52 protein-coding genes, 11 tRNA genes, 2 rRNA genes and 1 riboswitch (2 of these 66 cut by a window edge) are annotated in these 57,671 nt (G+C 46.6%); of the genes, 58 read left to right on the forward strand and 7 right to left on the reverse strand.

Translation table 11 applies throughout. The features are described from left to right. From MNQ98_RS07495 to yajC, 21 genes are all read left to right on the forward strand, one after another. A 23S ribosomal RNA gene (locus MNQ98_RS07495) occupies nucleotides 1-1,676 on the forward strand; it begins 1,251 nt to the left of the window's first position. A gap of 185 nt (nucleotides 1,677-1,861) precedes the next feature. Beyond that, a 5S ribosomal RNA gene (gene rrf, locus MNQ98_RS07500) occupies nucleotides 1,862-1,978 on the forward strand. Nucleotides 1,979-1,988: 10 nt separating this feature from the next. Continuing rightward, nucleotides 1,989-2,064: transfer RNA gene (locus MNQ98_RS07505), tRNA-Asn, on the forward strand. 4 nt (nucleotides 2,065-2,068) lie between these two features. Next, a tRNA-Ser gene (locus MNQ98_RS07510) sits at nucleotides 2,069-2,160 on the forward strand. Between the two features lie 18 nt (nucleotides 2,161-2,178). Beyond that, nucleotides 2,179-2,253: transfer RNA gene (locus MNQ98_RS07515), tRNA-Glu, on the forward strand. Between the two features lie 48 nt (nucleotides 2,254-2,301). After that, nucleotides 2,302-2,377 (forward strand) — tRNA-Val (locus tag MNQ98_RS07520). A gap of 20 nt (nucleotides 2,378-2,397) precedes the next feature. Then, a tRNA-Met gene (locus MNQ98_RS07525) sits at nucleotides 2,398-2,474 on the forward strand. 34 nt (nucleotides 2,475-2,508) lie between these two features. Next, a tRNA-Asp gene (locus MNQ98_RS07530) sits at nucleotides 2,509-2,585 on the forward strand. Between the two features lie 39 nt (nucleotides 2,586-2,624). Further along, nucleotides 2,625-2,700, forward strand: a tRNA-Lys gene (locus MNQ98_RS07535). A gap of 36 nt (nucleotides 2,701-2,736) precedes the next feature. Then, a tRNA-Gly gene (locus MNQ98_RS07540) sits at nucleotides 2,737-2,811 on the forward strand. Between the two features lie 6 nt (nucleotides 2,812-2,817). Continuing rightward, nucleotides 2,818-2,894 (forward strand) — tRNA-Arg (locus tag MNQ98_RS07545). Nucleotides 2,895-2,958: 64 nt separating this feature from the next. Beyond that, nucleotides 2,959-3,038: transfer RNA gene (locus MNQ98_RS07550), tRNA-Leu, on the forward strand. Nucleotides 3,039-3,114: 76 nt separating this feature from the next. Then, nucleotides 3,115-3,188 (forward strand) — tRNA-Pro (locus tag MNQ98_RS07555). A gap of 164 nt (nucleotides 3,189-3,352) precedes the next feature. After that, nucleotides 3,353-4,054, forward strand: a complete 702-nt coding sequence (locus tag MNQ98_RS07560) for a BofC C-terminal domain-containing protein (protein ID WP_241932626.1) — start codon at nucleotides 3,353-3,355, stop codon at nucleotides 4,052-4,054. Nucleotides 4,055-4,245: 191 nt separating this feature from the next. Continuing rightward, nucleotides 4,246-4,749 carry a crossover junction endodeoxyribonuclease RuvC gene (gene ruvC, locus MNQ98_RS07565; protein WP_241932627.1) on the forward strand — a complete coding sequence of 168 codons (504 nt, stop codon included), beginning with the start codon at nucleotides 4,246-4,248 and terminating at the stop codon, nucleotides 4,747-4,749. After that, nucleotides 4,746-5,357: a Holliday junction branch migration protein RuvA gene (gene ruvA / locus MNQ98_RS07570; RefSeq protein ID WP_241932628.1), complete on the forward strand. Its 612-nt coding sequence runs from the start codon at nucleotides 4,746-4,748 to the stop codon at nucleotides 5,355-5,357. The genes ruvC and ruvA overlap by 4 nt, the downstream gene beginning before the upstream one ends. 31 nt (nucleotides 5,358-5,388) lie before the next feature. Further along, the gene (ruvB, locus tag MNQ98_RS07575; protein ID WP_241932629.1) at nucleotides 5,389-6,393 is read left to right on the forward strand and encodes a Holliday junction branch migration DNA helicase RuvB; all 1,005 of its coding nucleotides are present in this window, start codon (nucleotides 5,389-5,391) and stop codon (nucleotides 6,391-6,393) included. A gap of 88 nt (nucleotides 6,394-6,481) precedes the next feature. Next, complete coding sequence (locus MNQ98_RS07580) at nucleotides 6,482-8,590, forward strand: SpoIID/LytB domain-containing protein (RefSeq protein WP_241932630.1); 2,109 nt, start codon at nucleotides 6,482-6,484, stop codon at nucleotides 8,588-8,590. Between the two features lie 5 nt (nucleotides 8,591-8,595). Next, a complete protein-coding gene (gene queA, locus MNQ98_RS07585) occupies nucleotides 8,596-9,627 on the forward strand; it encodes a tRNA preQ1(34) S-adenosylmethionine ribosyltransferase-isomerase QueA (RefSeq protein WP_241932631.1) in 1,032 nt (343 codons plus the stop codon). An 18-nt stretch (nucleotides 9,628-9,645) separates the two neighbouring features. Continuing rightward, complete coding sequence (gene tgt / locus MNQ98_RS07590) at nucleotides 9,646-10,785, forward strand: tRNA guanosine(34) transglycosylase Tgt (protein WP_241932632.1); 1,140 nt, start codon at nucleotides 9,646-9,648, stop codon at nucleotides 10,783-10,785. 42 nt (nucleotides 10,786-10,827) lie between these two features. Continuing rightward, nucleotides 10,828-11,133 carry a preprotein translocase subunit YajC gene (gene yajC / locus MNQ98_RS07595; RefSeq protein ID WP_241932633.1) on the forward strand — a complete coding sequence of 102 codons (306 nt, stop codon included), beginning with the start codon at nucleotides 10,828-10,830 and terminating at the stop codon, nucleotides 11,131-11,133. 90 nt (nucleotides 11,134-11,223) lie between these two features. Here the strand turns inward: yajC and MNQ98_RS07600 are convergent, their stop codons facing one another. Beyond that, a complete protein-coding gene (locus MNQ98_RS07600; protein ID WP_241932634.1) occupies nucleotides 11,224-12,057 on the reverse strand; it encodes a phosphatase PAP2 family protein in 834 nt (277 codons plus the stop codon). An 83-nt stretch (nucleotides 12,058-12,140) separates the two neighbouring features. Further along, nucleotides 12,141-12,530 (reverse strand): TIGR04086 family membrane protein, encoded by a 390-nt coding sequence (locus tag MNQ98_RS07605; protein WP_208915274.1) that lies wholly within the window; start codon nucleotides 12,528-12,530, stop codon nucleotides 12,141-12,143. 226 nt (nucleotides 12,531-12,756) lie between these two features. Between MNQ98_RS07605 and MNQ98_RS07610 the strand changes: the two genes are divergently transcribed. Next, nucleotides 12,757-13,473 carry a YetF domain-containing protein gene (locus tag MNQ98_RS07610; protein ID WP_241933867.1) on the forward strand — a complete coding sequence of 239 codons (717 nt, stop codon included), beginning with the start codon at nucleotides 12,757-12,759 and terminating at the stop codon, nucleotides 13,471-13,473. A 22-nt stretch (nucleotides 13,474-13,495) separates the two neighbouring features. Here the strand turns inward: MNQ98_RS07610 and spoVB are convergent, their stop codons facing one another. After that, complete coding sequence (gene spoVB, locus MNQ98_RS07615; protein ID WP_241932635.1) at nucleotides 13,496-15,079, reverse strand: stage V sporulation protein B; 1,584 nt, start codon at nucleotides 15,077-15,079, stop codon at nucleotides 13,496-13,498. Between the two features lie 176 nt (nucleotides 15,080-15,255). On the opposite strand from spoVB, the gene MNQ98_RS07620 reads away from it, so the two are divergent. From MNQ98_RS07620 to MNQ98_RS07645, 6 genes are all read left to right on the forward strand, one after another. Next, on the forward strand, nucleotides 15,256-15,513 hold the full coding sequence (locus tag MNQ98_RS07620) for a post-transcriptional regulator (protein ID WP_241932636.1): 258 nt from the start codon (nucleotides 15,256-15,258) through the stop codon (nucleotides 15,511-15,513). 135 nt (nucleotides 15,514-15,648) lie between these two features. After that, on the forward strand, nucleotides 15,649-16,899 hold the full coding sequence (secD, locus tag MNQ98_RS07625) for a protein translocase subunit SecD (protein ID WP_241932637.1): 1,251 nt from the start codon (nucleotides 15,649-15,651) through the stop codon (nucleotides 16,897-16,899). After that, nucleotides 16,889-17,797 (forward strand): protein translocase subunit SecF, encoded by a 909-nt coding sequence (secF, locus tag MNQ98_RS07630; protein ID WP_241932638.1) that lies wholly within the window; start codon nucleotides 16,889-16,891, stop codon nucleotides 17,795-17,797. Before secD ends, secF begins: the two co-directional genes overlap by 11 nt. Before the next feature lie 132 nt (nucleotides 17,798-17,929). Further along, nucleotides 17,930-18,892: a cation diffusion facilitator family transporter gene (locus MNQ98_RS07635; protein ID WP_241932639.1), complete on the forward strand. Its 963-nt coding sequence runs from the start codon at nucleotides 17,930-17,932 to the stop codon at nucleotides 18,890-18,892. 58 nt (nucleotides 18,893-18,950) lie between these two features. Continuing rightward, nucleotides 18,951-21,353 carry a single-stranded-DNA-specific exonuclease RecJ gene (recJ, locus tag MNQ98_RS07640; protein ID WP_241932640.1) on the forward strand — a complete coding sequence of 801 codons (2,403 nt, stop codon included), beginning with the start codon at nucleotides 18,951-18,953 and terminating at the stop codon, nucleotides 21,351-21,353. 32 nt (nucleotides 21,354-21,385) lie between these two features. Next, on the forward strand, nucleotides 21,386-21,901 hold the full coding sequence (locus MNQ98_RS07645) for an adenine phosphoribosyltransferase (protein ID WP_241932641.1): 516 nt from the start codon (nucleotides 21,386-21,388) through the stop codon (nucleotides 21,899-21,901). Between the two features lie 142 nt (nucleotides 21,902-22,043). Here MNQ98_RS07645 and uraA read toward each other — a convergent pair whose 3' ends face one another. Further along, the gene (gene uraA / locus MNQ98_RS07650) at nucleotides 22,044-23,363 is read right to left on the reverse strand and encodes a uracil permease (protein ID WP_241932642.1); all 1,320 of its coding nucleotides are present in this window, start codon (nucleotides 23,361-23,363) and stop codon (nucleotides 22,044-22,046) included. A 332-nt stretch (nucleotides 23,364-23,695) separates the two neighbouring features. On the opposite strand from uraA, the gene MNQ98_RS07655 reads away from it, so the two are divergent. The 4 genes from MNQ98_RS07655 to MNQ98_RS07670 all read left to right on the forward strand — a co-directional run bounded on the left by MNQ98_RS07655 (nucleotide 23,696) and on the right by MNQ98_RS07670 (nucleotide 27,377). After that, nucleotides 23,696-25,873 (forward strand): RelA/SpoT family protein, encoded by a 2,178-nt coding sequence (locus tag MNQ98_RS07655; RefSeq protein ID WP_241932643.1) that lies wholly within the window; start codon nucleotides 23,696-23,698, stop codon nucleotides 25,871-25,873. 116 nt (nucleotides 25,874-25,989) lie between these two features. Next, on the forward strand, nucleotides 25,990-26,433 hold the full coding sequence (gene dtd, locus MNQ98_RS07660; protein ID WP_241932644.1) for a D-aminoacyl-tRNA deacylase: 444 nt from the start codon (nucleotides 25,990-25,992) through the stop codon (nucleotides 26,431-26,433). 99 nt (nucleotides 26,434-26,532) lie between these two features. After that, complete coding sequence (locus tag MNQ98_RS07665; RefSeq protein WP_241932645.1) at nucleotides 26,533-26,697, forward strand: hypothetical protein; 165 nt, start codon at nucleotides 26,533-26,535, stop codon at nucleotides 26,695-26,697. Nucleotides 26,698-26,939: 242 nt separating this feature from the next. Beyond that, complete coding sequence (locus MNQ98_RS07670; protein WP_241932646.1) at nucleotides 26,940-27,377, forward strand: hypothetical protein; 438 nt, start codon at nucleotides 26,940-26,942, stop codon at nucleotides 27,375-27,377. A 488-nt stretch (nucleotides 27,378-27,865) separates the two neighbouring features. Here the strand turns inward: MNQ98_RS07670 and MNQ98_RS07675 are convergent, their stop codons facing one another. Continuing rightward, on the reverse strand, nucleotides 27,866-28,135 hold the full coding sequence (locus MNQ98_RS07675) for a hypothetical protein (protein ID WP_241932647.1): 270 nt from the start codon (nucleotides 28,133-28,135) through the stop codon (nucleotides 27,866-27,868). Between the two features lie 184 nt (nucleotides 28,136-28,319). Here MNQ98_RS07675 and hisS point away from each other — a divergent pair, with 184 nt between their 5' ends. From hisS to MNQ98_RS07740, 14 genes are all read left to right on the forward strand, one after another. Further along, nucleotides 28,320-29,573 (forward strand): histidine--tRNA ligase, encoded by a 1,254-nt coding sequence (hisS, locus tag MNQ98_RS07680; protein WP_241932648.1) that lies wholly within the window; start codon nucleotides 28,320-28,322, stop codon nucleotides 29,571-29,573. Nucleotides 29,574-29,619: 46 nt separating this feature from the next. Beyond that, entirely contained in the window at nucleotides 29,620-31,398 is a 1,779-nt protein-coding gene (aspS, locus tag MNQ98_RS07685) for an aspartate--tRNA ligase (RefSeq protein ID WP_241932649.1), read from the forward strand. A 71-nt stretch (nucleotides 31,399-31,469) separates the two neighbouring features. Next, nucleotides 31,470-32,222 carry a tRNA threonylcarbamoyladenosine dehydratase gene (locus MNQ98_RS07690; RefSeq protein ID WP_208915259.1) on the forward strand — a complete coding sequence of 251 codons (753 nt, stop codon included), beginning with the start codon at nucleotides 31,470-31,472 and terminating at the stop codon, nucleotides 32,220-32,222. A gap of 202 nt (nucleotides 32,223-32,424) precedes the next feature. Next, nucleotides 32,425-34,608, forward strand: a complete 2,184-nt coding sequence (locus MNQ98_RS07695; RefSeq protein ID WP_241932650.1) for a HelD family protein — start codon at nucleotides 32,425-32,427, stop codon at nucleotides 34,606-34,608. Between the two features lie 224 nt (nucleotides 34,609-34,832). Beyond that, nucleotides 34,833-36,140, forward strand: a complete 1,308-nt coding sequence (locus MNQ98_RS07700; protein ID WP_241933868.1) for a replication-associated recombination protein A — start codon at nucleotides 34,833-34,835, stop codon at nucleotides 36,138-36,140. Between the two features lie 78 nt (nucleotides 36,141-36,218). Beyond that, a complete protein-coding gene (crcB, locus tag MNQ98_RS07705) occupies nucleotides 36,219-36,620 on the forward strand; it encodes a fluoride efflux transporter CrcB (RefSeq protein ID WP_241932651.1) in 402 nt (133 codons plus the stop codon). After that, entirely contained in the window at nucleotides 36,617-36,970 is a 354-nt protein-coding gene (crcB, locus tag MNQ98_RS07710) for a fluoride efflux transporter CrcB (protein WP_241932652.1), read from the forward strand. The genes crcB (MNQ98_RS07705) and crcB (MNQ98_RS07710) overlap by 4 nt, the downstream gene beginning before the upstream one ends. A gap of 43 nt (nucleotides 36,971-37,013) precedes the next feature. Then, nucleotides 37,014-37,550: a PCYCGC domain-containing protein gene (locus MNQ98_RS07715; RefSeq protein WP_241932653.1), complete on the forward strand. Its 537-nt coding sequence runs from the start codon at nucleotides 37,014-37,016 to the stop codon at nucleotides 37,548-37,550. Nucleotides 37,551-37,660: 110 nt separating this feature from the next. Beyond that, nucleotides 37,661-37,841: riboswitch (cobalamin riboswitch) on the forward strand. Nucleotides 37,842-38,045: 204 nt separating this feature from the next. Then, nucleotides 38,046-40,268: an anaerobic ribonucleoside triphosphate reductase gene (locus MNQ98_RS07720; protein WP_241932654.1), complete on the forward strand. Its 2,223-nt coding sequence runs from the start codon at nucleotides 38,046-38,048 to the stop codon at nucleotides 40,266-40,268. Next, nucleotides 40,265-40,765, forward strand: a complete 501-nt coding sequence (gene nrdG, locus MNQ98_RS07725) for an anaerobic ribonucleoside-triphosphate reductase activating protein (RefSeq protein ID WP_241932655.1) — start codon at nucleotides 40,265-40,267, stop codon at nucleotides 40,763-40,765. Before MNQ98_RS07720 ends, nrdG begins: the two co-directional genes overlap by 4 nt. Before the next feature lie 259 nt (nucleotides 40,766-41,024). Then, on the forward strand, nucleotides 41,025-41,639 hold the full coding sequence (locus MNQ98_RS07730) for an RNA polymerase sigma factor (protein ID WP_241932656.1): 615 nt from the start codon (nucleotides 41,025-41,027) through the stop codon (nucleotides 41,637-41,639). Then, the gene (locus MNQ98_RS07735; protein WP_241932657.1) at nucleotides 41,545-42,681 is read left to right on the forward strand and encodes a hypothetical protein; all 1,137 of its coding nucleotides are present in this window, start codon (nucleotides 41,545-41,547) and stop codon (nucleotides 42,679-42,681) included. The genes MNQ98_RS07730 and MNQ98_RS07735 overlap by 95 nt, the downstream gene beginning before the upstream one ends. 83 nt (nucleotides 42,682-42,764) lie before the next feature. Further along, nucleotides 42,765-42,869 carry a DUF3502 domain-containing protein gene (locus MNQ98_RS29695; protein ID WP_347272244.1) on the forward strand — a complete coding sequence of 35 codons (105 nt, stop codon included), beginning with the start codon at nucleotides 42,765-42,767 and terminating at the stop codon, nucleotides 42,867-42,869. A 525-nt stretch (nucleotides 42,870-43,394) separates the two neighbouring features. Next, nucleotides 43,395-45,107: an ABC transporter ATP-binding protein gene (locus MNQ98_RS07740; RefSeq protein WP_241932658.1), complete on the forward strand. Its 1,713-nt coding sequence runs from the start codon at nucleotides 43,395-43,397 to the stop codon at nucleotides 45,105-45,107. Nucleotides 45,108-45,213: 106 nt separating this feature from the next. Here the strand turns inward: MNQ98_RS07740 and MNQ98_RS07745 are convergent, their stop codons facing one another. Continuing rightward, a complete protein-coding gene (locus tag MNQ98_RS07745) occupies nucleotides 45,214-45,963 on the reverse strand; it encodes a hypothetical protein (RefSeq protein WP_241932659.1) in 750 nt (249 codons plus the stop codon). A 72-nt stretch (nucleotides 45,964-46,035) separates the two neighbouring features. Continuing rightward, nucleotides 46,036-47,151 carry a tRNA 2-thiouridine(34) synthase MnmA gene (gene mnmA / locus MNQ98_RS07750; protein ID WP_241932660.1) on the reverse strand — a complete coding sequence of 372 codons (1,116 nt, stop codon included), beginning with the start codon at nucleotides 47,149-47,151 and terminating at the stop codon, nucleotides 46,036-46,038. A gap of 281 nt (nucleotides 47,152-47,432) precedes the next feature. Here mnmA and cymR point away from each other — a divergent pair, with 281 nt between their 5' ends. The 12 genes from cymR to MNQ98_RS07810 all read left to right on the forward strand — a co-directional run. Next, nucleotides 47,433-47,852, forward strand: coding sequence for a cysteine metabolism transcriptional regulator CymR (cymR, locus tag MNQ98_RS07755; protein WP_208915246.1), 420 nt, complete (start codon nucleotides 47,433-47,435; stop codon nucleotides 47,850-47,852). Between the two features lie 10 nt (nucleotides 47,853-47,862). Next, nucleotides 47,863-49,008 (forward strand): cysteine desulfurase family protein, encoded by a 1,146-nt coding sequence (locus MNQ98_RS07760; protein ID WP_241932661.1) that lies wholly within the window; start codon nucleotides 47,863-47,865, stop codon nucleotides 49,006-49,008. 145 nt (nucleotides 49,009-49,153) lie between these two features. Then, nucleotides 49,154-49,675 (forward strand): PRC-barrel domain-containing protein, encoded by a 522-nt coding sequence (locus MNQ98_RS07765; RefSeq protein ID WP_241932662.1) that lies wholly within the window; start codon nucleotides 49,154-49,156, stop codon nucleotides 49,673-49,675. Nucleotides 49,676-49,687: 12 nt separating this feature from the next. After that, the gene (locus tag MNQ98_RS07770; protein WP_208915238.1) at nucleotides 49,688-49,900 is read left to right on the forward strand and encodes a hypothetical protein; all 213 of its coding nucleotides are present in this window, start codon (nucleotides 49,688-49,690) and stop codon (nucleotides 49,898-49,900) included. 180 nt (nucleotides 49,901-50,080) lie between these two features. Next, on the forward strand, nucleotides 50,081-51,148 hold the full coding sequence (locus MNQ98_RS07775) for an AI-2E family transporter (protein ID WP_241932663.1): 1,068 nt from the start codon (nucleotides 50,081-50,083) through the stop codon (nucleotides 51,146-51,148). Between the two features lie 420 nt (nucleotides 51,149-51,568). Continuing rightward, nucleotides 51,569-54,196 (forward strand): alanine--tRNA ligase, encoded by a 2,628-nt coding sequence (gene alaS, locus MNQ98_RS07780; RefSeq protein WP_241932664.1) that lies wholly within the window; start codon nucleotides 51,569-51,571, stop codon nucleotides 54,194-54,196. Nucleotides 54,197-54,341: 145 nt separating this feature from the next. Further along, the gene (locus MNQ98_RS07785; RefSeq protein ID WP_054958106.1) at nucleotides 54,342-54,602 is read left to right on the forward strand and encodes an IreB family regulatory phosphoprotein; all 261 of its coding nucleotides are present in this window, start codon (nucleotides 54,342-54,344) and stop codon (nucleotides 54,600-54,602) included. A gap of 10 nt (nucleotides 54,603-54,612) precedes the next feature. Then, nucleotides 54,613-55,023, forward strand: a complete 411-nt coding sequence (ruvX, locus tag MNQ98_RS07790) for a Holliday junction resolvase RuvX (RefSeq protein ID WP_241932665.1) — start codon at nucleotides 54,613-54,615, stop codon at nucleotides 55,021-55,023. Nucleotides 55,024-55,041: 18 nt separating this feature from the next. Further along, the gene (locus MNQ98_RS07795; protein ID WP_208915234.1) at nucleotides 55,042-55,350 is read left to right on the forward strand and encodes a DUF1292 domain-containing protein; all 309 of its coding nucleotides are present in this window, start codon (nucleotides 55,042-55,044) and stop codon (nucleotides 55,348-55,350) included. Continuing rightward, the gene (locus tag MNQ98_RS07800) at nucleotides 55,343-55,654 is read left to right on the forward strand and encodes a DUF1292 domain-containing protein (RefSeq protein WP_208915233.1); all 312 of its coding nucleotides are present in this window, start codon (nucleotides 55,343-55,345) and stop codon (nucleotides 55,652-55,654) included. The genes MNQ98_RS07795 and MNQ98_RS07800 overlap by 8 nt, the downstream gene beginning before the upstream one ends. Nucleotides 55,655-55,752: 98 nt before the next feature. Then, nucleotides 55,753-56,790: an endolytic transglycosylase MltG gene (gene mltG, locus MNQ98_RS07805; protein WP_241932666.1), complete on the forward strand. Its 1,038-nt coding sequence runs from the start codon at nucleotides 55,753-55,755 to the stop codon at nucleotides 56,788-56,790. 18 nt (nucleotides 56,791-56,808) lie between these two features. After that, nucleotides 56,809-57,671 carry the 5' portion of a peptidase U32 family protein gene (locus tag MNQ98_RS07810; protein ID WP_241932667.1) on the forward strand. The gene runs 70 nt beyond the window's last position, so 863 of the gene's 933 nt are visible here — the first part of the coding sequence; the start codon lies at nucleotides 56,809-56,811; the stop codon falls past the right edge of the window.

Here is a 57,671-nt window from a genome sequence, read left to right on the forward strand (position 1 = left end):
GGTTGAAGGTGTACCGTAAGGAGCGCTGGACAGCATACAAGTGAGAATGCCGGTATGAGTAACGAAAAGATCAGTGAGAATCTGATCCGCCGAAAGCCCAAGGTTTCCTGAGGAAGGTTCGTCCGCTCAGGGTAAGTCGGGACCTAAGGTGAGGCCGAAAGGCGTAATCGAAGGACAACAGGTTGAAATTCCTGTACCACCGTAAACCGTTATGAACGATGGGGTGACGCAGGAGGGTAGTGACGCGGACTGATGGATGTCCGTCCAAGCAGTGAGGCTGATGTGTAGGCAAATCCGCACATCGATAAGGCTGGGCTGTGATGGGGAGTGAAAATTATAGTAGCGAAGGTCATGATCTCACACTGCCAAGAAAAGCCTCTAGTCAGGTGAAGGTGCCCGTACCGCAAACCGACACAGGTAGGCGAGAAGAGAATTCTAAGGCGCGCGGAAGAACTCTCGTTAAGGAACTCGGCAAAATGACCCCGTAACTTCGGGAGAAGGGGTGCCCCGGTAGTGTGAATAGCACGAGGGGGCCGCAGTGAAAAGGCCCAAGCGACTGTTTAACAAAAACACAGGTCTGTGCGAAGCCGTAAGGCGAAGTATACGGGCTGACGCCTGCCCGGTGCTGGAAGGTTAAGGGGAGTGGTTAGGAGCAATCCGAAGCTATGAACCGAAGCCCCAGTAAACGGCGGCCGTAACTATAACGGTCCTAAGGTAGCGAAATTCCTTGTCAGGTAAATTCTGACCCGCACGAATGGCGTAACGATTTGGGCGCTGTCTCAACGAGAGATCCGGTGAAATTTTAATACCTGTGAAGATGCAGGTTACCCGCGACAAGACGGAAAGACCCCATGGAGCTTTACTGCAGCTTGATATTGGATTTGGGTACGATCTGTACAGGATAGGTGGGAGCCTAAGAAACAGGAGCGCAAGCTTCTGTGGAGGCGCCGTTGGGATACCACCCTGATCGTATCTAGGTTCTAACCTAGTACCGTGAACCGGTGCGGGGACAGTGTCTGGTGGGCAGTTTGACTGGGGCGGTCGCCTCCTAAAGAGTAACGGAGGCGCCCCAAGGTTCCCTCAGAATGGTTGGAAATCATTCGAAGAGTGCAAAGGCATAAGGGAGCTTGACTGCGAGACCTACAAGTCGAGCAGGGACGAAAGTCGGGCTTAGTGATCCGGTGGTACCGCATGGAAGGGCCATCGCTCAACGGATAAAAGCTACCCTGGGGATAACAGGCTTATCTCCCCCAAGAGTCCACATCGACGGGGAGGTTTGGCACCTCGATGTCGGCTCATCGCATCCTGGGGCTGAAGTAGGTCCCAAGGGTTGGGCTGTTCGCCCATTAAAGCGGTACGCGAGCTGGGTTCAGAACGTCGTGAGACAGTTCGGTCCCTATCTGTCGTGGGCGTAGGAAATTTGAGAGGAGCTGTCCTTAGTACGAGAGGACCGGGATGGACGTACCGCTGGTGCACCAGTTGTTCCGCCAGGAGCATGGCTGGGTAGCTACGTACGGAAGGGATAAGCGCTGAAAGCATCTAAGCGTGAAGCCCCCCTCAAGATGAGATTTCCCAACTAGTAAGACCCCTTGAAGACGACGAGGTAGATAGGTTGGAGGTGGAAGTGCAGCAATGCATGGAGCTGACCAATACTAATCGGTCGAGGGCTTATCCTAAAAGCTTTACGAAGTAAAGCTACTTCGGAAGCATATGCATGATTCGCAAATGATGTTTCGTATCTAGTTTTCAGGGAGTCAAGATGACTTTTCTAAATCCAAGTGGTTTAAGGAAAGCGCATATGGCTTTCAGCATTTGGCGATGCTGAAACCTGATTTATAGCATTTGAATAACAAATGCCCCGTTTGGTGGCGATAGCGGAAGGGTTCCACGCGTACCCATCCCGAACACGACCGTTAAGCCTTCCAGCGCCGATGGTACTTGGACCGAAGGGTCCCGGGAGAGTAGGACGTCGCCAAGCGGTTACATATTCCCTGATAGCTCAGTTGGTAGAGCACTCGACTGTTAATCGAGTTGTCACAGGTTCGAGTCCTGTTCGGGGAGCCATTACGGAGAGGTGTCCGAGTTGGCCGAAGGAGCACGATTGGAAATCGTGTAGGCGCCAAAAGCGTCTCGAGGGTTCGAATCCCTCTCTCTCCGCCAGCTAGGATTTATATATAAGGCCCGTTGGTCAAGGGGTTAAGACACCTCCCTTTCACGGAGGTAACAGGGGTTCGAATCCCCTACGGGTCACCACTTTCTTAAATGCTTCAGGGATGAAAATCCCATTATCCATACCAATATGGAGGCTTAGCTCAGCTGGGAGAGCATCTGCCTTACAAGCAGAGGGTCGGGGGTTCGAACCCCTCAGCCTCCACCATATATACACCTTTTTAATGACGCGGGGTGGAGCAGTTCGGTAGCTCGTCGGGCTCATAACCCGAAGGTCGTAGGTTCAAATCCTGCCCCCGCAACCAATTTTATCGCTACATAACAGCGATAGTGCCTCGTGGAACTGTGGTGTAGAGGCCTAACATGCCTGCCTGTCACGCAGGAGATCGCGGGTTCGAATCCCGTCAGTTCCGCCATTTTTTACAAGATGTTTAACCATTATTCATGCTTTGCATGAGCCATTAGCTCAGTTGGTAGAGCACCTGACTTTTAATCAGGGTGTCGAAGGTTCGAGTCCTTCATGGCTCACCATCTTTGCTTAAAATGTTTAATTGAATATGTTTTTTTGCGGACGTGGCTCAGCGGTAGAGCATCGCCTTGCCAAGGCGAGGGTCGCGGGTTCGATTCCCGTCGTCCGCTCCATGATTTGCGCCCTTAGCTCAGCTGGATAGAGCGTTTGACTACGAATCAAAAGGCCGGGAGTTCGAATCTCTCAGGGCGCGCCATTTTATTATTAGACTGATTAATAGATGGTAACATCCTCTTCCGAAGAGGTTGTTTTTATTTTAAGCCGGTGTGGCGGAATTGGCAGACGCGCGCGACTCAAAATCGTGAGGGAAACCGTGGGGGTTCGAGTCCCTTCACCGGCATATCATTTTGTTAAACAATCTTGTCATTTTGAGTATATTGATGCTATAATCTTCTTATCGTATCTATATTCTATATCGGGACGTAGCTCAGCTTGGTAGAGCACCTGGTTTGGGACCAGGGGGTCGCATGTTCAAATCGTGTCGTCCCGATTCATGAAGAATCCATTGATCAGAATTTTCTGAGCAATGGATTCTTTTCTGTTATCTCCTATCCTAAAGTCCAAGTTCTTCATGCATGACTGATGAAAAATTTTGAATAAATGGATGATGAACAGGTCAAACTATGAAAAACAATTGGACAGAAGGGGATTAATTTGAATGTTTTCCAGATGAAAAAACAATTCAGGAAACGATGGAGACGATGGAGACGGGCCATATGGACCTGTACTCTCATCTTGATCATAGGGGGCGTTGTCTGGGCTGGTCAGACTTTGCCTGATCAAATGAAAAAACTTTTAACTCAGATGACGGATGACTCACCTATTGCCTTGGAGACACTCAATTATCTACAAAACGGCGGTGATGGAGAGTCAGAGGAACAACGGGTCTTTATGCAGCAGCTGAACGACTCTCAGGAAAAAAGAATAGTACATTTACGAACTTTATATGTATGTGGTGTGGAGGAACAGATACTTGGGAGCCTTGATGCCGACAGTGTATATACACTCCTGAACAACAATCCGGCCTGGAAAGGAAGAATGGATGACAACGGTGAAGTATGGCTAGAAGAAACGGTATCCGATGACTTGTCACCGACCTGCAAGGAACAAGCTTATATGAGTGTCGATACTAATGGAAACCTGACGCTTTTTGACGGACCTCCACAAGAAGAAAAGGTGCTGAGAACCTTTTTTCAGCTGGATATCGATTCGATGGAATCGTCTTTGCCAAAAGATGTGTTAAAACAACTGCAGGATGGCATACGGATTCAAGATATCGATGAGTATAACAGCGTGCTGTCGACGTTTAGTGATTATGCAAGGGATATGGCTGAAAATGTAATGAAAGCTCATTGATACGATCTGAGCTTTTTATTGAAAGAGCTGCTAAGTGATGAATATTAGGAGACGCCTTAGGTGTCTCCTTATTTGCGTATGCAGAAAGTTTGGATGGATGGAAAGGTTCAAAGTTTTTCCTCATTTGATGCCGATCTTTTGTTATAATGGGGAGAACGATACATATGTTCGCTTCAGAGGAGAGATTAGGTTTGCGCATATTGGGAATCGACCCCGGAATCGCGATTGTCGGTTTCGGGTTTGTAGATAAGGTAGGTAGCAAGGTAACACCGGTTCAATACGGATGTATCCAGACAGAAGCACATACTCCTGAGGAAGAGCGGCTGAATCATGTATATGAAGGCATGGTACAATTGATCGATAAGTATCAACCGGAAGCGGTCGCATTTGAGAAATTGTTTTTCAACAGGAATGTTACGACGGCCATGTCCGTCTCTCAAGCGCGTGGCGTGCTTATTTTAGCTGCAGTACAGCGGGGGCTGCCTATCGCCGAATATACACCGATGCAGGTTAAGCAGGCGATTGTAGGGTACGGAAAAGCTGAAAAGAAGCAGGTACAGGAAATGGTGAGAATGTTCTTGAAGTTGCAAAGTGTTCCAAAGCCTGATGATGTGGCGGATGCACTGGCGGTAGCCATTTGCCATGCCCATTCGTATACATTGAATTCAAAGTTAAATGAGGTACTGCGAAAATGATAGATTTTTTACGGGGACAGCTTGTCCATATTGAAAATGAATATATTGTTCTAGACGTCCAGGGTGTTGGATATCGTGTATTTTGCCCGAATCCGTTCGCCTTTGCTAAAGTCGAAGGACCGATTACGGTTTTCACCCACCATCATGTGCGTGAAGATGCTATGCTGCTATTCGGCTTTCCGACAAGAGAGGAACAGAAGCTTTTCAGAAAGCTTATCGAGGTTTCGGGTATCGGTCCGCGTGTTGCCCTAGGTATTTTGGGAGGCGGATCGCCTGATCATGTCGTGTCGGCTATTTACCAGGAGAACATTTCTTTTCTCGTGAAGTTGCCGGGTATTGGTAAAAAAACAGCTCAGCGGATGATCTTAGACCTGAAGGATAAACTAGATGGTTTTGGAAGTGTTGCATACACCACGGGTCTGTTTGCGGTTAATGACATCGAGCCGGACGATAGCTCGGCATGGGCTGAAGCACGCGAGGGATTGAAGGCTCTTGGTTATACGGATGGTGAGCTGGATAAGGTATGGCTTAAAATTAAGGAAACAACAGCAGGAGAATCTGTGGATGTATTGATGAAACGGGCACTGCAGCTATTATATGCCGGTTAAGATGTCGGTTACTGAAAGGAGTTGTTGAGCAATGGATGACCGTATCATAACGGCCAACTTGATGATGGAGGATCAGGCTGTAGAACTTAGTCTGCGTCCCCGTTACTTAGCAGAGTATATTGGCCAGAACCAGGTCAAAGAAAATTTGCATATATACATTGAAGCAGCCAAAATGCGTAAAGAAGCTTTGGACCACGTGCTTTTGTACGGACCACCGGGTCTCGGAAAAACGACTCTTGCGAACATTATTGCTAATGAGCTGGGTGTCAGTCTGCGAACCACATCTGGACCTGCGATTGAACGTCCGGGAGATTTAGCAGCCCTTCTTACAAATCTACAGGAAGGGGATGTGCTGTTCATTGATGAAATTCATCGTCTGCACCGTACTGTTGAGGAGGTCATGTATCCGGCGATGGAAGATTTTGCTCTGGATATTATGATTGGGAAGGGTCCGAGTGCACGTTCCGTTCGACTTGACCTGCCGCCTTTTACGTTAATCGGTGCTACTACCCGCGCAGGACTGTTGTCTGCACCGCTCCGGGACCGCTTTGGTGTAGTAAGCCGCTTGGAATTTTACACGGTGGACGAGCTGAGTTATATCGTATCCCGGGGTGCTGATATTTTGGGAATAGAAATATTGGGGGAGGCCTCCAATGAGATTGCGCTGCGTTCAAGGGGGACACCAAGGATAGCTAACCGTCTTTTAAAGCGTGTGCGTGACTACGCACAGGTACGTGGCGATGGTATGATTACACCGGATATTGCCCAAGAAGCGCTTAAAATGCTTCAGGTGGATCCGATGGGGCTGGATTTGGTCGACCATAAGATGCTTAACGCGATGATTCGCAGCTTTCGAGGGCCGGTAGGACTCGATACGATAGCCGCTACGATTGGTGAAGAGAGCCAAACTATTGAAGACGTGTACGAACCATATCTGCTTCAGATTGGATTCCTCCAACGGACTCCAAGGGGGCGTGTCGTTACTCCAGCTGCATACAGCCATTTGGGCATTCCATATCCGGAAGACCGTCGGTAAACATGGACTTCTTTGTGGAAGCCATCATGATAATGAACGATATAAATGACTTTTCCGTCCATTCTTACAATGCAGGAGGAATTAACCAATGACAACAAAGAAATGGAATCGAAGTATCCGCACTTGGTGTGCCAAGGGTTTGTTGGCCGTCGTCGTGGCGGGGAGCGTATGGTATGCACCAGCTGCATCCGCTGCAGCACCTTCTCTGGATAACATAAGGGTGGCATTGTTTCTGGATCTTGGAAGCAAGTATAAGTCCACGACTCCAGCTGTAACCGTGGAGTCGTCGGAACCTTTTAATGCATCATTAATTACATCTGAAGGATCACAAGGATTGCTCTCGATTCCGGGGTCTCAGAAAGTTCGCTTAAGTGTGGATTCCTACCGTGTAAAAGTGCTCGAGACGAAGGATTGGAAGACCGCATCCGAGGCAGCGAAGAAATTACAGGCGACGGCAGATAAGCCGCTGCTGTTCTTATCCGAGAGTAGTAACGGAAATGTATTTCAGTTATATTCAGGTATGTATTCCAATGAACAGGCTGCTAAAGAAGCTGCTGCAAGAACGGCTAAGACAGCTGCGGCTTATTTGAATGGCCAGACTCCTGCAGTAAAAGGGTCCTTGCATCTGACAGCTGGACAATTTGATTCTGAGGCTGCAGCCGAGAAGGTCCGGAGAACTTTCGTGGATTCAGGGATCGATGCGGTAAATGTTATTGTGCCGACTGGAGGCACTGTTAAATATGCCGTGTGGGTCGGTGAGGCTGCGAACACAGCTGAATTTGCGGCGCTAAAAAGTGCAGCTCAAGCTGTTTCGGCGGTACCGCTGGATGAAGTCGGCAAAGATGCTGTTGGTCTAATGATAAGACAAGATGCAGGACTTAACCTGGCACAGGCACAGCCGGTCGCTCATTATGTGATGGCAGGCTCAGGGGCCAAGCTATGGGTAGAAGCCTCTTCAAATTCAGGTATTCAAGTGATGGAGCGCTCTGATCGAAAATATAGAGGCGCATTCGAGATCGGTACGAAGAATAGTCAACTTTATCTTGTAAATGAGCTGCCGTTCGAGCAGTATTTGTATTCCGTAGTTGGTGCAGAAGTGCCTTCCTCATGGGGGAGTGAAGCGCTGAAGGCACAAGCGGTTGCTGCACGGAGTTATGCCCTGTTCCAGGGAAACAAGTTTGAAGTGGCCCATGTGGTAGATACGACACTCAGTCAGGCTTACAGTGGAATAGGCACAGAACAAGGAAGCATCACCCAAGCTGTTGATTCGACTAAGGGCGAAGTTCTGATGAGCAATAACAAGCTTGTCGAGGCGGTGTTCTCATCCAACAGTGGAGGGATGACAGCAGATCCTTCTGAAGTATGGAACAGTGCAAATGATTTATTTGCAGCTGTAGAAAGTCCCGGTGATAAATCTTCACAGGCTGCCCTGAAACAGTGGTATCATATCCTTTTGCCAAATGGGGTCACAGGTTACGTGCGTGAAGATAACGTCAAGGAAACAGGTGCAGCAACAGCAGCTGGTCTTCGGATCATGACAGTTACTGCGAAGGATACTAACATTCGGCCGTTGCCTCTCATCCAATCCGCTGTAAAGCCGGCTGCTCAGATGAATCCGGGCGATACGGCAGTTATATTGGATAAGGTAAATGAATCGAACAGCTATGAATGGGTAAGAGGTCCCTTCACGTCTTCCGAATTGCTTCAGTCTTTGAAGGATAAGACCAGTTCGAGTCTGCCTTCATCGATTAATACGCTGGAAGTTACCCAAAGAGGACCATCGGGCCGAGCTGTACAAGTAACGGCAAACGGACAAATTCTGGATGTTAAATACCCGGATTTGTATCGGTCTGCTTTTAGCGGACTTCCGAGCACCATGTTTGATATTGAACCTACCGGAAGTTATACTGTATTGGGCGCTAACGGTGTAGCATCAACCCTTTCAGGTGGTCAAAATGTCTCTGTTGTTTCAGCTGACGGAGTACAAAATACCTCCAGCGCCGGTTCTGTTGTGATGAATGGAGACAGTAAAGCCAAAGTCATTGACAAGACGGCCGGATTCAAATTTACAGGCAAAGGCTTCGGGCACGGACTGGGTCTTTCTCAATGGGGAGCCAAGGGAATGGCCGATGAAGGGTATGATTATAAGGAGATTTTGCAACACTATTACCGCAACTCAACTATTATTAAGGACTGACCACGATGAATGTAGACTTGTATGACTTTGAATTGCCTGAACACTTAATTGCGCAAACTCCTCTGCTTGACCGCAGTTCTTCAAGGCTGCTGACCGTGAGTAAAGAAGATGGTGCGTTATCTCATCAAGTGTTCGGAGATATTGTGAATTATCTACGGCCTGGCGATACGCTGGTGCTTAACGATACTAAAGTTATTCCTGCCCGGCTGTTTGGCGCTAAGGAAGATACGGGAGCTAAGGCTGAGGTGCTTCTGCTGAAAGCACTAGGCGAGGATCGCTGGGAAGCACTCGTAAAGCCTGGAAAGAGGCTGAAAAAGGGGAGCGTCATCACGTTTGGCGAAGGTAAACTGCGCGCAATCATTGAAGAAGAGGGGGAGTTGGGCGCAAGGGTTTTGTCCTTTTCTTACGATGGAATCTTCCAGGAAATTTTAGATTCTCTTGGACAGATGCCACTGCCTCCTTACATTAAAGAGAAATTAGATGACCGTGATCGATACCAGACCGTATATGCCAAACATGAAGGCTCAGCCGCTGCTCCGACAGCGGGACTTCATTTTACGGAAGAACTGCTTGATCGTATACGAAAGCAAGGCGTCGACATCGCTTTTATAACACTTCATGTGGGTCTGGGTACTTTTCGTCCCATGTCTGTTGAACAGGTGGAAGACCATGTCATGCATGAAGAATATTATGTTCTGTCTCAGGAAACAGCTGACTTGCTGAATGAGACTAAGAGCAGAGGCGGACGAGTTATTGCTGTTGGAACAACCTCATGCAGAACATTAGAGACCGTAGGAAACCAGTGTCAGGGAGGGCTCCTGCGTGAGAGCAGTGGTTGGACGAGCATTTTTATATACCCGGGTTATGAGTTCAAAGTGGTGGATGCATTAATTACAAACTTCCATCTTCCGAAATCTACACTCGTTATGCTAGTAAGTGCTTTAGCTGGCAGGGATCATATTCTTGAAGCTTATAAGGAAGCTGTAGAACGGGAATATCGTTTCTTCAGCTTTGGAGACGCAATGTTTATTTATTAATTTCGGAGGTTTATCAAAATGGCAGCAGCTATCACCTATGAACATATCAAAACATGTAAGCAGTCGGGCGCAAGACTAGGCCGCGTACACACACCACACGGTGTAATCGAAACACCGACATTCATGCCCGTAGGAACACTGGCAACGGTTAAGACGATGAGTCCAGAAGAATTAAAGGCGATGGATGCACAGATAATTTTGAGCAATACCTACCATTTGTTCCTTCGACCAGGCCACGACATTATTAAAGAAGCAGGCGGTCTGCATAAATTTATGAACTGGGATCGTCCAATTCTGACGGACAGTGGTGGTTTTCAGGTATTTAGTTTGGCTGAGATGCGAAAAATAACTGAAGAAGGCGTTAACTTCCGCTCCCATCTGAACGGAGACAAGCTGTTTATTTCTCCAGAAGTCGCAATGGAAATTCAAAATGCACTTGGTTCAGATATTATGATGGCGTTTGATGAATGCCCTCCTTATCCGGCGGAATATGATTATGTCAAGAAATCTACGGAACGTACTTCACGGTGGGCTGAGCGCTGCTTAAAGAGCCATGCCCGTCCGCATGATCAGGGCCTGTTCGCTATCGTTCAAGGGGGCATGTATGAGGACCTGCGGCGCCAGAGCGCGCTTGATTTGACTTCCATGGATTTCCCGGGTTATGCTATTGGTGGACTTAGTGTGGGAGAATCCAAGCAGCTTATGTATGAAGTGCTGGATTACACGGTACCCCTGCTTCCGGACAATAAACCGCGTTACCTGATGGGGGTCGGCTCGCCTGATGCTTTGCTGGAAGGCTCTATCCGGGGTGTGGACATGTTCGATTGTGTGCTTCCGACGCGGATCGCACGCAACGGAACGACGATGACAAGTCAAGGCCGTCTTGTCGTTCGGAATGCCCAGTACGCCAGGGATTTTGGACCGCTTGATCCGGAGTGTGATTGCTATACATGCCGTCACTACTCTCGTGCTTATCTGCGCCATTTGATTAAGAGTGATGAAACGTTTGGTCTTCGGCTTACAACGTATCATAATCTCCATTTTCTTCTTAATCTGATGCGCAACGTGCGGCAAAGCATTATGGAAGATCGCTTGCTTGATTTCCGCGATGAGTTTTTTGAAAAATACGGCCTGCACGATAATGAAAAAGGTTTTTAAGATTAAAGCCATCATGGGAAGTCCATGAAGGGGGGGAAAGATATGTTTGAAATTGCAGCAGCACCGACACAAGGCGGCGGAATAGTGGGTTTAATTCTGCCCTTCGTATTGATGTTCGTCATCTTCTACTTTCTGCTTATCCGTCCACAGCAGAAAAAACAGAAGACTCGTAATGCTATGCTTGGCGCTTTGAAAAAAGGTGATAAGGTAGTTACAATCGGCGGTCTTCACGGCACAATCATGGAGATTACTGACGATGTAGTGGTGTTGAAAGTGAACGACGTCACGAAACTGACGTTTGATCGTAGCTCGATCAGCCACAGCGTTAATACCGATTCCGATGCATAGATGATCTCTTCCTAAAGCCCCAAGCTTTAGGTAAATCACGAAAAAGCCTGGTTCCTATTTGGAACCAGGCTTTTCTTGTTGATATAAATGCTATCCGGTCATCTTATTGTAATAAAGGGAATGAGTTGCTTTCTTGTCGGTGAGCCTTCCTAAATATATACCTACTGAGGAGGCCATCAATCCTAGAAGTGTTCCCGCAATCATATCAGACAACCAGTGAATGCCTAAGTAGAAAATACTAAATATAATGATAGCTGCACTTATGCCGGTAATGATCGCCCAACGTCTATTTCCCGAACGGAACGCCAGCACAGCCATGGTCACTGACAAAGAAGTGTGAAGGCTTGGGAAGCAGTTATCTAAACCTGATAATGGGCGATAGACCGACTCAAAGTTCGGAAATACTTCAAGCATATAAAAAGTCACGCCTGCAGGCTGATAGGACCAAGTTTCATTTACTGGAAAGAACAAGAAGAAAGGGATCGCCATCGTGTAATTAATTAGAATCGCATAACAGATAGCATAAACATGAGCTTTGTTATGTTGAATGAGGTATACCCCGATAGATCCGATAATCAGTGCCTGAAATACAAGCAGGTAAAAATAAGCAAGAACCGGTGTGAGCCATGGACTATAAAAGATTTCCTGTACATGTTTCACAAAAAAACCTTCCAATTGGAAAATCATGGGCGTGAAATCATTTGGAGATATAAAATGCTCTTGTTCGAACTGCAGCTCATATTTATTCAACATAAGAATTGCCGCCATGGCCGCAAAAAGTATGAAAAAGCGCGGGGTTGTGAAGAGTTCTCGAACAAGTGTAAAAAGTGCTTTGAACGGGTTTTGAAGAGTCCCGATCCACAGGAGCACGATCACATTAAGTGTAGTGAATAGAGTTATGGTAGTCATGGATTGATATAACAATGAAACAAAAGCCTCCTCTTTCCTAGATCATTAATGAACAATGTTACCAGTGTAACACAGTTTCGGGAAAGAGAATTAACAATTTATTTACGTAAATTTACACCAAAAATGCCACCGATGGAACCTGCAACTAAAACCGCGGCAATAAGTGTAAGATCTCCCCACGATAAAGAACTGTCTAGAGCGAGAAAACCGATAACAATTAACATAATTCCATATAACAGACCTGTGAGACAGCCATAATACCAGCCTTTGTTTCCTGCACGCTTACCACTTACAATGCCGCCAAATGCAGCGGAAACTCCATGTACGAGAAACGTGTACAGGGATAAGTCATCCTCAGAGAGATTGCTCGCCCAGAGGAGCAGTGACAGCCCCAAAGCGCCGAGAAACATCCACATGAATGAATACAGCAATCCGGAAAGAATCGGATTGTTGATCCGTAAGGAGAAAACGCGTCGGATCGGTTCCAATAAATCAGCCCCTTTACTAAACTTCAATTATTAATCATTGTATGGCCAAGCCTGCACAGTTAGTACTATCTATGAAGTTCTGTATGATTACCATTAATTAATCATGACATACCGAATGGAAAGCGGGGTCGGGGGCAGAATAGCAATACCTTGAACATGTCCAATTACCTGGGAGGGAATACAATTGACCACACATATCACACTCCTTATTTTCCGGACAATTTTAATGTACGGGATTACTTTTGTAACCTTGCGTATTATGGGAAAAAGAGAGATCGGAAAGCTATCTATTTTTGACCTGGTTATCTCCATTATGATCGCAGAAATCGCTATCTTCGTGCTTGAAGATGTAAATAAGCCGCTTATAGACGGAATCATACCTATCGCGGTACTTGTTACTATTCAGGTTGGACTTGCTTATTGGGGACTGAAGAGTCGCAAGGTGCGGCTGCTGGCAGACGGAAAGCCCAGTATTATTGTGTCCAGAGGGAAGCTGCATCGTAAAGAAATGAGCAAGTTACGTTATAACCTTGATGATTTGATGCAGCAGCTCAGGGGAAAGGATATCGCTAGTTTGGCTGACGTTGAATTTGCGATTCTCGAAACGTCTGGTCAATTGACGGTTATACCTAAAGAATCATCGAGCAGTTCAAGCAGCAGTTCCTCTTTTTCTGTTTCAGATAAATCATCAAACAACAAATTCAAGAATGTCAAGGATACGGACAGTCGGATCGAGATACCATACGGCAAAATAACATATGAGGGTCTACCGGTCCCTTTAATTATGGATGGTAAGGTTCAGGATGAAAACTTGGCACTGATCGATAAGACGAGGTTTTGGCTAAAAAATGAAATTCAAAAACATGGAGCCAGAGATTTCAAGGAAGTATTCTTGTGTTCCATGGACCATAAAGGGAGAGTGTACGTTGATCGTAACGACTAAAATTAAATGCAGCTATCCTGCATTATCGGTTAAACCATTTACCGATTACCGGTATCCGTACCAAGTCCCGGAATGTTACGAGCTTCATCATGAAAACCACGATAAGATACAAGATCACTCCTGCAGCCGCGGCAGAAAAAAACTGAAGCCATGGTAATCCGGTAAAGGGAAGATGACGATATCCGAACAATATACCGGCTCCCATAATGAGCATAACAATTGCTGTTTTAATGATGTCGAGCAGCTTGAATCGAAACCCGATCAACCTGGATACACTGTATCCATGAAGTACCGTTACAGCAATACTGTTTACGATGATGGCAATAACTGCACCTTTGATGCCGAACTCAGGATTAGAGGATAAATACAGGATGAGCCCCAATTTGATTAAAGCACCGATCAAAGTGTTCATCAAAGCTCTGCCCGGTCGATCCAGCGCCTGCAGCGCAGCCTGGAGCGGAGCCTGTACATAGAGAAACAGTGCAAAAGGAGCCATAATCTTGAGCATGATACTGATTTCTGCATTGTCATACAGCAGCAAACAGAGGGGTTCGGCCAAAATGTACATGATGACGGCAAAAGGTGCTCCCGTCACAAGAGCCAGACGAAGTGCCTGATTCATCCGTTTATGAATGGTTGCCCGGTCTTTTCTGGCCGCTGCCTCTGAAAGGGAAGGGACAAGAGCAACGGCAAGTGACATCGTAATCGCCCCAGGCAGCAGCAAGAGTGGGATGACCATTCCTTGTAGAGCTCCATATTGGGCCGTTGCTACGGATGTAGCTATGCCAGCTAGCGCCAAACTTCGAGCTGTAATAATGGATTCCATTAAATAGGAAATGGACCCAACCATTTTCCCGCCAGTGACTGGAATGGCAATGCCAAGCATGCGTTTAAGGATGTTACGGTTCTGGGGTGGAGTATGAAGATGGTGTTGCTCATCGGTGTTTGAATTTTGAACTGCGTTTGGTCTGCGTCGTTCATCTCGTGCATACTGCCAAAGTAGGACAAACATGCCGAGAAGTTCCCCGACAGCGGTTCCAAGCATGGCTCCTGCAGCTCCGTATGCCAATCCCTTCGGCATCAATATATAAGCAAACCAGAGCATACACACGATCCTGGCAATCGTTTCAATGATGGATGATGCTGCAGACGGAATCATATTCTGCTTTCCTTGAAAATATCCGCGGTAAACAGCCGAAACAGCTACAATGATCATCATTGGAGTCATACTGACAAAAGTTTGGTAGACCCGTTCATCAGGCAGAATTACACTTGTAACCCATGGAGCCAGCAGGAGACTAATGAACATAAATAGAGTTCCGACTATCACGGTTAGAGCCAGACTGGTCCGTAGTATGTGCTTGGAGTAGTCGCTCTTTCCGGCACCTTCTGCCTCAGCCACCATTTTTGCAATGGCAAGAGGGACTCCGCCCGTGATGATTGTGACGAGAACGATAAAAAATGGGTAGCCGAGTTGGTAAATACCGACACCCTCCGGTCCGATGATCCGAGGAAGGGCAATTCGAGGAATAAATCCGAGAAGCCGGTTAATAATTCCAGCCGTCAATAGAATCATGGTACCTTTAATAAATGATTGTTTGTTCAATGTTCATCCCACTCCCTGGTAAAAAAGAATCCTAAACTCTGCCCTATTGATATGGATATGCCCTACCTGTCCCATCTGATGCTTTACTTTTTTTGATAACCATGGTACGAAAAGAAGGGAAATGATATTTTCAGTCGAATGTAAAGCTAAAGACAACGGGGAGGAGGCGACAAAACATGGGAATGGAATCAATGAGTGAGGAAGAATTGGCCAGCATGATTGACATGATCTGTTCCAGCAAGGCTGAGGAGTTCCGTATGATCGGATACGAGTACGTGACTGCTGACGATGTCTGGAATTGTGTAAGCAGCAAATACAAGAAGCAGGGCATGCCTTCTCTTCATAAACTGGTAAATGATGTTCTGTCATTGAAAGCGACCAGTCTCATGAACTATATGACAATATCAGCATATAAGGGATCTTCTTTCGACTAACGAAGGATGATCTCTTTTTGTTTTGGAAATCTTCGGTTATTTTCACGAAGTCGACAATTAATGATAAATTGACGGGATTTTGAGGCATGGCTATAATAGGAATATTGAGAAATAGAAAGGGGAACTAGGGACGGCATGAAGAGAATTATCAGTTTCATCGTTACCGTACTCGTGGTCACCGGTATCATGGTTGTAACGAGCCCAGGATTAATAAAAGACGTTCGTTTAGGTTTGGATCTTAAGGGCGGCTTTGAAATCTTGTATGAGGCACAGCCACTGATAGAAGGTCAGCAGGTGACAAAAGAAGCCCTGCAAGAGACCGCTAAGAGTTTACAAAAACGCGCAGACGCATTGGGAACGACTGAACCGGAGGTAACACCGGAAGGGACTAACCGAATTCGTCTGAAGGTCGCAGGCGTAACTGACGAGGCAGAGGTCCGCAAGACGATGAAAGAACCAGCGAACCTTACGTTCCGTAGTAACGACGGTTGTAAAGAGGGAGAAGAGTTTTGTAAAATTGAGCTTCGGGGTAACGATTTTGTAGAAAACGGAGCCTCTGTGGTCTATGATAGCTTGAATCAGCCTATGATCGACATCAAGGTAAGAGATAAAGCTCAATTTGCTGAAATCACAGAACGTCTTCTCGGACAAGAACTTGCTATCTTTATGGATGACGAGCTGCTGTCTGCTCCGACGGTACGGAATGTATTAACAGACGGCTCTGCACAAATTACCGGCTCGTACTCGATTGATGAAGCCAAAAAAATTCGCGATACCATTAACCTTGGCGCACTTCCGCTGAAACTAACGGAGAAATACTCTCAAAGCGTAGGCGCTACATTGGGAATGGAATCTCTTACTAAAACCTTAGAAGCGGGGTTAATTGCTTCTGCGTTAATCCTGGTCTTTATGATTGGTATGTATCGTATTCCAGGTTTGCTTGCCAGCTTTGCGCTTATTTTGCATACTTGGCTCCTTATTTTGATTTTCGTTTTTGCTAATTTTACACTAACGTTGCCTGGTATTGCCGCATTTATTCTGGGTATCGGGATGGCAGTTGACGCCAACATCATCACTTACGAACGTATCCGTGAAGAAATGCGCAGCGGTAAGAGTATCGCATCATCCGTCAAAGTGGGTGGTAAATCCTCATTCCGTACTATTATGGATTCCAACGTAACGACAATTATCGTTGCAGCGGTTATGTTTGGATTTGGTACAGGCGCTGTCAAAGGATTTGCGCTTGTGCTTATCATGGAGATTATCGTGAGTATTGCCACGAACGTATACTTCTCCCGTTTCTTGCTCAATCTGCTAGTTAAGATCGGTTGGGCTAGCAAACCGAAGCATTTTGGCGTAAAGGAGAGTGACATACGTGCGCTTTAAAAATTTTGACTATGTAGGTGCCAGCCGGTATTTCTATACATTCTCCATTATTCTTACCATTGCCGGCGCGATTTGCCTTGCTTCGCTTGGTCTGGATTACGGTGTTGACTTCCGTTCCGGCTCTAATGTGGATATTACTACATCCAAGACGCTTACTGTGGAACAACTCGAACCCATTTTGAAGGAAGCGGGCATTGAAGAAGAGGCAAGCATTACACCGGGTAACGATCGGGTGAATATCCGATTCAGTCAGGTACTGACTGAGTCTCAGGATTTAGCTTTGAAGGCTGGTATTCAAAAACTGGACAAGTCAGCGTCAATGGAGGTAAATACGGTTGATCCTGAGATGGCGAAAGAATTAGGGCTAAATGCAGTTTATGCAGTGCTCCTGTCTTGTGTCGGGATCATCATTTATGTAAGTATCCGCTTCGAATGGCGTTTTGCCATTGCTGCGATCATAGCACTATTGCATGACGCCTTTGTCGTTATCAGTTTGTTCTCGATTTTCCGCTTGGAAGTGAATATAACTTTCATCATCGCTATTTTGACGATCATCGGTTATTCCATTAACGATACGATCGTTATATTTGACCGGATCCGTGAAAATATGCGTTTTGCTAAGCTCAAAAAGCATTCCGATCTTGTTGAACTGGTCAACCGGAGCTTGTCTCAAACGATTGCCCGCTCCTTGTATACTGCGCTGTCGGTATTTATTGCGGCGTTCTTCATGCTCATACTTGGCGGCGAGTCAATACAGATGTTCTCACTGGCTATCGTTATCGGTCTGCTGTTCGGTGCGTATTCCTCGATCTTTATTGCAAGCCCGCTGTGGCTGCTGCTGAAGGGTAAAAATGTCGGAAAACCTAAAGCCCCGAAACCATCAAAAGCAGATATCTAAGATTGGCGGTAAGGAATATGTGTTAAAAGGTCAGTTAACATTTATTAAAAATGAAAGCCGCGTCGTAGGCGACGCGGCTTTCTAAGTTATCGGTGTATGGCTGCTATAGAGCATATCTGAGGGGGGCCTCATGTGAATAACGAACGCTTGTCTCATACAGATACAGCTGTTTGGACCGGAATTATAAGTGATTTTGCTGTGGCTATTGGAAAAGGAGCTGCCGGGTATTTCTCTGGAAGCAGAGCTCTTATGGGTGATGCACTGCATTCAGCGGCTAACGCAGCCACATTGCTTGCGGACCGTCTACCTTGGTTTGGAGGACGGAAGCTATCTAAAGGTAATGGGATGAGGTCTTCGGGACAACAGGCTGAACCTTTTATCTCTATCTTATTTTCGGTAATCATATTAATGAGCGGACTTCAAATTGCCGTCTCTGCCTTAAAGGATCTCTCATCTGGAACACCGGAGGCTCCGGGTCGGTTGGCACTTATAGCTGTATTAGTATCGCTCGCTGTGAATCAGGCTGTTTTTCAATACCAGTATCGTCAGTCCAAGAAAAACAATGACCGCCGGTTTGAAGTCCACTCTGAAAACTATCGATTCGGTTTATACTCTTCGTTAACTGTCCTGATCAGCGTGTTCCTCACGATGGCAGGAGCATATTTTGAAATGCAGGCTCTGTTATATATGGATTCCATAGCAGCACTTATCGTATCAGGGTTAGTGCTCAGGAAGGGTTATATTCTTATTGTTCGTTCGGTGTATGGTACTTTGCCGGAGGAACCTCGTCACGAGAAGTGCGCCGATTATCTCGATACTATACAGCGCGTCCATGGCGTCATCACAATCGAAGATTTAAAGGTGCAGGAGCATGGACAAGTGCGTCAGATAAGCCTCGATGTGAAGGTCAGTGTGAATCCGCGTATAACCGTCTGGGAAGCTCATGAGATTGCGGACAGGATTCGAAAGCTGCTGCTGCACCGATTTATACATGTTACGGAAGCGAACGTGAGTGTAGTTCCTTACGAGCCTGGCTATCCATACAAATCGAATTATGATTTGATGGACAACGATCTGCCGACATTACCACAGTAATTGTACATCAGGACAAACTGGCAAAGCGGTATGGAAGCAGGAAGAAAGGTGAACTATTGTGCTGTATTCCAAATATGAATGGCGAACGCTTTCGGCTGATGCAGAGATATCCGGGCAGCTCGCAAAAGAACTGTCGGTCTCTCCGCTGATAGCCTCTTTAATGGCGGCCAGAGGAATCACCTCTCCAGAGGATGGGGAGCTGTTTTTAAACGGAACGTTTGATCTCACACATGATCCGTTTCTAATGCTCGGCATGAACGAAGCGGTCCCTCGAATCCGCAAAGCGCTGGAAGACAAAGAGCATATATTAATTTACGGGGATTATGATGCAGATGGTGTATCCAGCACCTCGCTTATGATTTATTTAATGCGACATCTGGGTGCCTCATATGATATTTATATACCTCATCGTTCCAACGAGGGTTACGGACTTCACAATCATGCGCTCGATTGGGCACATCAACAGGGTGTAAGTCTTGTAATCACTGTAGATACAGGAATAAGTGCGGTTGAACAAATAGCTTATGCGAATGAGCTTGGTATGGATGTCATTGTAACCGACCATCATGAGCCACCTGAGCAGCTTCCTGATGCTTACGCGCTTATCAATCCGAAAATACCGGCCTGTCCTTATCCCTTTAAGGGTTTAGCTGGTGTAGGTGTTGCTTACAAGTTAGCACAGGCTCTTGTTGGAGCTCCTCCACAGGAATGGCTTGAAATTGTAGCTATTGGGACGATCGCAGATCTTATGCCACTGGAAGGTGAGAATCGTATACTGGTTAAAAACGGACTTTTGTCGATGAGACGGACCCGATACGCTGGTATACGAGCTCTTCTTGAGGTCGGTGGGGTAAATGTGGATCAGGTAACTGCCGTTAATGTGGCATTTGCCATGGCACCAAGAATTAATGCTAGCGGTCGACTCGATCATGCTGGAAGAGCCGTAACCCTTTTAACGACAGTTCATCAGGATGAAGCTGAGCGGCTCGCATGGGAACTGGATGCTCTGAATAAGAACCGCCAGCAGGTCGTGGAGCAGATTGTACAGGAATCGATGGATATGATTCAAAGACGCTGGGGGTATGATCAGCTACCTCCGGTCATTGTTCTGGCCGGTGAAGGTTGGAATGTCGGTGTGGTGGGCATTGTAGCTTCCAAAATACTAGAGCGCTTTTACAGACCGGTTGTTATACTTGGAATCGACCCGGATACCGGTAATTGTAAGGGGTCAGCTCGCTCTATTCCAGGATTTGATATCTACGAAGCGCTAAGCTCCTGTAAGGACGTTATGCATCACTTTGGCGGACACCCAGCTGCAGCAGGAATGAGCCTTCACATGGATAGACTGGCTGAATTCGAAGAAGGTCTATGTTCATTTGCGGATGTCGTGTTAAGGGAAGAACACTTTATCCCAGTTTATCATGCAGATCTGGAGTGCTCTATTGCCGATGTTCCGCTTAAGGTCATTGATGAGCTCGAGATGCTTGGACCTTTTGGTATGTCCAATGCGGTGCCGAAAATGATCTTTCGTGGTATGGAAGTGATGGAAGTACGTAAATTGGGCAAAGAGAACAAACATTTAAAGCTACGTTTTCAACAGAACGGTGACCGGCTGGATGCTGTCGCATTTGGATTAGGCCATCTGGCGGATGTGCTCCCGGAAGGGACGAAGGTAGACGTGTTGGGAGAGCTTTCGGTGAATGAATGGAATGGCAGCCGGAAGCCACAGCTGATGATACAGGACATGAGTGTGCCTTATCAGCAGGTGTTTGACTACCGCGGTATGAAAGAGCCTATAATCGAGCTGAAGCGGTGGAGAGAGATTTTAGAGCCTCATTTAAACTGCTCTGCAGCCCGTTCGGCTGTCGTATTTGCACAAGATTCACATGATGCTATAAAAAGTCATTTGTATGATATGTCCCTTTGGGTATATGATAGGAATGCTGGCATTTTGCCGATGAATCCAGTCGCGGAAAAAGGCGGCTGTGAGTCAATTTCTGTGTTGTTTGTGTTGGACGTACCGGAGTCACCGGGACAGCTTGATTCTTTGTTGTCATCGTTCCGCTCCGTGCCTAATATATTTTTGCTGCATCCGATCCGTAGCAAGCGAGATCAACTGCAAATACCGACTCGGGATCAGTTTAAAAAGCTGTATGTCATGCTTGCCGGTCTAGGCTCAAAGCCGATGTCCGAAAACGAAGTAATCACTCGGATGAACAGACAGTCAGCACTTTCTCAGCGGATGCTTTTGAAAGTGCTGGATGTGTTCGAGGAACTGGTGTTCATTGAGCGTTCCCAAGGTATGATTACTTTTGTAACGAAGCCGGATAAAAAACCGCTTGATGCTTCCCGTCATTTTAGGGAACTGAGTGAATTAGCAGAGATGGAGCAGCATTTGCTGCACGCAAGCACCGCGCAATTAACCCATTGGATGATGGCCCGTTCAAAAGGTGCATCGTAAATGACAGTCATCTGACTTAGGAGGAGATTTATTTGGATCATAAAGATTATATTCGCGTTATTCCGGATTTCCCGCAGCCGGGAATCAGCTTTAAAGACATTACAACACTGCTTAAGAATGGTGAGGCCTATCGGAGTTCAATCAATGAATTGAAAAAGATGGTGGAACATCTTAAGATCGACGTTATCGCTGGTCCAGAGGCACGCGGTTTCGTAGTAGGAGCCCCGCTTGCTTACGCGTTGGGTGTAGGTTTTACACCGATCCGCAAGAGCGGCAAGCTGCCTTACGAAACGATTGAAGTAGGGTATGACCTTGAGTACGGAAAAGATAAACTGGCTATGCATACCGATGCCATTGAAAAAGGACAGAATGTTCTTATTGCCGATGATCTGCTTGCTACAGGTGGAACGATTGCGACCTCAGTAAACCTGGTTCGTCAACTGGGCGGCAATGTTGTTGGAGCGGCGTTTATGATTGAGCTTACAGAGCTTAACGGTCGTGATAAATTGCAAGGGATAGATGTATTTACACTTATGCATTACGAATAAGCACCATCACATTTCAAGGGATTTTCCCGGGAAATAATAACAAAGTCTTACAAGAAACGAAGAGGCATCCCAGGTCAATGGACTTTTTGGGACGCCTCTTTTGTATTGTTACACCAGTACATGCAAGTTTAAGAACTATTGATTAATCTTGGGTTTTTTCAACAATAGGTTGCTCGTCCACCTTTTCATTGGAGAGCCCCGAAATTTCAAACAATTTAAACAAGATAGCCAGGACCATACCCACAAGTGTAGCAAGTGCCATCCCTTTAAGCTCTACGTTACCAAATTTCAATGTGATACCACTAATTCCGACAACCAAAACGAGTGTGGCCAGGATCATATTGCTTGCTTTGGAGAAGTCGACACGCTCTTCAACAAATATACGTAGACCTGAGGCTGCGATTACACCGAACAGAAGCATCGACACGCCCCCCATAACCGGTCTTGGTATGTTAGCGATAACAGCAGAGAATGTACCCGAGAAAGACAGAAAAATAGCGATCACGGCTGCTCCGCCAATAACGCGTACGGAGTAAACCTTAGTCAGCGCCATAACGCCGATATTCTCACCATAGGTTGTATTCGGTGTTGATCCAACAAAGCCGGATAGAATAGTGGAAATACCGTTTCCGAGAAGAGAACGGTGAAGTCCGGGATCCTTGGATAGATCTTTGCCAACGATGTTGCTTGTTACGAGCAGGTGACCAATATGCTCAACGATTACGACGATTGAAACCGGGATAATCGTGAGAATAGCGGCCAAATCCCACTCCGGAGTTATGATCGTTGGTTTGGAGAAAAAGCTTGCTCCTGTAATTTTTTCGGTTTCAACGATACCCATTGCAAAAGAAAGTGCATAACCTGTAACGATACCGATCAGGATATGGATGATCTTCGGGAAACCACGGAACAGAATAGAGCCGAAAACAGTAACACCTAGTGTTACAAGGGAGATGGTGATAGTGGTCGGGTCCATAGACCAAGTTGCGGCTTCAATTGGATCGCTTGGAGGAAGAAATCCAGACATATCAGCTGCGACCGGAACGAGTTCCAGACCGATCATAGCAATGATTGCACCCATTACAGCTGGCGGGAATACAAAGTCAATCCAGCGGGTGCCAGCAAATTTAATGATCAGGGCAATTAGGCAAAAGATAACACCAGTAACGATGAACGCCCCTAGCGCTTTCCCATAGTTCTCGCCTGGGTTGTCTTGGAGTACAAGAGCGACCGGTGCGAGGAAGGCAAAGCTGGAACCCAGATAAGCAGGGATCTTCCCTTTACATAACAGAATATAAAGCAGGGTACCGATTCCGTTCATCAGCAGGATCATTCCTGGATCCACACCGAAAATATTCGGCACAAGCACGGTGCTCCCAAACATGGCGAACAAATGCTGCAAACTTAGCAGGAACCCCGGGCCAAACGGAATTTTCTCATTCACTTGAATTTCGCGTTGCAAACTAATTCACTCCTCAAGGACTTTTTAATCATTACATACCGTTCTTTCATGATCTTTAATAGATTAAATACAATCGATTTTTTTTTCAACTACATTTTTTTTCGATTCGTCAAAAAATACAGCACCTTACAATATTGTCGAAGTATGCTACTGAATATGATTGAAATTAACCATGAACCTTGATGTTAAAGCACATTGACCATGCGCGCAGTGTTGACGTGAACCGCCGTAAGCGTCATAATAATAGAAATAACATTCGATGAGGGAACCTGCACGTTTTGACAAAGGGCGGGTTTTATTTTATATACGAAAGGAAAGAGAAAGGACTCAGAATGGGCATAGAGCGATTACTCGAAAAGGCTGGCGCCTATATTAAAGAACCCGATCTTCTCCGCATTCAGGAAGCATATGAATTTGCGGAGCAAGCCCATCATGGACAGGTGCGGAAATCGGGAGAACCTTATATTCTTCATCCGCTCGCGGTAGCCGACATCGTTGTTAACATGCAAATGGACACGTTGTCTATTATTGCTGCGCTGCTGCACGATGTCGTTGAGGATACAACTGTTTCCTTGGAACAGATCCGCGAGAAGTTCAGCGATACATGCGCCATGCTGGTAGATGGATTAACGAAGCTGGAACGTATTAAGTTTGGTTCTAAGGAAGAACAGCAGAACGAAAACTATCGTAAAATGTTCATTGCGATGGCCAGGGATATCCGTGTTATCGTTATAAAGTTGGCAGATCGTCTTCATAATATGAGAACACTGAAGTACCAATCTGAGGAAAGCCAGCGGCGTATTTCACATGAAACGCTTGAGATTTTTTGTCCTATTGCCCACCGTCTCGGTATTTCAGCGATCAAATGGGAGATGGAGGATATAGCGCTCCGTTATCTGAACCCGCAGCAATATTACCGCATTGCCAATCTGATGCATAAGAAACGTGCGGAGCGGGAGCAGTACATTGATAACGTTATTGACCGGATCCAGGAAAAGTTGGACGAGATGGGTATTCAGGCCGATCTGTCCGGCAGACCCAAGCACATTTATAGTGTTTTTAACAAAATGTCTGTTAAAAACAAGCAGTTTAACGAGATTTATGATCTTCTTGCCATCCGGATTATTGTAGATAACATTAAGGATTGTTATGCGACGTTAGGCATCATTCACACGTTGTGGAAGCCCATGCCGGGGCGGTTTAAAGATTACATTGCTATGCCGAAGGCGAATATGTATCAGTCACTGCATACAACGGTAGTGGGACCGAATGGGGAACCAACTGAGGTACAAATACGCACTGTTGATATGCACCGCACGGCGGAATACGGTATTGCGGCCCACTGGGCGTACAAGGAAGGCTCTGGCGGAGCAGGTAATTTTGATAATAAAATGACCTTTTTCCGTGAGATTCTGGAGCTACAGCACGAAGCGAAAGATGCTTCGGAATTTGTAGAATCGCTTAAAATGGACTTTTTCTCGGACTTGGTATTTGTGTTCACTCCAAAAGGCGAGGTTATCGAGCTTCCTGCGGGATCCGTTCCGCTTGATTTCGCTTACCGGATTCATACAGAGGTTGGTAACCGGACGATCGGAGCTAAGGTGAACGGGCGGATCGTTCCGCTGGATCACCAATTAAAGACCGGGGACATCATCGAGATTCTGACTTCGAAACATTCCTACGGTCCGAGCCAGGACTGGCTGAAAATAGCTCAATCTTCCCACGCGAGAAGTAAGATCAAGCAGTGGTTTAAGAAAGAAAAGCGGGAAGAGAACGTGGAGAAAGGCCGAGACATGCTGGAGCGGGAATTGAAGCGTCTCGGTGTTGAAGTTTCTGAGTGGATGAGTGACGACAAACTGATTGAGGTTGCCAAGAAGTTTGCTTTTAATGATATTGAGGATATGCTGTCGGCCGTTGGCTTCGCAGGAATTACAGCAGCCCAGATTTGTACCCGCCTGACCGAAAAGCTTCGCAAGGAGCAGGAGGAAGCAAATTTTCTGGAGCTAACGTCCGAGATGAAAGAAATCAAGGCTCCACCGGAGAAACGGAGCCGTCCGACCAACGGTGTTCGGGTTAAGGGGATCGATAATCTGCTGGTTCGTTTTGCACGGTGCTGCAATCCGGTTCCAGGAGATGATATTGTCGGTTATGTTACCCGCGGCCGCGGTGTCTCCGTGCACCGATCGGATTGTGCGAACCTGCCTGCAATCGGTGATGGTGAGGAAGCTGCGCGTGTTATTGAGGTTGAATGGGAATCGACCGTAGAAGCCAATTATAGTGTTGATATTGAGGTGACTGGTCACGATCGTAATGGATTGCTCAATGAAGTGCTTCAGGCCGTATCGGAGAGCAAGACGAATATTTCGGCTGTAACAGGTCGATCGGACAAAAATAAGATGGCCATGATCCACATGACCATTCTGATTCGCAACACGGACCATCTTCATTCGGTAGTTGAGCGAATTAAACGTGTGAAGGATGTCTATACTGTTCACCGTATTATGCAGTGAATTGATGTATTGAGGTGAAGCGTCGTACGGCCGCATTGCCGTACTTAAATATGTACGCGGTTTGGCTTCCCTGTAAGGGAGGCTGGCCGCGATTTTTTATTAAGGGGATTGATCTCATGAAAGTTGTTATTCAAAGATGCAAGAATGCACAAGTTACAGTGAATGAAGAGGTTGTAGGCCGCATTGGCGAGGGGCTTATGGTACTGGTTGGAGTAACACATGAGGATGAAGAGAAAGACGTCAAATATTTGGCGGATAAAGTGGCTGGACTGAGGATTTTTGAAGACGAGCATGAGAAAATGAATTTCAGCGTGCAGGATATCAGTGGAGCGATTTTATCCGTCTCCCAATTCACTCTCTACGGAGACAGCCGTAAAGGGAAGCGACCGAATTTCATGGCGGCGGCTAAACCGGACAAGGCTGAAATGCTATATGAGGCTTTCAACCGGGAACTGGCGGCAAAGGGGCTTCAGGTGGAGACCGGTGTGTTTGGGGCGATGATGGACGTTTCTTTGACCAATTGGGGTCCTGTTACCATAATTATCGATAGCCGTAATTAATTTGTGTTTGTTATGTGAAGACGCATAGGTTAAAGAAATCTGGACATGCTGTGAAACAGAGATGTTTTGCCGGAATCACAGCATAAAGGAGTTTTAACAATGCGACAATCCCCTAAATCCGCCGGATGGAGTTCTTTGTCATTATTGGCCTCTGGTGCTGCACGAGAGACAGAGAGCATAAATCGTTCCGTTGTGCTCCCAGCAGATCCGATTTGGAAGATGGACGTAAAAGCCAGTGATCGGATATTTCTGCCGAGAACGTAGAAGAACGGACTTTACTATTATAATTACTTAAAGCTGCCAACTTGGCGGCTTTTTTGTTGTTGCCTCTATGTAGGATTAAAAACACTGTTATAAAAAATGCACAACAGGGTAATAAGAAAACGAGGACGTAAGTGAAAGGAGACTTATTCGATCTGTTTGCTGTGATGATTTCATAACGGGTTTGAGTTGTGTTCATGCAATGTCGGCTTTTCAAAATGGCTTGAAAAAAAGGAGGAATGGACATGTCTAAACAAATTCAAGCATATTTCAGAACTGAGGATGAAGCGGAAGGTGCAAGAATGACGCTTATAACTTACAAAACCGAAAATCTGGAAGTCGGACAGCTTCAGGAGGCGGTAGGTAGAGGTACCAACATTTTGGTGCCGCTAGTGCCTTTGAATGCGGCAGGTTTGGGCGGTTCCACTACTGGAACGGGATCGGTCGGCGGTGTGGCTGGAACCGCGGGTGCGATAGTAGGTACGCGCGATGTTACTGATCTCGAGCGGTCGGAGGATGCTCCTGCCTCTGACTTTGATGAGTGGGTGGATGCAGCGGACTTAATCGATGCGGATTACAGGGAATTAAAGTATGTGTTGTCGGCCAAGGTTAGTGATACGGACTATGAGGATATTGTTCGGATGCTTCGGTCTAACCATGCGTATATTGAGCGGTTTGACTAATTAAAAAGATATCGCTTTCACACTTGTAATATAACTGTAATGTTTGTATCATGTTTCTTTAATATAAGCTGTTTATAATAACAGCATGACCCCCTTTTTTATATATGTTTTGGACCTACAACATCGGTTTGTAGGTCTTTTTCTTTTTTACGAGGGGATTTCGTTAAGTTTTTTTTCTTGACTTTAATGCGGCGGTTCATTACAATCTAAAAATATAATGTTTTGGATATATTAATAGTGCGTGTTCAAAAAGGTCGGTTTTCAGCACCGAAGCATATGCTTCCGATGTGCGTTTTTTCAAAACGCTTGAGTTGGATGAAGCTAGGGACTGAGGAGCGGAGCTGCACGTTTTCGTAGAAAACGTCTTCGGAAGCATCAGCTGTTTTGGGTACGTGAGCACCTAAGATGTTTCCGGAGGAAACATACTTCGTAAGCATTTGCTTAGGACCGGCTGAATTCAAGATTCGATGCCGAGCCCACTTCCTGATTCACTTCGTGATCAAAAGCGGACTTTTTGAACAACCTCTAATACTGATTCGATGACGGGACCAAGTACTCCATCCCCACATGACCAGAGAGGAATCCCCTTGGCTGTAAGGATTCCCTTGATGAGTGGACGAATGACCTCCTCGAGAACAGACGGCGAATGACATACCGGTTGCACCGGTGAATGTTTCCAGTAGCTGTTCTGCGCAGCCGAGCGTTATCCGGTTGAAAGCGGAGTAATCCATACAGTAATTTTTGACATTACTGTTCATGTTGGATGATCCGGAATGTGGGTGGCACCACGGGAGATTTCAGTTTATGACAATCCCTCGTCCCAGTTGTTAATACAACAGCTGGAACGAGGGGTTTTTTAGTTTTTCCAAGAGAAATTACATAGATCAGTCGGGAACGTCTACCTTGATGGAATCGGTCCCGGACTAATTGGAGGGATGAACGATGGCAAATATCAGATTTGAGAAACCGACAGGTACACAGGATTTCTTGCCGGGCACGGTCGAGAAATGGCAGTTTGTTGAGGATAAGGCCAGAGATTTATGCCGCCGCTACAACTACCGAGAAATACGTACGCCAATCTTCGAGCAGACGGAGCTGTTTGAGCGTGGAGTTGGTGAGACGACGGATATTGTCGAAAAAGAAATGTACACGTTTATGGACAAGGGTGACCGCAGCATGACACTTCGTCCAGAGGGAACAGCCGGTGTAGTCCGAGCATACGTGCAAAACAAATTGTACGGTGAGCCTGATGTTACCAAGCTGTATTACATCGCTCCGATGTTCCGTTATGAGCGCCCTCAGGCAGGCCGCTACCGTCAGTTCCACCAGTTCGGTGTTGAAGTGTTCGGAACGGCTGATCCTGCTGTGGATGCGGAAGTTATTGCATTAGGGTACTCATTTACGAAAGAACTGGGTCTGCAGGGTGTAAAGGTGGAGATTAATTCGGTCGGAACCCCAGAAGTGCGGGCAGCTTATCGTGATACTCTGCTTTCCTTCCTTACGCCGATGAGAGACAACTTGTGTTCAGACTGTCAGTCCCGGATGGAACGGAACCCGTTGCGTGTATTGGACTGCAAGAAGGACCAGGATAAGTTCGCTGGAGCGCCGTCGATTCTGGATAGTCTGGATGAAGAGTGCAGCACTCATTTTGAAAAGGTAAGAGAATATCTGGATGCCATGGGCGTTGAGTATGAGATTAATCCACGTCTTGTCCGTGGCCTGGATTACTACACACATACGGCATTCGAATTCAAAGCTCAAGGCATTGGAGCTATCGATACCGTAGGTGGTGGTGGCCGGTTTAACGGCTTGGTAGGGGAAATCGGTGGACCGGATCAGCCGGGAATCGGCTTTGGCATCGGGATGGAGCGGATTTTGCTTATACTTGAAAATCAGAAGATTGAGCTAGAAGCCGTAAAGCCGCTCGATGTGTATCTTGTAGCATTGGGTGATGCAGCAGAACAGGAAGTAACGAAGATTACTTACAAACTGCGCAGCGTAGGCTTCTCTGCAGAACGTGATTACCTCGGCCGTAAGATGAAAGCACAGATGAAGTCAGCTGACCGTCTACAGGCTCGTTATACAGCGATCCTTGGTGATGACGAGTTGTCCCGCGGTGAAATTGCTCTGAAATCGATGGAAACCGGCGAACAGCGTACCGTAAAGCTGGATGAATTGCATAAGGAATTAAGTTAGCCTGCCGTATTCGGCTTAATTATAAATAAAGGGGTATGATGAAACCATGAAAAGGACACATCATTGCGGTCAATTAACGACCGCCAACATTGGAGAAACTGTGACGTTAAACGGCTGGGTACAGACCCGTCGTGACTTGGGAGGCGTACTCTTCATCGATCTTCGCGACCGCAGCGGAATTATGCAGGTTGTATTCAATCCGGATTTCTCCGGTGACGCACTGGCTGTTGCGGACAAGGTCCGTAGTGAATATGTACTGGCCGTATCCGGTAAAATCGTGAAACGTGCTGCTGAAACCGTAAACCCTAACCTTCCTACAGGGGAGATTGAAGTTCAGGTTACCGAAATTGAAGTATTAAACGCAGCAAAAACACCTCCGTTCTTCATCGAAGACGGCGTGGAAGTTGATGAGCAGCTTCGCTTGAAGTATCGCTATCTGGATTTGCGCCGTCCTGAAATGCAGCAGACATTGATGCTTCGATCAAAAGCGTCTAAAATATTCCGTGATTTTCTTGACGAAGAAGGCTTTGTTGATGTCGAAACACCGATTCTTACAAAAAGCTCACCGGAAGGCGCACGTGATTACCTGGTGCCAAGCCGCGTGCATGCAGGCGAGTTCTTTGCACTACCGCAATCCCCGCAACTTTACAAACAGCTGCTCATGGTAAGTGGCGTTGAGCGTTATTACCAGATTGCACGCTGCTTCCGTGACGAAGACCTTCGTGCTGACCGTCAGCCTGAATTTACACAGGTCGACATTGAGACCTCGTTCATGGAACGTGACGACCTGCTGAACATGATGGAGCAGCTGATGGTTCGTCTGTTTAAGGAAACTATAGGAGTTGAGCTGGCAACACCGTTCCAGCGTATCAGCTACGCTGACGCTATGGGTAAATACGGTTCAGACAAGCCGGACCTCCGTTTTGGCCTTGAACTGATCGAGATGAATGATATCGTAGCTTCCAGCGGTGTAAAAGTGTTTGCTTCCGTCATTGAAAAAGGCGGAGAAGTGAAATGTTTGAACGCCAAAGGATGCGGTACTTGGACTCGTAAAGAAATCGATGATCTGGGTCCATATGCCGCACGTTACGGAGCTAAAGGCCTTGCTTGGATTCAAGTGAAGGAAGGCGAATTTAAAGGCCCTATCGTGAAGTTCTTTAGCGAGCAGGAGATTGAAGCGATCAAAGAACGTACTGGAGCAGAAGAGGGTGACCTGCTGCTGTTCTCCGCCGATACCAAAAAAGTTGTGGCTGATGTGCTTGGCGCACTTCGTCTCAAAATCGGACGCCAGCTCGGCTTGATCAACGACAATGAGTTCAAGTTTGCATGGGTTCTGGACTTCCCGCTCTTGAGTTATGATGAAGATCAAAAGCGTTATGTGGCGGAGCATCATCCGTTCACCCGTCCAAAGGATGAAGATCTGGAGTTAATGGACACAGACCCGCTTGCAGTTCGCGCACAAGCTTATGACATTGTATTGAACGGTTATGAAGTGGGCGGCGGCTCCATGCGTATTTATAAGCGGGATATTCAAGAAAAAATGTTCGCTGCGCTGGGCTTGTCTCCTGAGGTAGCCAATGAGAAGTTCGGCTACTTGCTGGACGCTTTCGAATATGGTACTCCACCGCATGGCGGAATCGCATTCGGTTTAGACCGTTTGGTTATGCTTCTGGCAGGACGCACGAACCTGCGCGAGACGATTGCATTCCCGAAAACAGCAAGCGCTACGGATCTTCTTATGGATTCTCCTTCCATGGTGGATGGAGGACAGTTGGAACAGCTCCATATCAAGCTTGCGAAAAAACCGGGTGAAGATAAGAAGTAATGAATTTCAGATCATTATTGGGGGAAACGGCTGCATTCCAGCCGTTTCTTGCCTGTTAGGAGGTTGTTAATATGCTGCATCAGTTTTCCCGGACAGAACTGGCAATCGGGCCTGAAGGCCTTGAGGTTATGAAAAATAGTACAGTAGCGGTACTCGGTATTGGCGGGGTCGGCTCTATTGCAGTAGAGGCCCTTGCTCGCACCGGGGTCGGCCGTATTATTCTGATCGATAAAGATGTTGTTGATATTACAAATATTAATCGTCAGATTCATGCGTTGACAACAACGGTCGGTCAGAAAAAGGCGGATCTGATGGTAGAACGGGTGAAGTTAATCAATCCAGAATGTGAAGCGATTGCACTTAATATGTTTTACACCGATGAAACCTATGAAGAATTGTTTAAATATGATCTGGATTATGTGATCGATGCATCGGACACGATTATATATAAAATCCATCTGATCAAGGAATGTCTGAAGCGCGGTATTCCGATGATCTCCAGCATGGGGGCCGCCAACAAAATGGATCCGACCAAGTTTCAAGTTGCTGATATATCCAAAACATCAATGGATCCGATTGCCCGGGTCATCCGGACAAAGCTGCGGAAGGAAGGCATTAAGAAGGGTGTTAAGGTTGTATTTTCCCTTGAAGAGCCGATGAAGCCCCGGCAGGATGTCACAGATAAAATTGTGCCGGAGAACGCTCCGGAAATCCGAAAGGCTAAACAGCCTCCGGCAAGTAATGCATTTGTGCCTCCGGTGGCGGGCCTCATTATGGTCAGTGTTACAGTTAAAGAGCTTCTTGAAAAGGCAGGACTATCTTAATAAATGAGGTTTTGACTTAAATTAGAATGGACGCAGTCCGCTGTAGAAGCGGATTCTGCGTCTTTTTCTCATTCAATATTAACTGCCGCCTGAATGGTCTGTAGTATATTGATACGAGTTGTGCTACAATGAATATCCTTTTGTGTCACGGATGCCCTAAACGGCGGCGATACGAAAAATATTTCTTAGGAGGTAACTGAAATTGACGGACTCTTTTCAAAGTGCCTATCAAGAAGAAGAGCTGATACTAAATGAAGCGATTGCCGAGATTGACAAACAGCTTGAGCGACTGCAAAGCATTCCGGTGTATACCGGGCATGATTTCACAGAGCAGGTACTCGAAGCAGGGCGTGAAGATCGACGTCAGTCTTTAAAGAAAAGCCAGCCTGAGCCTTATTTTGGCCGGCTTGACTTTCAGGAGAATGGTAAAGAGGAGCAAGCCCCGCTCTATATCGGTAAGGTCGGATTTGACCGGGAGGAAGCCAGTGAGCATCCGATGGTTATAGATTGGCGAGCACCTGTTGCTAGCCTGTTCTATTCATTTACAGGTGGCAGTGATCCGGCTTCCTATGAAGCGCCTGAAGGTCTGGTCGAAGGCTTGGTGTACTTGAAACGAAATGTTGTTATCCGCAAGCAAATTCTGGAGCGTGTATCCGATACATACAACCGTGAAAGCGGGGGTCCCGCCGTGTCGGACGAATTTCTCGTCTACCGCCTTGGTGAAAACAAGGATAACCGGCTTAGGGATATCGTATCTACGATTCAGGCCGAGCAGGACAAAATTATCCGCGCAGCCAAGAACACGGCCCTGATCATCCAAGGGGTAGCAGGTAGCGGAAAGACAACTGTGGCGCTGCACCGTTTGGCCTTTTTGCTGTATCAGTATAAGGAACAGGTGTCGGCGGAGAAGATGATTATTTTTGCTCCGAACCATATGTTCCTGGACTACATATCCGATGTGCTTCCTGAGCTCGGTGTGGGTGATATTCAGCAGCGGACGTTTGCTGATTGGGCATCCGAACTTCTGGATGTAAGCATGACGCCTAGTGATGCATCGGAAACACTTGCCTTCTGGTTCGAGACAGAAATGGGGCAGGGAACACCAGATATTAATGATGACGTCCGTGGTCGTTATAAAGGCTCTCTTAGACTGATGAATCTGATTGAACGCTGTGTTGAACAGCTTGAACAATCTGCGCTGCCAGAGGGAGACTTTTCGCCATGGGATGGAGCTGTCCTGCGTCGTGAAACGATAGCTGAGTGGTTCAACGAAGAGTATAAACCGTATCCTCTTGCCAAGCGGAAAGAACGGGTCCTTGCCCGGCTGCACCGATGGGTAGAGATGGAACTGAAAAAGTCGCCTTCTCAGGCCGTTATGAAGGAGCGAAAGAAAAAAGCTGCCGGGCGGGAAAAATCCTATGGAAGCAAGTGGCCGAAATTCGAACCACTAGTGCTGTATAAGCAGTTATTTGGCGCTGCCAAAATAAACGGACTGTGGTCTGAGGAGTTTGAGTCAGAAATTCCGAGGGAAGTGTTGAACTCCACCCGTAAAGATCTGAAGAAAAACGTAGTTCGGGAAGAGGATCTTACACCGCTGCTTTATTTCCATTGTTTGATGAATGAAATTACGGGTGAACAGAGATTTGACCATATCGTCATTGATGAAGCACAGGATTTCTCTCCGTTCCAGGTTGCACTTCTGGATCGCTTCGTAAGGGGGCATTCCTTTACGATATTAGGAGATCTGTCGCAGGGTATCCATGCCTACCGGGGCGTTCATGCCTGGGAAGAGATGAGTACATTATTTGAACCCGAGAGCAGAGCCTACTTTGCATTAACGCGAAGTTATCGGTCTACGATGGAGATTATAGAATTTGCAAATGGCATACTGGAAAAAGGTGTGGGGAGTGATCTGCTTGCCGTGCCTGTCTTCCGAAGTGGAGATGCTGTACGGCTTGTACGCTATAATGGGGCGGCAGACAGAGAAAAGGATCTCCGCCGCGCACTGCGTCATCTCCTCTCGAAGGGGAACTACCGGACCGTTTCGATCTTGACGCGTACACTCCGGGAAGCGAAGGAGCTCCACGAGTTGCTCGCGGCTGAGTGGCCTGAGCTTCATTTGATAGATGGAAGCAAACAAACCTATCAGGGCGGTATATCTGTGCTTCCGGTATATCTCTCCAAAGGACTCGAATTTGATGCCGTCATCGTTGCCGACGCGGACAGCGCTCACTATGCGGAAAAAGCATGGGATGCCAAGCTCATGTATGTTGGCTGTACGCGTGCATTGCATGAGTTATGGCTTCTGCATGGGGAACAACTTCCTTCTTATGTCGTGCCAGAACAACCTGAGATCGCATCTCAGGGATGGCCGGATGGTGTCTAACAGTTAGGTTTAGCTACCTAAAGTAAATATGTTTTGCTGCGCTATATAAAGGAATCTGGGGTATAAACACCACAGGTTCCTTTTTGTTGATCAGACCGAGTTGTTGATAGAATCGCCTTTCTGTGCAAAGCGATAAATCGTAAGTGAATGAAAGATTGTGATATGATAAGAAAAGCAGATTACGAATCATGACAGCGTTATGATTCAAACAAGGAAGTGTAATGATGGATTTATTCTCTTTCGGTCATGAAGAGGATCGCGATTCCCGGCTACTTGCTGACCGGATGCGTCCTTCCAACCTGGATGAATATATTGGACAAGATCATATTGTAGGGCCGGGTAAGCTGCTTCGGCGTGCAATTGAAGCGGATCAGGTATCTTCTATTTTACTGTATGGTCCACCCGGCTGCGGCAAAACAACGCTTGCTCATATCATTTCGAAGCATACCCAAGGGTCATTCGTACGGCTTAATGCAGTAGAAGCTTCTGTTAAGGATGTACGTGAAGTGATTGAGCAGGCGCAAAGCAACAAATCATTGTATGGAACAAAAACCATTCTGTTTCTGGATGAGGTACATCGGTTCAACAGCTCCCGTCAGGACGCGCTTCTACCCGCGGTTGAAAAGGGGACAATCATCTTTATTGGTGCCACTACGGAAAATCCGTTTCATTATGTGAATGGGGCTCTTATGAGCCGCTCAACCTTGTTTCAGCTGCAGTCGCTGAATAAGGAACATTCCTGCATTGCTATGAAGCGTGCGCTCCAGGATAAGGATCGAGGGCTTGGATTTATGCAACTTCAAGTGGATGAAGAGGCACTGGATCATATCGCTTCCATGGCGAACGGTGATATCCGCCGGGCCTTGAATGCCCTGGAATTGGCAGCAATGACGACACCTCCCCAATCGGATGGCACAGTTCATATTACACTCGAAGTTGCAGAGGAATCAATCCGGCGTCCAACTGTCCGGGCTGATGAATCAACCCAATATGACGTCTTGTCGGCTTTCCACAAAAGTATTCGCGGGTCCAGTGATGCTGCACTCTTCTGGTTTTTGTACGCCGTGGAGAAGCTTGGTATGGATCCGATGGTGTTCATTCGCCGTCTGATTGCGGCCAGCAGTGAGGATATCGGGCTTGCTAATCCGCAGGCGATGGTACAAGCTGTTAGTGCACTAGAAGCTTACCGTAACAATGGTTGGCCTGAGGCCAAACTGAACATTGCGCAAGCGATTCTTTTTGCTGTGGAGAGCCCGAAATCCAATGCTGTTTACACCGCTATATCACGCGCTATGTCCGCCATGGAGGAGTTTAAATCGGCTGAGGTGCCGCTCCATTTACGCGATACTCATTATCAAGGTGCAGCCAAACTGGGACATGCGGGATACAAATATCCTCATGACTATCCTGGACATTATGTGAAGCAGGATTATTTACCGAAAGAGCTTGCACGTCGGGTGTTTTATCAGGCGACAGAGCAGGGCAATGAGGCTAAAATATCCCATAACCAGCGTTTGCGCAGAGACGAGTAAAAGAATTCGAAACACTTGATTCATTGAATACAGTTCATGTTGTACATCTTGAATGTTATGGTAAGGAAGGGAAATCGTATGGGAAAGAACCTGCTCTTTGTGGGTGCGGGAGGGTTCGGTGGCACATTACTCCGCTATGGTCTGGATGAGATAATACCTGCTCCACTAAACGGCTTTCCGGCAGCTATCCTGTTCATCAACCTGGCGGGATGCCTGTTTCTAGGCTGGTTTTTGACTTACTGCTTATCTTCCACACATATTTCAACACAGGTTCGTCTGCTCATCGGCACCGGGTTTACGGGGGCGTTTACGACATTTTCAACCTTTACAGTGGATACAGTCAGGTTAATCGGTAATGGTCAGAACGCAGTCGCCGTGATCTATGTAGTCATAAGTGTTGTTGGCGGTCTGCTCATGTCCTGTATCGGTGTTTGGCTGGGACGGAAGATGTCTTCAAAGCAAGAAGGTGCGGCAGTGTGATTTTGTGGATAGGATTAGGCGGGATTGCCGGAGCGGTTTCCCGTTATTGCGTTGGTGTTTGGCTTGGAAAAAAAGCACAGGGGACATTCCCGTGGGCTACGCTTCTCGTAAATTTGGTCGGTTCCATCATACTTGGATTTCTTGCAGGTTATGCAGACCATCTGTCTGAAGCCGTTTACAGAATGCTCGGTACCGGCTTTTGCGGCGCGTTTACCACATTTTCAACCTTTGGTTATGAAGCGGTCACCTTGGCAGGAAACAAGCAATACATACAAGCATTCTTATATGTGCTCATATCGGTTATGCTGGGTCTTGCAGGGGCATGGACAGGACTCTATATAGCGGCTTAGAAATGAATCAATAAAGGGATTTTGTGGCCATTTTGGGGAGGAAATGAGTATGTACAAACGTAAATTTGCAGTATTGGTGCTGTCTGCAGGTCTGGTACTGGGTGGTTGCGGTGCTGAGAAGGCACAAGAGCCTGCAGAGAGTAAGCAAGGAGCTGAAACGGTTCACGAACATGGTTCACAAAACAAGCTTGCTAATGGAGATCTTCAAGAAGTTACAGCGTCTGCGAAGGAGCTGCCAACGTTCTTGGACGGTAAAAGCGATGAGATGCGTACGATATATGCACTCGCAGCTCAGGAAAAAGATGTGCTTACCTGGATTCCATGCTACTGCGGCTGCGGTGAAAGTGCAGGGCACAAGAGTAATCTGAACTGTTTCATCAATGAGGTTAAAGAAGACGGCAGCATTGTGTGGGATGATCACGGCACACGATGTGGTGTTTGTCTGGAAATCGCAGTAGAATCAGCCAAGATGGACAGTGAAGGAAAAAGTTTGACTGAAATCCGCAACACGATCGATGAAAAATATAAGACAGGTTACGCGAAACCGACCCCTACACCAATGCCGACAGAAGCGAATTAATTTCCTGTAATCTATCGATGCCATATGGTGCACGCCCCCTCCGGAAGTTTCCACCTGTGATTAATGTTACAGTTAAAATCTATATGTTGTTATATTGTTTGATGTAACAACTACATATAGTGCTTGATGGTAGATCGGATATGTCCGGTCTTAAAAGGGAATCCGGTGAAAATCCGGAGCGGTCCCGCCACTGTAACAGCTTCTCAAGGAGAACAAACCAACCAATCCATCCGGTTTTCTCCGCCAGTTTGTGAACTGAAGCCAGATACCTGCCATTAAGACAACACGGTGTGCCTACGGTTGATAGGGAAGTGTTTCGAATGAAGGGTTGTCTGGTCCGTTTCTATTTGACTGGATTAAACGGTTCTTTATGAAGCATGTATTCCGCAGACTTGCGGCAGCATGCTTCTTTTATTATTCACTTCAATCGTACCGCACACCGTGAGGGGTTGATGAATACACCTGTATAGGTATTTGCCATAGGAGGAATTTGTGATGAAGGTGACCAAGAGGGACGGAACATGTGTGGCGTTTGAAGTTACACGGATTATAAGTGCAGTGAGTAAAGCTTTTCAGGCTACTGAAGGAACTTCCAGAAATGAGGAATCGTCCCGGATCGGTCTATTGGTGGAAGCTGAAACAGCTGGCTTGGAGCAAATGTCTGTGGAAGAAATACAGGACCTTGTCATACATTTTTTGAATGAAACTGGTTATAAGCAAACAGCTGAAGCTTATACAGAGTACCGTGAGGCACGTGACAGAGAACGCATAATGCGCGGAGAGCTGTACAAGATCAGCACCAACGTTATCGGTGTTAAGGATCTGGATCTGCTTCGGGAAAATGCCAATTTGAACGGTGAATCATTCAGTGGGAAAATGAGCCGGATCGGATCGGAATATGCCAAGTGGATGGCGACCAGTTTTATGCTGCCAAAACCGTTGAACGAGGCTGTGAAAAACGGATATGTATATGTGCATGACTTAGATCAATATGCACTCGGAACGACTAATTGTATTTTCATTCCATTTGATCGGCTGCTGGCAAACGGCTTTAATACGGGGAACGGTTCGGTCCGTCCTCCACAAAGCATCATGACCGCTATGGCACTGGTAGCCATCATATTTCAGTCTCAGCAGAACAGTCAGTTCGGCGGGGTATCTGGCAATAAAATAGATTGGGATTTGGCGCCTTACGTGGGTAAGTCCTTCCGTAAACATTTTCGAAAAGGGCTTTCTTATTTCAGTGAAGGCGACATGAACTTAGGAAAAGACATTTCGGATTTGGATCTGCATATGGATAACCACTCGCTTGAAGAGATTTATCCTCGTACATATAAGTTTGCATATGAAGAGACTATAAACGAGACCAAGCAAGCCGCGGAATCTCTGATCCATAATTTGAACACGATGAGCAGTCGGGCAGGGGGGCAAATTCCGTTTACCTCGTTAAATTACGGGATGTGCACTTCTACAGAGGGAAGATTAGTTTCTCATGCACTTCTTGACGCTACCATGAGAGGACTTGGACGTGGAGAGACACCGATATTCCCGCAGCATATATTTCAATGTAAAAACGGGATAAATCAGGCGGAAGGTGATCCGAACTACGATCTGTTCCTTAAAGCGGTAGAGTGCTCCAGTCGCCGCTTATATCCAAATTTTGTAAATGTGGATGCATCGTTCAATCTTCCCTATTACCGCCCGGAAGATCCAGATACGATCATTGCGACTATGGGATGCCGTACACGAACGATCTCGGACCGTTTCGGCAGAAATCGGTTGAGCGGGAAAGGGAATTTGTCTTTTAACACGATCAACCTCGTACGGCTTGGGATTGAGCATGGCATAGTAATGGATAAGCGACAAGATCCAGATATGAGCGGATTTTTCGAAAGTTTGGAACGTTATATGAAGATTGCAGTGGAAGGATTGATCCACCGGTATGAAATTCAAGCCAAGCAGCCGGCAAAGGCTTCGGATTTTATGATGCGTGAGGGGGTCTGGGAAGGTGGGGAGAAGCTTGCCCCAGACGATGCGGTCGCAGAACTTATTAAACACGGATCGTTGGCACTTGGTTTTATTGGTCTTGCGGAGTGTTTGAAAGCTTTAACAGGACAACATCATGGCGAAGACGAGATGGTTAGAAAGATGGCGCTCGATATCGTTGGAAGGATGCGTGCTTACTGTGATGCCATGAGCGAGCAGTATGATTTGAATATTACGCTTTTTGCCACTCCAGCAGAAGGGCTGTCCGGAAAATTCACAAAGCTGGATCGAACCACATTTGGCAGTATACCGGGTGTAACCGACCGGGAGTACTATACGAATTCATTTCATATTCCCGTGTATCATCCAGCCGCTGCTTTTCAGAAGGTTCAATGGGAAGCACCATTCCATAAGCTGTGTAATGCGGGTGCGATCTCGTATGTAGAGCTTGACGGCAACGCACGGCAAAATACGGCTGCATTCCGGAATATAGTCCAATTTGCGCTTAAACAAGACATTGGTTATTTTTCCGTTAATCATCCATTGGATCGGTGTCCTGTCTGTGATTACGAAGGAATTATCGGTGCATCTTGCCCAGAATGCGGGGTCGAGGAGGACAAGGTGCTGTTCCATCGTCTACGCAGAGTAACAGGTTATTTAACGGGCAACTATACGGAGCGATTCAATTCAGCCAAACAGGCTGAAGTTAAGGATCGGGTTAAACACCGATGAACATATGCGGCTATATACCGGAAAGCATTAATGAAGGCCAAGGAGTCCGTGCCGTTCTGTTTGTCAGCGGCTGCCGTCATGCTTGTGCCGGGTGCTTCAATACGGCTTCATGGGATTTTGAAGCTGGGGAACCCTTCACTGATGAGTTGAAAACTCGAATTCTAGAGGAAATTGCATGTAATCCTTTGCTGGAAGGAGTTACGTTGTGCGGTGGAGATCCCTTTTTCTCAGCGGAGGAATGCATTAGTTTTCTGTCTGACTTCCGGGAGTGCTGTCCTGATAAAAATGTATGGGCTTATACAGGTTTTACCTTTGAGGCGGTTATGAGACAGCCGAAGCTAAGGCAGCTGGCGCTTCTGTGTGATGTTATTGTTGACGGTAAGTTTATACAACGGGAGAGAGATACTTCATTATCATTTCGTGGAAGCCGGAATCAGCGTCTGGTAAATGTTGCTTCAAGTGTGGAGAAAGGCTGCGTGGTGGAAGTTTCCCTATGATGGAAAGGTCTGAAAACAATAAAGAGGCATGCCCTTCAGGTTACTAGAACCTGTAAGGGGCATGCCTCTTTCGTATGTTGATGCATAGAAACACCGGGATTACCGGTGTTTTTTCGGTTATCAATCACTTATGGTCACCAGGTGGCCAATAACTTATGCTCGAAATAGGATAATTTTTATCGTTTTAATTCAATTTGTGAACCAAGTGCAAGGTGATGACAATGTATAGTTGAATGATCATTCGGAAAGGAGAACCTCATTGGATATTGATGAATTCAGCAATTTTGTGAATATGTATGGAAAAGCCGTATACGGGTTTTGTTACCGCTTAGCCGGAAATAAAACGGATGCGGATGATCTGTATCAGGAAACGTTTCTAAAGGCGATGGAGATGCTCCACAAATTGGACGCCAATCATAATCCGAAGTCATATCTGATCTCTATTGCCATCCGCTTGCACAAAAACCATCGGCGGAAATGGGCCCGGAGACAAAGGATAATGCCCAGCGTTGAGTTCAAAGAGGCTGTGGACAAGTTTTGCGATGGAGTAGAAGCTGGGAAACCGGAGGAAGCGGCGCTATCCGGCGAGCTCAGCCGTATTATCCGTGCAGCCGCAGACAACCTGAACGATAGGTTGAGAATTCCGCTTTATTTGTACTATACCGCAGACATGTCCGTTGAAGAAATTGCGGAGATGCTGAAAATTCCCAAGGGAACCGTAAAAAGCAGACTATTTTTAGCGCGTAAAGCCATGAAAAAGCAATTGGAGGTTGAATCAGATGAAGGAATCCGAGGAGTGGGACCATCTGCTAAAAAATGCTCTGGTTTCCGAGAAGGAGCCGGAAGAGATTCTGAACCAAGCCATCATCCGTAAATATAAGGAGAGAGGAAGAATGAGACACGCTAAACGAAAAAAGCTTACCGTCGGGATAGTAGTTGCTTCAGTCACGCTCGCCCTGTCCATGACGGCTTTTGCAGCTGCGCAATTATTCAACGCCAACCAAGTAGCAGAGCATTTGAAAGAGACGAAGTTGGCCCAAGCCTTTGATAGCCGTGATGCGATCGAAGTCAACCAGTCTGCTGATGCCAAAGACTACCGTTTTACCCTCCATGGAATCGTTTCAGGAGCGGGACTCAAGGAATTGGCGAATGGTGCGGAGGGCTTCAATGCCGACCGAACTTATGCCGTCGTTTCCATCGCGAGACAAGATGGTTCTGCCATACCGTCGACGGCGGATCCGGAATACGGTAAGGAAGCGTTTTTTGTTTCACCGCTTATTAAAGGTCAGAAGCCTTGGGCAGTTAATATCGTGACGATGAATGGTGGCTACAGTGAATTTGTGGCTGATGGCATTATGTATAGGTTGATCGAATGCGACGATATAGAAATGTTCGCGGACAGAGGAGTGTATCTGGCGATCGCCAGCGGCACAAGTTTCTATAGCAATGATGCCTTTGTTTTTCAAGAAAACACAGGCAGTATTCTTCCCAAAGCCGATTATGAGGGAGCCGCTCTTTTGTTTGATCTGCCTTTGGACCCAACCAAGGCGGACCGTGCCAAGGCGGATGCTTATCTTCGTGAATTGACGGATGAACCTGCAACATCTTCCGCTATACCCAGTGACAAGACTGAATCGGAATTGGCGGATGAAATCGAAGATATGAAAAGGAAAATACCGGAAGGCACGCTCATTCCCGAATCCGTCATAGAAGTGACGCTGAAAGAGGGAGGCAACATTTTTTATGAGTATAACGATTGGAGCGTGACAATCCCCTTACAGCAGTTGTTCTTGGAAGGGCAGACAGGATATTCCGAGAGCGTCCATTTCAGCGGGGATGGAGCAGAGTATAAAGCGCTTCAATTCTATAGAGATGAGAAGGGCTTTATTACTGGAAGAATAACGATTTTGCCATAGGTATGCCGGATATACGTCTGTCAACTCAAAAAACGTAAGCATCACACAGGAAGCTCACAAGCTGACCCCTAGCGAATTCTTCTATGAATGGATGTTTAGAAACCAAACAGAAACTAAAAGCAGCCGGCATTGATGAATACGTAGCGGAGATCCAGCGTCAGTTAGATGAGTTTTTGGCTGGTAAATAGTAAATAAGTAGAAGGAAGCTGTGCTCATAAATGAGGGAGCTCGTAATACCATAGAGATCATGTATGGAAAACCTTGAAGCTTGCGACATTCGCGGCTTTTTTTCTTTTAATTCGTTTATGTACTATAGGGTTTGGCAGCAAACCTATAAAACGTTTTACACTAAATTTGACTATTTTGGAACAAAACATGGAGGTGACATATGGTAACATTATAATGAATTGTATTCCATTATGGACTAGACAGGATAGAGAGGGCGAAAATTGTGGTCTCAAATGTAATTGCTTTTATCGTAATAACTGGCTGCCGTATAGATTTCACAGAAAAGAAGTCACCATAGGGAGTTGGTTGAAAATTTCGCAATTTCATCTTGATAATGACAATCATTATCATTAATATAAAATGGTATTGTAATTTATTCTGCCTATGATTCAATACAATATAGATGCCCTAAGGGGAAGGAGCGTAACAACACTGCGTCACGTCCACCATGTTAAGAAAATGTATGTTTAGGAGAGAGGAAAAGAATGCTTAGAAGGTTTTTCTCGTATTATCGTCCGCATCGAAGGTTATTTATTATTGATTTTACTTGCGCCGTCTTCGTCGCGATCCTGGAATTGGCGTTTCCCGTAGCTGTTCAATCTTTTATCGATAAGCTTTTACCCACCGGGAATTGGTCGATGATCATAACGGTCAGTATCAGTCTGCTGCTCTTTTACATACTAAGCACGTTCATGCAGTATGTCGTCAATTATTGGGGGCACAAGCTTGGCATTAATATCGAGACCGATATGAGACAAGAGCTATTTCAGCAGTATCAGCGTCAATCCTTCAAGTTCTATAACGATCGCAAGACAGGGCATCTCATGAGCCGGATTACGAACGACCTGATGGATATCGGCGAATTGGCGCACCATGGTCCGGAGGATTTATTCATTGCTATTATGACATTCTTCGGTTCCTTCTTCATCATGCTGCAAATTAATGTTCAATTGGCTCTGATCTCAATCTTCATCTTCCCGTTCCTGCTAATATTGATTCTGATCACGAATATGAGGATGAATAAAGCTTGGAAGAGAATGTATGCGGAAGTGGCGGAAGTTAACGCACGCGTGGAAGACAGCGTATCTGGTGTTCGAGTTGTGCAATCTTTTACGAACGAAAAGCACGAGGTTTCACTGTTCACCAAAAACAATCTTAAGTTCAGATCGGCCAAGCTTCAAGGTTACAAGGTTATGTCATTCAGTTTGTCAGGCGTCTACATTCTCACGCGTTTAATAACGTTGCTCGTATTGATCTATGGCTCATGGATGGTATACCAAGGAACGCTTACGAATGGGGAACTGGTCGCCTTCATTTTATACGTCAACATTCTCTTTAAGCCCGTCGATAAGATCGCGGCGCTGATGGAGATGTATCCGAAAGGAATGGCCGGCTTCAAACGGTTCACGGAAATGATGGACCTCGAGCCGGACGTGCAAAATGGCAAAAACGCCAAGGCTGTATCCTCCCTGCGGGGCGATATCCGGTTCGATAACGTCAGCTTCGCTTACAATGATAAACAGAACGTGCTGGATTCCATATCTTTCGAAGTAGATGCAGGGGAAACCGTAGCCTTCGTCGGACCTTCCGGGGCTGGAAAAACCACGATCTCGCAGCTGATTCCGAGATTCTATGACGTAACTGGGGGAAGCCTCACGATAGACGGGATCGATGTGCGCGAGATGACCAAAGAATCTTTGCGTGCACAGATCGGAATCGTACAGCAGGATGTTTTCTTATTTACGGGTACGTTAAGGGAGAATATTGCTTATGGCAAGCTAAGCGCGACTGAGGAAGAAATCCTGGAAGCTGCGCATAAAGCCAACTTAACCGAGATGATCAGGCAACTGCCGGATGGACTCGATACTCAGATCGGTGAGAGAGGGTTGAAGCTATCTGGTGGACAGAAACAAAGGATTTCCATCGCCAGAACGTTCTTAAAGAATCCGACGATCTTGATCCTGGATGAAGCCACTTCTGCGCTGGATACCGAGACGGAGATGATCATTCAGGAGGCGTTGTCTGAATTAGCAGTAAATCGGACGACAATCATTATCGCCCATCGTTTATCTACGATTAAGAAAGCGGATCGTATCTATGTCGTAACGAACGAAGGCATCGCAGAAGAAGGCAACCATCAAGAATTAATTAATCAGGACGGGATCTTCGCCAGACTGCATGCTGCACAATTTCATTAATTTATAGCTGAGAATCAGTAAATACTAGAGGCAGTCGATGAATTGAATCGGCTGCCCTTTTTAATGATTATAAGACACCATTTGGTGTCTTATAATCAAAGCGTCACTAAATTTTCCTCTCTATTTCCCCGAGATCCGGCAGGCCGCGCCATTTACCGGATCGTTTGATCTTTTCCGAAAGTACGGTTGCGCTAGCAATATAATGCTTCAAAAATCGCGAATACGCCGACGACTGCGGCACACCGAGAACGATCATCGTCACGGAAGTTCCTTTATCCGCCAGCAGAGCGCATTGCCGACGATCCAAAGGAAGTCGAGCACAGTAATGACAAGCACGGCTTGCAGGAGAAACAATGCTCCTGAATGCGGTCCAAACGAGAAATGCGACGAATACGAGCAGGAAAACCCCAGTTTCGACCAAGCCGGTTCTACTGTCCAATCCAGTCCATTCGGCGACATACCCGGGGAAGAACAACAACAGCAGCCCGCATGCCCCGGACGAAACGGAATTCGTCAGCAGAATTTTGCGGATGAAAATTTTTCCTACCTGCGTTATGGTCCATTTGGTTTCATATTTACAACTGCCAAAACCATACTTTTCACTGCCGTTTGGTGCCAATCTTGCGTATTTTTCGGTCAGCAAAAAAATAGCGGTTGTTTTCTTGGGTATACCCAAGGAAACAACCGCCATCCATGTTATCGTTATTGCGCCTTGATAAGGGCATTTTTTTCCTACAGACTTGTCGCTATAAGACACACGCCAGCGTTCTGCCAATTGTAGCAGGTGCGCAGTGCTATAAGCTGGGCCGCTTGGCTGTAGGGCATCAATACGGCCGCCCCAAAACCGAGCGAGCAAACAATTACGCCGAGACCGGACAGCAATAGCCGAACGTTTCTTGCATTTTGCCTGTCAAAGTCGGAAAGGCGTTTACGCTTGATAGGGCACTTTCTCAGCGTATTCTATCGTTCCACCACCGAGGCATTCCTCACCTTGGTAGAACACAACGGCTTGCCCGGGTGTAATGGCTTTTTGTGGTTGATTGAAAGCCACATGAAGTGTTCCGTCTTCTCTTGGAGTCACGGTGACCTGCTGATCCGGTTGACGGTAGCGGAATTTCGCCATGCAGGTGAAAGAATCATTGGGCATAGCTTCTTCACCCGCAATCCAGTTGATTCCAGAGGCGATTAAGCCGGTGGAATAGAGACTCGGATGATCACCCTGTACAACATAGAGTACATTGGATTGCAAATCTTTATCGGCAACAAACCATGGCTCACCGGAACCTGAACCACCAATGCCGAGTCCTTGGCGCTGTCCAAGGGTATAATACATTAAGCCGTCGTGATGGCCTTTGACTTCACCTGTAACAACATCCACCATATCCCCGCCCTGTGCCGGAAGATAGTGGCCTAGGAATTCTTTGAAATTACGCTCGCCGATAAAGCAAACACCTGTGCTGTCTTTTTTCTTGGCCGTATAAAGACCGGCTTCCTCAGCGAGACGGCGGACTTCCGGCTTAGGTAGATGCCCGATCGGGAACATCGTCTTGGATAGCTGCTCCTGATTCAGCGCGTTCAGGAAGTAGGTTTGGTCTTTGTTGTTGTCCACACCGCGAATTAGACGGAATTTGCCGTCTTCTTTCACGACACGTGCATAGTGTCCTGTAGCTACATAATCGGCCCCAAGATCCAGAGCCTTGTTTAAAAATTCACCGAATTTAATTTCCCGGTTGCACATCACATCCGGATTCGGTGTTCTACCAGCCTTATATTCATCAAGAAAATAGGAAAATACTTTATCAAAGTATTCCTTTTCAAAATTGACGGTATAGTAAGGGATATCGAGTTGCTCACATACACGGCGGACATCTTCCGCGTCCGCTTCGGCCGTGCAGTAGCCGAGTTCATCGGTGTCGTCCCAGTTTTTCATAAAGATGCCGATCACTTCATAACCCTGCTGTTTCAGCAGCAGTGCTGTTACGGAGGAATCGACTCCCCCGGACATGCCGACAACGATACGTGTGTTTTGTTTATCTTTTGACATCGCTATCACCATTTTCGTATTGAATTGTGCCCATGGACGTATTTTATCACAACCCGGCTTACTTCACACGCCCGGTTTTGTCCACCTCAGGAGAACATTTTTAAAAAATAGCCATGGATTATTACCCATAGGGGCTGTGCTTATGTTACCATATGCACAGGGGATTGATCGGAATAGAGAGATTATATGACATAACGTAAAATTACAGCCCATTTTCCGCCTCAAACCAACAAAACAGATGAGAAATATCATATATACTAATTTCGAGAGAGGTGTCACCTTTGAAGATTTCAACTAAAGGAAGGTACGGATTGACGATTATGATGGAGTTGGCCGCCAGATTTGGTGAAGGGCCGACTTCCCTTAAAAGCATAGCTGAGAAAAATCAATTGTCCGAGCATTATTTGGAGCAGTTAATTGCTCCGCTCCGTAATGCGGGCTTGGTAAAGAGTATTCGTGGTGCCTATGGCGGCTATATTCTGTCTCGCGAGCCTGTTAGTATTACGGCGGGTGATGTGATACGTGTACTGGAGGGTCCGATTTCTCCTGTAGATTTCACAGAAGAAGATGATCCGGCCAAACGCGATCTGTGGTTGCGAATCCGCGATAGCATCGCTGAGGTGCTTGATTCCACTACCCTTGATAATCTGATCAACTACCAGGAACAGTCCGCTGCGGACAATTACATGTTCTATATTTAGGTGAAGAGATATGAAATCGATATATTTAGACCACGCCGCTTCATCGCCGGTTCATCCGGAAGTAGCGGAAGAGATGATGCGCGTTATGACAAGCCAATATGGCAATGCTTCTAGTGTTCATTCCTACGGGAGAGAAGCTAAAAGAAAGGTTAGCGGGTCGCGAGATGAAATTGCGGCCCTTTTGGGGGCTTTGACGGACGAGCTGGTGTTTACGGCTGGCGGGACAGAGAGTGACAATCTGGCAATTTTCGGTACGCTGGAAGCGCTGGGGCTTCAGGGCAAACATGTTATTACCTCTGTGATTGAGCACCATGCGGTACTTCATACTTGTGAGGAGCTTGAGAAGAGAGGCTGCGAAGTCACTTATGTGCCTGTAGACAGTGAAGGCCGCGTTTCCGTGGAGGAGATTTCCGGGGCAATTCGGGACAATACTGTCCTGATTACGATTATGTTTGGCAACAATGAAGTAGGAACCATCCAACCGATTCGGGAGATTGGTGAGCTTGCCCGTAGCAAAGGAATACTTTTTCATACGGACGCTGTTCAAGCACTGGGCTCCGAGTATATTTCCTGCAAGGAATTTCCGGTGGATCTCTGGAGCTTCTCCGCGCATAAGATCAATGGTCCCCAAGGGATCGGTGCTCTTGTAGTGAAAAGGGGTACTCCGTTATCCCCAAGGCTGTTCGGAGGACTTCAGGAGAAAAAACGGCGAGCTGGAACAGAAAATATGGCCGGTATAGCCGGGTTTGCAAAAGCTGTACAATTGGCCGTACAAGGATTGGATGAGCGGAGAGCACATTACACCAAGCTACGTGAGACACTTATTGAAGGACTTCGTCATGAAATCGGACAGGATGCCTTTGTTGTGAATGGACACCCTGAGTTTTATATGCCTCAAATTTTAAATATCAGCTTTCCTGAAATCAGTACGGAGACGTTGCTGATGAACTTGGATATGGAAGGAATTGCTGCAGCTAGCGGCTCTGCCTGCACTTCAGGCTCTCTCGAAATATCCCATGTACTCCAGGCAATGAAGCTTTCTGAAGATGTTTTGCGTTCCGCGATTCGTTTTAGTTTTGGTTTGGGTAATACTACTCAAGAAATGGAGTACACAGCTCAAAAAATTGGAACCATCCTAAAACGGCTGCGTAAATAAATGCTAAGGGATTTCTCTTTCATGGATTAGGGGGTATGAGTTCTTCCATTTCATCCTTTGAAGACGGTCACGGTTCAGCAGGCAATAGCGTTTTACCGGAGTCCGTTTTCCAAATGATTATAGGGTGAGGAGGTGTCCGTGCATCATGAAACTCCAAGAAATGATTGGACTGGCTGTATTCGACGTGGAGAGTGGCAAGGAAATTGGCAAAATCCACGATTTTATACTAGATAATAATTGGTTAATCACCGGGCTGGAGCTCGAAGGCAAAGCACTTTTTTCCTCTCATGTGAAAACCGTCTCATGGGCAGATATTGCAGCTTATGGAGAAGACGCTGTAATGATCCGAAGTGAAAAGGCTGTTCAAAAAACGGGCGCCGATGATATACCGTTTACGTACCTTTTGGGCCGCCGGAAATTGAAAGAGATGCAGGTACTGACAGAGGACGGCGTTTTGCTCGGACGCATCTCTGATGTTTATTTTGAGCAAGAACAGGGCAATACAATACTAGGATTGGAAATTTCCGACGGTTTTGTATCAGATTTAATTGAAGGTCGCAAATGGCTGCCTTGTACAACGGAAATGGCGATCGGAGAAAATGCTGTCATGGTGCCTCCGATGAGCGAACAGCGTCTGGAAAAAGCCATTAATTCTGTGAACGGATAGGGTGAGGATAGGATGAAATGTCCAAATTGTAGTTCTAAGGATATCGGGAAGATCGGTTCCCATCAATTTTACTGTTGGGGCTGCTTTATCGAACTGACAGTAAATGGAGAGAAAATGTCTGTCTACCAGGTTGAGGAAGACGGCACGCTTAGCTCGCTAGATGATTTGTTTTTCGGTGAAGAATTCCAGCAAGATTTCCCTTCTCATATGCACGCATCGAATTAATTTTGCGTACATATAAGTGAGCAATGTAAGAGACTCTCGCTTCCTGCCGACTGGCGGGACGAGAGTCTTTTTTGAATTTGGGACAAGTATAAGCTGTGTTTGCGCAAGAATGTAAGATTAATTTAGGGAGCTCGTACATATACTTACAGGGTAAGTTAGTCCGAAAGGAGAGATTGCCCTGTGGAACAACTGACGGCGAATAAGTGGTTCCGTTTCTTGATCTGGCTGCTGCTCGGACTTATCGCCCTCTACTTTGTATGGCTCCTGCGGCCGTTGTTTCTGGACATTTACCGTTTTTTGAAGGCAGTGCTGGCCCCGTTTCTGGTAGCTATGATCATATCTTATGTGCTGAATCCTATCGTATGCATGCTGTCAGATCGCAAGGTTCCGAGGAGCATCGCTGTACTTCTAATATATGCTGTTTTCCTGACCTGTTTAGCCGTTATTCTGATCAATATGATTCCGATGCTGATCCGGCAGCTCGAAGAGCTTAATGAACATCTGCCTGAGTTTACGATGCATGCCCAAAGTTTGATGACGAATCTGGATAGCAAGCTGCTTCCTCCTGGCATCCGAACGGGAATGAACAGCTGGTTTTTTCATATGGAAACGCGGCTGGCTGACGGGATATCGGGCTTTATGGACAATATCGGGACTACGATCAACATGTTGTTTAATGTGTTTATCATTCCTTTTCTGATCTTTTACATATTAAAAGACTTTGAGGTGTTCCAGCGAACGGCAGTATCCTATCTGCCCCGCAGCCGGAGGAAAGCCATCGTTACTCTGATTAAGGAAATTGACACCGCGCTAGGCAATTATGTTCGTGGACAATTTCTGGTCTGCCTTATCATTGGGGTGTTCGCATATATCGGTTATATGGTGATTGGCATGCCTTATGCGCTTCTGTTCGCCAGCATTGTTGCCATATTTAATATTGTGCCATACCTGGGTCCATTTCTGGGAGCGGCGCCTGCACTTTTGATGGCTTCAACGATATCTTGGAAAATGGTGCTTCTTGTCGCGACAGTAAACTTGATCTGCCAGCTGCTGGAGAGCAACGTCATTTCTCCTCAGGTGGTCGGACGCAAGCTGCATTTGCATCCGCTGTTGATCATTTTTGCCCTCCTTGTTGGCGGGCAGCTTGCCGGCACGGTAGGTCTCATTCTGGCCGTCCCTGTTTTCGCGGTAATGAAGGTATTACTGCAGCATTTTTTCGCTTATTACGTAAGACGTAAAAGTGGCTGATTTACTTGACTCTGACATGCATTGACAGATAGTTTAGGCATCGATATACTTGAAAATATTAGAGTCCATATGATTTGAAATCGATGAGGAAATAAAGTAGGCTGGTGCTTCTTTCCCAGAGAACAGGTTCCTTCGGAATTACATTTCCGGGTGGCTGTGAGAACCTGAAAGCGTCGCGAGCCGAAAAGCTGATTTCCGAGTGTGAGACAAACTCACCGGGTGGCGCCCGTTATCAAGTCGATACAAGGCGATTACCTGATGAGTCAAGGACGATACATTTTCGTGTTTGACAGCATAAACAGGTGATAACCAGGGTGGTACCGCGAGACAATCGTCCCTGATATTTATTCAGGGGCTTTTTTTGTGTTCGGACTGTACTAACAGTAAGACCGAACAATATTGAAACTGGAGGCTATAATAATGAAAGCTAGTGAAATCCGCTCCAAATGGTTGGAGTTCTTTGCAGAAAAAGGCCATAAGATTGAGCCGAGCGCATCCCTTGTTCCACATAATGACCCATCTTTGCTGTGGATCAATGCCGGAATGGCACCACTTAAACCTTATTTCGATGGACGGGTGAAGCCGGACAATCCTCGTCTGGCGAACTCTCAGAAATGTATTCGTACGAATGATATTGAAAATATCGGAAAGACGCGCCGTCACCAAACTTTTTTTGAAATGCTGGGCAACTTCTCGATCGGGGACTACTTTAAGGAAGAAGTCATCACTTGGGCTTGGGAGTTCCTGACGGACAAAAAATGGATCGGTTTTGACCCGGAGCGCCTATCGGTGACCGTGTATCCTGAAGATGAAGAAGCCTTCAAGCTATGGAATGAGAAAATCGGCCTGCCAGAGAACCGTATCATTAAGCTAGAAGATAATTTTTGGGATATAGGGGAGGGCCCTTGCGGACCTTGTACGGAAATTTTTTATGACCGCGGCGAAGCTTACGGAAATGATTTTTCGGATCCAGAACTTTACCCAGGTGGAGAGAACGAACGTTATCTTGAAGTATGGAACCTTGTGTTCTCCCAATTTAACCATAACAAAGATGGCAGTTATACGCCGCTGCCGAACAAAAATATTGATACTGGTGCTGGTTTGGAGCGGTTCGCATCGATTCTGCAGAACGTGGAGTCAAATTTCGATACCGACCTGTTCCAGCCTTTGATTCAGGAAACGGCTGCGCTTGCCGGGATTAAATACAATGAAAATCCAGAATATGACCTTGCTCTGAAAGTCATTGCTGACCACATTCGTACGGTTGCGTTCGCTGTGGGTGACGGTGTAATGCCTTCCAATGAGGGACGTGGTTATGTTATCCGCCGTCTACTCCGCCGCGCTGTTCGCTATGGAAAGGTCATCGGTCTTGATAAGCCGTTTATGTACACATTGACTAAAACGGTTGGCGATATCATGGGCGTGTACTACCCAGAAGTGCTGGAGAAGCGCGAGTTTATTGAAAAGGTAATCGCTACGGAAGAAGAGCAGTTCCACAAGACGTTGTCTGATGGATTGAATATTTTGGCGAATATAAGCTCCCAAGCCAAGGAGCAAGGCAAAACGGAGATCAGCGGTACCGATGCGTTTAAATTGTATGACACATACGGCTTCCCATTCGACCTGACGGAGGATTATGCATCAGAACACGGGCTTACTGTTGACCGTGACGGTTTTGACGTCGCCATGAGAGAGCAGCGGGAACGTGGCAGAGAAGCACGCCATGAAATGGAAAGTATGAAGATTCAGGGCGGTGTGCTCTCCGATTACACGGTTAAAAGTGAATTTGTTGGATATAATGACACCGTTCAACAATCGAAAGTGCTAGCCATTGTTGTCGACGGCGAATTTGTTGATCACATTGGTGAGGGCCAGTCGAGTCAGGTTATTTTGGATTCCACTCCGTTCTATGCGGAGAGCGGCGGACAGGTTAGCGACCAGGGGGTACTACAGAGTGATGGTGTGAGGGCGAGAGTTGAAGGTCTGTTCAAAGCGCCGCACGGACAGCATGTTCATCTTGTAACGGTGGAGTCCGGTGAATTAAAATCGAACGAAATCGTAAAAGCTGAAGTAGACCGCGAGAAACGTCTTGATATTATCAAGAACCATACGGCTACTCACCTTCTCCATAAGGCGCTGAAAGAAGTGCTTGGCGAGCATGTGAATCAGGCAGGCTCTCTTGTTGAGCCTCAGCGTCTGCGGTTTGACTTCTCTCATTTCGGAAGCATTACACCGGAGGAGCTATCCCGGATCGAGCAGCGTGTAAACGAGCAGATTTGGAAAGGGACAGCCGTTGTCATTGAAAACAAATCGATTGATGAAGCAAAAGCTATGGGCGCTATGGCGCTTTTTGGTGAAAAATATGGAGACGTTGTACGGGTCGTTCAGGTAGGAGATTACAGTCTTGAGCTTTGTGGCGGCTGCCATGTGGACAACACGTCTCAGATAGGTATCTTTAAATTGCTCGGCGAGAGCGGCATTGGGTCGGGGGTACGCCGGATTGAGGCTGTGACAGGCCGTTTTGCCTATGAGTTTATGGAAGGCCAACTGGATTTGCTTAGACAGTCCGCTGGCCTGCTCAAGAGCAATCTAAACGATGTCCCTAAACGGATCGAAGCACTGAACCAACAGGTGAAGGATCTCGGCCGTGAGAATGAATCCCTTCAAGGCAAGCTGAGTGCAATCGAAGCAGGTCAGCTTACAGACCGTGTCGTAACGGCAGGTAATACACAGCTTTTGGCTGCTGAAGTTCAGGTTGGCAGCATGGACGCTCTTCGTACGGTTGCTGATGAACTTAAAGGAAAGCTGCCTGAAGCTGTTATCGTACTTGGCGCCGTGTCCGGAGATAAAGTGAATTTTGTGGTAGCTGTACCTCAAGACCTTGTGAAAAAAGGTCTACATGCCGGTAAACTTGTCAAAGAAGTAGCGTCCGTCTGTGGCGGAGGCGGTGGAGGTCGTCCGGATATGGCTCAGGCAGGCGGTAAGGATGCTTCCAAAATCAAGGAGGCACTGAAGCGTGCTGAAGAGTTAGTTTCCCAAAGCGTGTAAGTTTAACGTTTTTGCCTTTAATTATTTGGAATCAGGTTTCCTTACAGGTTGAGGAATATGTTATGATAGAAGTAGATCAAGCTGGTAAATATTTATTCGACGAAGCATGTTTTAACATGTTCTTCGAAGAAGCGAGGTGTCACACATGGACTCCATGGATAAGACTGTCAAGTTCAATGTAAAAGGTGATGAGAAGGAGGCTTCCGCCCGGGACATTATTTTATCGGTATACGACTCATTGGTTGAAAAGGAATATAACCCGATCAATCAAATCGTCGGCTATCTGTTGTCCGGGGATCCCGCTTATATACCTCGGCACAACAATGCGAGAAGTTTGATCCGGAAGAAAGAACGAGATGAATTGATTGAAGAACTGGTCCGGTTCTACCTAGCCAGTCACCGTTAGGAGTGCAAGGATGAAGATCATGGGATTGGATTACGGGGACCGTCGAATTGGTGTAGCTCTCAGCGATGTGTTCGGTTGGACAGCTCAAGGGCTGGAAGTCATTGAACGTCGCCGGGAGGGCATTGAATTGGAACGGATCACTGCCCTTGTGAAAGAACATGAGGTCACTGAGATTGTGGTCGGCCTGCCCAAAAATATGAACGGCACGATCGGTCCCCGAGGAGAAATCTGCATGGAATTCGCAGAACTACTGCGAGAGTCCCTGTGCTTACCCGTTCACCTTTGGGATGAACGGCTTTCTACAGTATCCGCTGAACGGACTCTGGTGGAAGCCGATGTCAGCCGAAAGAAGCGCAAGCAGGTCGTAGATAAGATGGCTGCAAGCTTGATTTTGCAAAACTACTTGGATTCTAAAAGGTAAAGGTGAGGGTGATAACAGATGGCGAATGAGCATATTGGAATGGAAGAGGAACCGGAAATTATTTATATTCCTGATGATGAAGGCAATGAAGAGGAATTCGAAGTCATCATGAAATTTGAGGTTGACGGCTCCGATGCGAAATATATGATGGTGGTTCCCATGGAAACGGAAGATGATGAGACCGATGAGGTTTACGCTTTCCGTTACGAGGAAGACGGTGACGACCTGAAGTTGTATATGATTGAGGATGACGAGGAATGGAGCATTGTTGAAGAAACGTTTAACACGCTCGTAGACGAGCTTGACGGGAGCAATGGAAATGACTGATTTTTCTGCTGAACAAGTGGTATGGACCCAAGCGTTGAAGGAAGCATTCGGTGAAAGTGTTGAACTTCAGGATGAGAAGGGAAACACAACCGTATATGATGTTGCCGCTGAATTCGAAGTAAATGGTCAAGGATATGCCATTTTGGTACAGCCAGACCGTCAGCATGAGGAGTATGAAGTGCTTCGTATTGTTACGGCGCAAGACGGAAGCCTGGAGCTGGCCACCATTGATGATGATGATGAATGGGAGAATGTCTCCGAGCTGTATGATGAACTTACATTCCCGGAAGAAGACGAAGATTGATTGTGATTTCCTCTTCTTCCTCAAGAAGTATTAATTTCAAATGAAGTTCTGGAAAGGGCGGACCAGTCCGCCCTTTTTGGTTGTGAGGAGATGAACACATGAAAAAACTGGCCGTCACGGTATTGGTGTTGATCATCATTGCCGGCGGGGCATTATTTTACGCTTGGAACGGCATGAAGCCGGTCGCAAGCTCCGATACACCCGTCGAGTTTACGATTGAATCCGGTATGAGCACGGTTCGAATCGCTGAACTGCTGGAGGAGAAGGGACTTATTAAAGACGCCCTTCTGTTTAAAGGTTATTTGAAGCTGAAAGATGAAGGCAGCCGGTTTATGGCCGGTATATATGAGACAAAACCTGGGGCAACCTATGATCAGCTGATATCGATGCTGAATAACGGAGAGGTGAAGCCTGAGGAGATGATGCGCTTTACGATTCCGGAAGGATACACGGTGCTTCAGATGGCTGAGACCATTTCCAGCCAGAGTGGTTTGGACGCGAAGGAATTTGTAAAGTTGACTGATCAGACTTCGGGTTGGGATGGGACCATCGTAAATGAAATTCCAAAAGATGAGGAATTGAGATATCATTTGGAGGGATATTTGTTTCCGGCAACCTATGAGCTGCCTAAAGACAGTACAGAGCAGGAGATTCTCCAAGTGATGCTTAGCCAGTTGGAAAAGAGACTAGATGAAATACCTGACTGGCAAGAGTTACTAAAGCAGCGAGGGCTGACGGTTCATGAGCTGCTTACTGTCGCCTCCTTGGTAGAACGTGAGGTCGTGGCGGAGAAGGAACGTGCGTTGGTGGCAGGTGTAATATATAACCGTCTTGAGCAGGATATGAAGCTTGAGATTGATGCAACTGTGCAATATCTCTTAGATAAGCCTAAGAAGCGACTGCTGTATAAGGATCTGGAAGTAGATAGCCCTTATAACACTTACCGAAATAAAGGACTTCCGCCGGGACCTATCTCAAATCCGAGCTTGGCTTCGATTGAGGCGGCGCTTAAGCCAGAGAAGTCGGATTATTTATTTTATGTGACCAAAAAGGATGGCACACAGGAGCATTTGTTTGCCAAAACCTACAGGGAACATTTGAATAACATCGAAAAGAGCAAGAAAATGGCACAATAGTATTAGGGGGAAATTGTAATGGGTATTAAACCTGAGCTTCTGGCAGCCGCGGGAACTCTGGAGGATGTGGAAGCTTATCTGCAAGCCGGAGCGGATGCCATATTGGTTGGAGATGACCGCTTTGGTATGAGATTGCCGGGAAGTATGACACTCGAAGAAATCCATAAAGCTGCTGAGATGGTACACGCCGTCAGCGGTAAAATCTATGTAAGTCTGAACAACTTAATGACCAATGATCTGCTCCAGGAACTCTCAGAATATGTTAAAGCTCTGGGTGAGATCGGAGTGGATGCGGTAGAATTTAATGATCCTTCTGTATTATTGGCAGTCAATTCCTTTGCTCCTGGCGTAAAGCTTCACTGGAATGCTGAAATGACATCAACCAACTATTCGACCTCAAACTATTGGGGACGCAGAGGGGCAGCCCGCGTCATCTTGGCCCGGGAATTAAACATGGATGAAATTACAGAAATGAAGCCGAATCTGGAGATTGAAGCTCAAGTCCAGGTTCACGGAATGACAAACATCTACCACTCCAAGCGCCGGTTGGTCAACAGCTACATGTCCCATCAAGGGCGGCCGGTGACGGAAGGCAGTATGGGCAAGGAACGTGGATTGTTTCTTATTGAAGCAGAGCGTGCCGATGAGAAATTCCCGATTTATGAGGATATGAACGGCACACACATTATGAGCTCGGATGATATATGTATCTTGGAGGATCTTCATCTGCTGATGGAAGCTGGTATTGACAGTTTCAAAGTAGAAACATTACTCAAACCGCGTCACTATAACGAAGCAGTGCTTCGTGCATACCGCAAAGCTATTGATCTGTATAAGGCTGATTCAGGTTCGTATGCTTTTCACGAGGAGTGGATGGACGG

This window comes from Paenibacillus sp. N3/727 (genome assembly GCF_022637315.1).
In the GTDB taxonomy this organism is placed as follows: domain Bacteria; phylum Bacillota; class Bacilli; order Paenibacillales; family Paenibacillaceae; genus Paenibacillus_AQ; species Paenibacillus_AQ uliginis.

What these genes read in the sequence shown, in the direction of transcription:
- MNQ98_RS07795 (WP_208915234.1), top strand. Translation starts at nt 55,042, where the DNA reads ATGGCGAATGAGCATATTGGAATGGAAGAGGAACCGGAAATTATTTAT.
- nrdG (WP_241932655.1), top strand. Translation starts at nt 40,265, where the DNA reads ATGAACATATGCGGCTATATACCGGAAAGCATTAATGAAGGCCAAGGA.
- hisS (WP_241932648.1), top strand. Translation starts at nt 28,320, where the DNA reads ATGGCAAATATCAGATTTGAGAAACCGACAGGTACACAGGATTTCTTG.
- MNQ98_RS07670 (WP_241932646.1), top strand. Translation starts at nt 26,940, where the DNA reads ATGTCTAAACAAATTCAAGCATATTTCAGAACTGAGGATGAAGCGGAA.
- MNQ98_RS07760 (WP_241932661.1), top strand. Translation starts at nt 47,863, where the DNA reads ATGAAATCGATATATTTAGACCACGCCGCTTCATCGCCGGTTCATCCG.
- MNQ98_RS29695 (WP_347272244.1), top strand. Translation starts at nt 42,765, where the DNA reads ATGAATGGATGTTTAGAAACCAAACAGAAACTAAAAGCAGCCGGCATT.
- MNQ98_RS07620 (WP_241932636.1), top strand. Translation starts at nt 15,256, where the DNA reads ATGGGAATGGAATCAATGAGTGAGGAAGAATTGGCCAGCATGATTGAC.
- ruvX (WP_241932665.1), top strand. Translation starts at nt 54,613, where the DNA reads ATGAAGATCATGGGATTGGATTACGGGGACCGTCGAATTGGTGTAGCT.
- yajC (WP_241932633.1), top strand. Translation starts at nt 10,828, where the DNA reads ATGTTTGAAATTGCAGCAGCACCGACACAAGGCGGCGGAATAGTGGGT.
- alaS (WP_241932664.1), top strand. Translation starts at nt 51,569, where the DNA reads ATGAAAGCTAGTGAAATCCGCTCCAAATGGTTGGAGTTCTTTGCAGAA.
- ruvB (WP_241932629.1), top strand. Translation starts at nt 5,389, where the DNA reads ATGGATGACCGTATCATAACGGCCAACTTGATGATGGAGGATCAGGCT.
- crcB (WP_241932651.1), top strand. Translation starts at nt 36,219, where the DNA reads ATGGGAAAGAACCTGCTCTTTGTGGGTGCGGGAGGGTTCGGTGGCACA.
- MNQ98_RS07735 (WP_241932657.1), top strand. Translation starts at nt 41,545, where the DNA reads ATGAAGGAATCCGAGGAGTGGGACCATCTGCTAAAAAATGCTCTGGTT.
- MNQ98_RS07770 (WP_208915238.1), top strand. Translation starts at nt 49,688, where the DNA reads ATGAAATGTCCAAATTGTAGTTCTAAGGATATCGGGAAGATCGGTTCC.
- aspS (WP_241932649.1), top strand. Translation starts at nt 29,620, where the DNA reads ATGAAAAGGACACATCATTGCGGTCAATTAACGACCGCCAACATTGGA.
- MNQ98_RS07765 (WP_241932662.1), top strand. Translation starts at nt 49,154, where the DNA reads ATGAAACTCCAAGAAATGATTGGACTGGCTGTATTCGACGTGGAGAGT.
- tgt (WP_241932632.1), top strand. Translation starts at nt 9,646, where the DNA reads ATGGCAGCAGCTATCACCTATGAACATATCAAAACATGTAAGCAGTCG.
- mltG (WP_241932666.1), top strand. Translation starts at nt 55,753, where the DNA reads ATGAAAAAACTGGCCGTCACGGTATTGGTGTTGATCATCATTGCCGGC.
- MNQ98_RS07655 (WP_241932643.1), top strand. Translation starts at nt 23,696, where the DNA reads ATGGGCATAGAGCGATTACTCGAAAAGGCTGGCGCCTATATTAAAGAA.
- MNQ98_RS07715 (WP_241932653.1), top strand. Translation starts at nt 37,014, where the DNA reads ATGAGTATGTACAAACGTAAATTTGCAGTATTGGTGCTGTCTGCAGGT.
- MNQ98_RS07740 (WP_241932658.1), top strand. Translation starts at nt 43,395, where the DNA reads ATGCTTAGAAGGTTTTTCTCGTATTATCGTCCGCATCGAAGGTTATTT.
- MNQ98_RS07800 (WP_208915233.1), top strand. Translation starts at nt 55,343, where the DNA reads ATGACTGATTTTTCTGCTGAACAAGTGGTATGGACCCAAGCGTTGAAG.
- MNQ98_RS07610 (WP_241933867.1), top strand. Translation starts at nt 12,757, where the DNA reads ATGTACGGGATTACTTTTGTAACCTTGCGTATTATGGGAAAAAGAGAG.
- MNQ98_RS07785 (WP_054958106.1), top strand. Translation starts at nt 54,342, where the DNA reads ATGGACTCCATGGATAAGACTGTCAAGTTCAATGTAAAAGGTGATGAG.
- MNQ98_RS07700 (WP_241933868.1), top strand. Translation starts at nt 34,833, where the DNA reads ATGGATTTATTCTCTTTCGGTCATGAAGAGGATCGCGATTCCCGGCTA.
- MNQ98_RS07720 (WP_241932654.1), top strand. Translation starts at nt 38,046, where the DNA reads ATGAAGGTGACCAAGAGGGACGGAACATGTGTGGCGTTTGAAGTTACA.
- MNQ98_RS07580 (WP_241932630.1), top strand. Translation starts at nt 6,482, where the DNA reads ATGACAACAAAGAAATGGAATCGAAGTATCCGCACTTGGTGTGCCAAG.
- secD (WP_241932637.1), top strand. Translation starts at nt 15,649, where the DNA reads ATGAAGAGAATTATCAGTTTCATCGTTACCGTACTCGTGGTCACCGGT.
- ruvA (WP_241932628.1), top strand. Translation starts at nt 4,746, where the DNA reads ATGATAGATTTTTTACGGGGACAGCTTGTCCATATTGAAAATGAATAT.
- MNQ98_RS07665 (WP_241932645.1), top strand. Translation starts at nt 26,533, where the DNA reads ATGCGACAATCCCCTAAATCCGCCGGATGGAGTTCTTTGTCATTATTG.
- MNQ98_RS07690 (WP_208915259.1), top strand. Translation starts at nt 31,470, where the DNA reads ATGCTGCATCAGTTTTCCCGGACAGAACTGGCAATCGGGCCTGAAGGC.
- mnmA (WP_241932660.1), bottom strand. Translation starts at nt 47,151, where the DNA reads ATGTCAAAAGATAAACAAAACACACGTATCGTTGTCGGCATGTCCGGG.
- dtd (WP_241932644.1), top strand. Translation starts at nt 25,990, where the DNA reads ATGAAAGTTGTTATTCAAAGATGCAAGAATGCACAAGTTACAGTGAAT.
- queA (WP_241932631.1), top strand. Translation starts at nt 8,596, where the DNA reads ATGAATGTAGACTTGTATGACTTTGAATTGCCTGAACACTTAATTGCG.
- MNQ98_RS07675 (WP_241932647.1), bottom strand. Translation starts at nt 28,135, where the DNA reads ATGAACAGTAATGTCAAAAATTACTGTATGGATTACTCCGCTTTCAAC.